General features: G+C 63.6%; 53 protein-coding genes (1 of these 53 only partly in view). 20 read left to right on the top strand and 33 right to left on the bottom strand.

The features are described 5' to 3' along the window. The 5 genes from leuS to ACFSNN_RS03420 form a co-directional block, all read right to left on the bottom strand. A protein-coding gene (leuS, locus tag ACFSNN_RS03440) for a leucine--tRNA ligase (protein WP_134457816.1) crosses the window boundary here: on the bottom strand, positions 1-1,081 show its 5' portion. Its footprint begins 1,511 nt before the window's first position; 1,081 of the gene's 2,592 nt are visible here — the first part of the coding sequence; the start codon lies at positions 1,079-1,081; the stop codon falls past the left edge of the window. Positions 1,082-1,434: 353 nt separating this feature from the next. Beyond that, positions 1,435-1,866: an ExbD/TolR family protein gene (locus tag ACFSNN_RS03435; RefSeq protein ID WP_134457815.1), complete on the bottom strand. Its 432-nt coding sequence runs from the start codon at positions 1,864-1,866 to the stop codon at positions 1,435-1,437. 25 nt (positions 1,867-1,891) lie between these two features. Continuing rightward, on the bottom strand, positions 1,892-2,608 hold the full coding sequence (locus ACFSNN_RS03430) for a MotA/TolQ/ExbB proton channel family protein (protein ID WP_134457814.1): 717 nt from the start codon (positions 2,606-2,608) through the stop codon (positions 1,892-1,894). A gap of 77 nt (positions 2,609-2,685) precedes the next feature. Further along, positions 2,686-3,483: a 4-hydroxy-tetrahydrodipicolinate reductase gene (dapB, locus tag ACFSNN_RS03425; RefSeq protein WP_134457813.1), complete on the bottom strand. Its 798-nt coding sequence runs from the start codon at positions 3,481-3,483 to the stop codon at positions 2,686-2,688. Positions 3,484-3,648: 165 nt separating this feature from the next. Continuing rightward, entirely contained in the window at positions 3,649-4,479 is an 831-nt protein-coding gene (locus tag ACFSNN_RS03420) for an outer membrane protein assembly factor BamE (RefSeq protein WP_134457812.1), read from the bottom strand. A 158-nt stretch (positions 4,480-4,637) separates the two neighbouring features. On the opposite strand from ACFSNN_RS03420, the gene fur reads away from it, so the two are divergent. Then, complete coding sequence (fur, locus tag ACFSNN_RS03415) at positions 4,638-5,066, top strand: ferric iron uptake transcriptional regulator (RefSeq protein WP_012434340.1); 429 nt, start codon at positions 4,638-4,640, stop codon at positions 5,064-5,066. 117 nt (positions 5,067-5,183) lie between these two features. Here the strand turns inward: fur and ACFSNN_RS03410 are convergent, their stop codons facing one another. The 3 genes from ACFSNN_RS03410 to ACFSNN_RS03400 form a co-directional block, all read right to left on the bottom strand. Continuing rightward, positions 5,184-5,696 (bottom strand): ureidoglycolate lyase, encoded by a 513-nt coding sequence (locus ACFSNN_RS03410; protein WP_134457811.1) that lies wholly within the window; start codon positions 5,694-5,696, stop codon positions 5,184-5,186. A gap of 13 nt (positions 5,697-5,709) precedes the next feature. Continuing rightward, positions 5,710-6,720, bottom strand: coding sequence for an allantoicase (gene alc, locus ACFSNN_RS03405; RefSeq protein WP_134457810.1), 1,011 nt, complete (start codon positions 6,718-6,720; stop codon positions 5,710-5,712). A gap of 115 nt (positions 6,721-6,835) precedes the next feature. Next, positions 6,836-8,161 carry a C4-dicarboxylate transporter DctA gene (locus ACFSNN_RS03400; RefSeq protein ID WP_134457809.1) on the bottom strand — a complete coding sequence of 442 codons (1,326 nt, stop codon included), beginning with the start codon at positions 8,159-8,161 and terminating at the stop codon, positions 6,836-6,838. A 229-nt stretch (positions 8,162-8,390) separates the two neighbouring features. On the opposite strand from ACFSNN_RS03400, the gene ACFSNN_RS03395 reads away from it, so the two are divergent. Further along, positions 8,391-9,107 (top strand): FadR/GntR family transcriptional regulator, encoded by a 717-nt coding sequence (locus ACFSNN_RS03395; protein WP_134457808.1) that lies wholly within the window; start codon positions 8,391-8,393, stop codon positions 9,105-9,107. 118 nt (positions 9,108-9,225) lie between these two features. Here ACFSNN_RS03395 and gap read toward each other — a convergent pair whose 3' ends face one another. Continuing rightward, positions 9,226-10,236 (bottom strand): type I glyceraldehyde-3-phosphate dehydrogenase, encoded by a 1,011-nt coding sequence (gene gap / locus ACFSNN_RS03390; RefSeq protein WP_012434345.1) that lies wholly within the window; start codon positions 10,234-10,236, stop codon positions 9,226-9,228. A 95-nt stretch (positions 10,237-10,331) separates the two neighbouring features. Beyond that, entirely contained in the window at positions 10,332-12,353 is a 2,022-nt protein-coding gene (tkt, locus tag ACFSNN_RS03385; RefSeq protein WP_134457807.1) for a transketolase, read from the bottom strand. 278 nt (positions 12,354-12,631) lie between these two features. On the opposite strand from tkt, the gene speE reads away from it, so the two are divergent. The 3 genes from speE to ACFSNN_RS03370 all read left to right on the top strand — a co-directional run bounded on the left by speE (position 12,632) and on the right by ACFSNN_RS03370 (position 14,792). Further along, the gene (speE, locus tag ACFSNN_RS03380; RefSeq protein ID WP_134457806.1) at positions 12,632-13,504 is read left to right on the top strand and encodes a polyamine aminopropyltransferase; all 873 of its coding nucleotides are present in this window, start codon (positions 12,632-12,634) and stop codon (positions 13,502-13,504) included. Between the two features lie 114 nt (positions 13,505-13,618). Further along, positions 13,619-14,032 carry a VOC family protein gene (locus ACFSNN_RS03375; RefSeq protein ID WP_134457805.1) on the top strand — a complete coding sequence of 138 codons (414 nt, stop codon included), beginning with the start codon at positions 13,619-13,621 and terminating at the stop codon, positions 14,030-14,032. Between the two features lie 19 nt (positions 14,033-14,051). Continuing rightward, complete coding sequence (locus tag ACFSNN_RS03370) at positions 14,052-14,792, top strand: 16S rRNA (uracil(1498)-N(3))-methyltransferase (RefSeq protein ID WP_134459098.1); 741 nt, start codon at positions 14,052-14,054, stop codon at positions 14,790-14,792. Between the two features lie 135 nt (positions 14,793-14,927). On the opposite strand, the gene ACFSNN_RS03365 is transcribed toward ACFSNN_RS03370, so the two are convergent. The 3 genes from ACFSNN_RS03365 to ACFSNN_RS03355 all read right to left on the bottom strand — a co-directional run bounded on the left by ACFSNN_RS03365 (position 14,928) and on the right by ACFSNN_RS03355 (position 18,703). Then, complete coding sequence (locus ACFSNN_RS03365; RefSeq protein WP_106311033.1) at positions 14,928-15,497, bottom strand: barstar family protein; 570 nt, start codon at positions 15,495-15,497, stop codon at positions 14,928-14,930. Positions 15,498-15,504: 7 nt separating this feature from the next. Then, a complete protein-coding gene (locus tag ACFSNN_RS03360; RefSeq protein ID WP_012434350.1) occupies positions 15,505-15,921 on the bottom strand; it encodes a ribonuclease in 417 nt (138 codons plus the stop codon). A gap of 442 nt (positions 15,922-16,363) precedes the next feature. Beyond that, positions 16,364-18,703 (bottom strand): NADP-dependent malic enzyme, encoded by a 2,340-nt coding sequence (locus ACFSNN_RS03355; protein ID WP_134457804.1) that lies wholly within the window; start codon positions 18,701-18,703, stop codon positions 16,364-16,366. Positions 18,704-18,922: 219 nt separating this feature from the next. Between ACFSNN_RS03355 and thiL the strand changes: the two genes are divergently transcribed. The 4 genes from thiL to ACFSNN_RS03335 all read left to right on the top strand — a co-directional run bounded on the left by thiL (position 18,923) and on the right by ACFSNN_RS03335 (position 21,598). Next, complete coding sequence (thiL, locus tag ACFSNN_RS03350) at positions 18,923-19,918, top strand: thiamine-phosphate kinase (protein ID WP_134457803.1); 996 nt, start codon at positions 18,923-18,925, stop codon at positions 19,916-19,918. Further along, a complete protein-coding gene (locus ACFSNN_RS03345) occupies positions 19,908-20,489 on the top strand; it encodes a phosphatidylglycerophosphatase A family protein (RefSeq protein WP_134457802.1) in 582 nt (193 codons plus the stop codon). The genes thiL and ACFSNN_RS03345 overlap by 11 nt, the downstream gene beginning before the upstream one ends. A 66-nt stretch (positions 20,490-20,555) precedes the next feature. Continuing rightward, positions 20,556-21,056, top strand: coding sequence for a CinA family protein (locus tag ACFSNN_RS03340; protein WP_012434355.1), 501 nt, complete (start codon positions 20,556-20,558; stop codon positions 21,054-21,056). A gap of 23 nt (positions 21,057-21,079) precedes the next feature. Further along, positions 21,080-21,598 carry a cupin domain-containing protein gene (locus ACFSNN_RS03335; protein ID WP_134457801.1) on the top strand — a complete coding sequence of 173 codons (519 nt, stop codon included), beginning with the start codon at positions 21,080-21,082 and terminating at the stop codon, positions 21,596-21,598. A gap of 154 nt (positions 21,599-21,752) precedes the next feature. Here the strand turns inward: ACFSNN_RS03335 and pyrF are convergent, their stop codons facing one another. From pyrF to ACFSNN_RS03280, 11 genes are all read right to left on the bottom strand, one after another. Then, the gene (gene pyrF, locus ACFSNN_RS03330; RefSeq protein WP_134457800.1) at positions 21,753-22,568 is read right to left on the bottom strand and encodes an orotidine-5'-phosphate decarboxylase; all 816 of its coding nucleotides are present in this window, start codon (positions 22,566-22,568) and stop codon (positions 21,753-21,755) included. A 245-nt stretch (positions 22,569-22,813) separates the two neighbouring features. Continuing rightward, a complete protein-coding gene (locus ACFSNN_RS03325; protein WP_134457799.1) occupies positions 22,814-23,875 on the bottom strand; it encodes an aldose 1-epimerase in 1,062 nt (353 codons plus the stop codon). 231 nt (positions 23,876-24,106) lie between these two features. Further along, positions 24,107-25,009: an SMP-30/gluconolactonase/LRE family protein gene (locus tag ACFSNN_RS03320; protein ID WP_134457798.1), complete on the bottom strand. Its 903-nt coding sequence runs from the start codon at positions 25,007-25,009 to the stop codon at positions 24,107-24,109. After that, complete coding sequence (locus ACFSNN_RS03315) at positions 25,006-25,806, bottom strand: SDR family NAD(P)-dependent oxidoreductase (RefSeq protein ID WP_134457797.1); 801 nt, start codon at positions 25,804-25,806, stop codon at positions 25,006-25,008. Before ACFSNN_RS03315 ends, ACFSNN_RS03320 begins: the two co-directional genes overlap by 4 nt. Positions 25,807-25,845: 39 nt before the next feature. Then, complete coding sequence (gene araH, locus ACFSNN_RS03310; RefSeq protein WP_134457796.1) at positions 25,846-26,862, bottom strand: L-arabinose ABC transporter permease AraH; 1,017 nt, start codon at positions 26,860-26,862, stop codon at positions 25,846-25,848. 54 nt (positions 26,863-26,916) lie between these two features. Next, positions 26,917-28,455 (bottom strand): L-arabinose ABC transporter ATP-binding protein AraG, encoded by a 1,539-nt coding sequence (gene araG / locus ACFSNN_RS03305; RefSeq protein WP_377747321.1) that lies wholly within the window; start codon positions 28,453-28,455, stop codon positions 26,917-26,919. Positions 28,456-28,630: 175 nt separating this feature from the next. Further along, a complete protein-coding gene (locus ACFSNN_RS03300; protein ID WP_134457795.1) occupies positions 28,631-29,629 on the bottom strand; it encodes an arabinose ABC transporter substrate-binding protein in 999 nt (332 codons plus the stop codon). Positions 29,630-29,759: 130 nt separating this feature from the next. Then, positions 29,760-30,536, bottom strand: a complete 777-nt coding sequence (locus ACFSNN_RS03295; RefSeq protein ID WP_134457794.1) for an SDR family oxidoreductase — start codon at positions 30,534-30,536, stop codon at positions 29,760-29,762. Then, positions 30,533-31,213: a 2-dehydro-3-deoxy-6-phosphogalactonate aldolase gene (locus ACFSNN_RS03290; RefSeq protein WP_134457793.1), complete on the bottom strand. Its 681-nt coding sequence runs from the start codon at positions 31,211-31,213 to the stop codon at positions 30,533-30,535. Before ACFSNN_RS03290 ends, ACFSNN_RS03295 begins: the two co-directional genes overlap by 4 nt. Before the next feature lie 36 nt (positions 31,214-31,249). Beyond that, complete coding sequence (locus ACFSNN_RS03285; protein WP_134457792.1) at positions 31,250-32,302, bottom strand: 2-dehydro-3-deoxygalactonokinase; 1,053 nt, start codon at positions 32,300-32,302, stop codon at positions 31,250-31,252. Beyond that, positions 32,299-33,297 (bottom strand): IclR family transcriptional regulator, encoded by a 999-nt coding sequence (locus ACFSNN_RS03280; RefSeq protein WP_134457791.1) that lies wholly within the window; start codon positions 33,295-33,297, stop codon positions 32,299-32,301. The genes ACFSNN_RS03285 and ACFSNN_RS03280 overlap by 4 nt, the downstream gene beginning before the upstream one ends. 1,085 nt (positions 33,298-34,382) lie before the next feature. Here ACFSNN_RS03280 and ACFSNN_RS03275 point away from each other — a divergent pair. Further along, the gene (locus tag ACFSNN_RS03275; RefSeq protein ID WP_134457790.1) at positions 34,383-34,835 is read left to right on the top strand and encodes a hypothetical protein; all 453 of its coding nucleotides are present in this window, start codon (positions 34,383-34,385) and stop codon (positions 34,833-34,835) included. Between the two features lie 425 nt (positions 34,836-35,260). Here the strand turns inward: ACFSNN_RS03275 and mtgA are convergent, their stop codons facing one another. The 5 genes from mtgA to mpl form a co-directional block, all read right to left on the bottom strand. After that, the gene (gene mtgA, locus ACFSNN_RS03270; RefSeq protein ID WP_134457789.1) at positions 35,261-35,983 is read right to left on the bottom strand and encodes a monofunctional biosynthetic peptidoglycan transglycosylase; all 723 of its coding nucleotides are present in this window, start codon (positions 35,981-35,983) and stop codon (positions 35,261-35,263) included. A gap of 48 nt (positions 35,984-36,031) precedes the next feature. After that, positions 36,032-36,895 (bottom strand): shikimate dehydrogenase, encoded by an 864-nt coding sequence (aroE, locus tag ACFSNN_RS03265; protein WP_134457788.1) that lies wholly within the window; start codon positions 36,893-36,895, stop codon positions 36,032-36,034. After that, the gene (locus tag ACFSNN_RS03260) at positions 36,892-39,009 is read right to left on the bottom strand and encodes a ribonuclease catalytic domain-containing protein (protein WP_134457787.1); all 2,118 of its coding nucleotides are present in this window, start codon (positions 39,007-39,009) and stop codon (positions 36,892-36,894) included. Before ACFSNN_RS03260 ends, aroE begins: the two co-directional genes overlap by 4 nt. Before the next feature lie 196 nt (positions 39,010-39,205). Further along, positions 39,206-39,808, bottom strand: a complete 603-nt coding sequence (locus tag ACFSNN_RS03255) for a YqiA/YcfP family alpha/beta fold hydrolase (protein WP_134457786.1) — start codon at positions 39,806-39,808, stop codon at positions 39,206-39,208. Beyond that, complete coding sequence (gene mpl, locus ACFSNN_RS03250; RefSeq protein WP_134457785.1) at positions 39,805-41,199, bottom strand: UDP-N-acetylmuramate:L-alanyl-gamma-D-glutamyl-meso-diaminopimelate ligase; 1,395 nt, start codon at positions 41,197-41,199, stop codon at positions 39,805-39,807. The genes ACFSNN_RS03255 and mpl overlap by 4 nt, the downstream gene beginning before the upstream one ends. A gap of 277 nt (positions 41,200-41,476) precedes the next feature. On the opposite strand from mpl, the gene ACFSNN_RS03245 reads away from it, so the two are divergent. The 10 genes from ACFSNN_RS03245 to ACFSNN_RS03200 all read left to right on the top strand — a co-directional run bounded on the left by ACFSNN_RS03245 (position 41,477) and on the right by ACFSNN_RS03200 (position 49,834). Continuing rightward, on the top strand, positions 41,477-42,130 hold the full coding sequence (locus ACFSNN_RS03245) for a UDP-N-acetylmuramate--alanine ligase (RefSeq protein ID WP_134457784.1): 654 nt from the start codon (positions 41,477-41,479) through the stop codon (positions 42,128-42,130). Positions 42,131-42,140: 10 nt separating this feature from the next. Next, positions 42,141-42,692, top strand: coding sequence for a TlpA family protein disulfide reductase (locus ACFSNN_RS03240; protein ID WP_134457783.1), 552 nt, complete (start codon positions 42,141-42,143; stop codon positions 42,690-42,692). A gap of 194 nt (positions 42,693-42,886) precedes the next feature. Further along, complete coding sequence (gene aroQ, locus ACFSNN_RS03235) at positions 42,887-43,342, top strand: type II 3-dehydroquinate dehydratase (RefSeq protein ID WP_063497372.1); 456 nt, start codon at positions 42,887-42,889, stop codon at positions 43,340-43,342. Positions 43,343-43,409: 67 nt separating this feature from the next. Further along, positions 43,410-43,880 carry an acetyl-CoA carboxylase biotin carboxyl carrier protein gene (gene accB, locus ACFSNN_RS03230; RefSeq protein ID WP_134457782.1) on the top strand — a complete coding sequence of 157 codons (471 nt, stop codon included), beginning with the start codon at positions 43,410-43,412 and terminating at the stop codon, positions 43,878-43,880. Between the two features lie 130 nt (positions 43,881-44,010). After that, on the top strand, positions 44,011-45,378 hold the full coding sequence (gene accC, locus ACFSNN_RS03225; RefSeq protein WP_012434380.1) for an acetyl-CoA carboxylase biotin carboxylase subunit: 1,368 nt from the start codon (positions 44,011-44,013) through the stop codon (positions 45,376-45,378). Between the two features lie 3 nt (positions 45,379-45,381). Continuing rightward, entirely contained in the window at positions 45,382-46,284 is a 903-nt protein-coding gene (prmA, locus tag ACFSNN_RS03220; RefSeq protein ID WP_134457781.1) for a 50S ribosomal protein L11 methyltransferase, read from the top strand. A gap of 48 nt (positions 46,285-46,332) precedes the next feature. After that, the gene (locus tag ACFSNN_RS03215) at positions 46,333-47,724 is read left to right on the top strand and encodes a zinc-ribbon and DUF3426 domain-containing protein (RefSeq protein WP_134457780.1); all 1,392 of its coding nucleotides are present in this window, start codon (positions 46,333-46,335) and stop codon (positions 47,722-47,724) included. A 73-nt stretch (positions 47,725-47,797) separates the two neighbouring features. Then, positions 47,798-48,298 (top strand): thiol peroxidase, encoded by a 501-nt coding sequence (gene tpx / locus ACFSNN_RS03210; protein WP_134457779.1) that lies wholly within the window; start codon positions 47,798-47,800, stop codon positions 48,296-48,298. A 94-nt stretch (positions 48,299-48,392) separates the two neighbouring features. Next, positions 48,393-49,331 (top strand): carbohydrate kinase family protein, encoded by a 939-nt coding sequence (locus ACFSNN_RS03205; RefSeq protein ID WP_134457778.1) that lies wholly within the window; start codon positions 48,393-48,395, stop codon positions 49,329-49,331. A 26-nt stretch (positions 49,332-49,357) separates the two neighbouring features. Beyond that, entirely contained in the window at positions 49,358-49,834 is a 477-nt protein-coding gene (locus ACFSNN_RS03200; RefSeq protein ID WP_134457777.1) for an outer membrane lipoprotein, read from the top strand. Between the two features lie 248 nt (positions 49,835-50,082). Here ACFSNN_RS03200 and ACFSNN_RS03195 read toward each other — a convergent pair whose 3' ends face one another. The 4 genes from ACFSNN_RS03195 to ACFSNN_RS03180 form a co-directional block, all read right to left on the bottom strand. After that, positions 50,083-50,700, bottom strand: a complete 618-nt coding sequence (locus ACFSNN_RS03195) for a histone H1-like DNA-binding protein (protein WP_012434386.1) — start codon at positions 50,698-50,700, stop codon at positions 50,083-50,085. Between the two features lie 30 nt (positions 50,701-50,730). Then, positions 50,731-51,057, bottom strand: a complete 327-nt coding sequence (locus tag ACFSNN_RS03190) for a hypothetical protein (protein WP_134457776.1) — start codon at positions 51,055-51,057, stop codon at positions 50,731-50,733. A gap of 86 nt (positions 51,058-51,143) precedes the next feature. Continuing rightward, positions 51,144-52,379 (bottom strand): ribonucleotide-diphosphate reductase subunit beta, encoded by a 1,236-nt coding sequence (locus ACFSNN_RS03185; protein WP_134457775.1) that lies wholly within the window; start codon positions 52,377-52,379, stop codon positions 51,144-51,146. Between the two features lie 695 nt (positions 52,380-53,074). Then, a complete protein-coding gene (locus ACFSNN_RS03180; RefSeq protein ID WP_134457774.1) occupies positions 53,075-56,080 on the bottom strand; it encodes a ribonucleoside-diphosphate reductase subunit alpha in 3,006 nt (1,001 codons plus the stop codon). Between the last annotated feature and the right edge of the window lie 192 nt (positions 56,081-56,272).

Below are 56,272 nucleotides of genomic sequence, written 5' to 3'. Positions count from 1 at the left end.
CCACCTGCTTGATCGGCAGATCATATTTCTTCACGAACGCAAAGTCGCGCTCGTCGTGCGCCGGCACGCCCATCACGGCGCCTTCGCCGTAGCTCATCAGCACGTAGTTGCCGATCCACACTTCGACCTGTTCCTGCGTCAGCGGATGCGTGACGGTGAAGCCGGTCGCCATGCCCTTCTTTTCCATGGTCGCGACGTCGGCTTCAGCGACGCCGCCGCGCTTGCATTCCTCGATGAAGGCCTGCAGTTCCGGCTTGTCTTTCGCGAGGCGCGTGGCGAGCGGATGCTCGGCGGCGATCGCGCAGAACGTGACGCCCATGATCGTGTCGGCGCGCGTAGTGAACACGCGCAGCAGCTTCTGTTCGCCGTCGATCTCGTACGGGAAGCCGAAGTTCACCCCGAAGCTCTTGCCGATCCAGTTCTGCTGCATGATCTTGACGCGCTCGGGCCAGCCGAGGCCTTCGAGGTCGTTCAGCAGTTCGTCCGCGTACTGCGTGATACGCATGTAGTACATCGGGATTTCGCGCTTTTCGACGAGCGCGCCCGAACGCCAGCCGCGCCCGTCGATCACCTGCTCGTTGGCGAGCACGGTCTGATCGACCGGATCCCAGTTGACGGTGCCGGTTTTCTTGTACGCGATGCCCTTTTCCAGCATCTTCAGGAACAGCCACTGGTTCCACTTGTAGTAGTCCGGGCTGCACGTGGCGACTTCGCGCGACCAGTCGATCGCGAGGCCCATGGACTGCATCTGCTTCTTCATGTAAGCGATGTTGTCGTAGGTCCACTTGGCCGGCGGCACGTTGTTGGCCATCGCGGCGTTTTCCGCCGGCATGCCGAACGCGTCCCAACCCATCGGCATCAGCACGTTGTAGCCGTTCATCCGCAGATAGCGGTACATCACGTCGTTGATCGTGTAGTTGCGCACGTGGCCCATGTGCAGCTTGCCCGACGGGTACGGCAGCATCGAGACGCAATAGAACTTGGGCTTGTCGGTGGTTTCCGTCGACTTGTACGCGTCGATGGCGCGCCATTGCCCTTGCGCGGCGGATTCGACGTCGGAGGGAACGTATTTTTCGTGCATGGTGTGATGGAGTCGCTGGGTCGGTGCTTTCGCACCGGCCGCTTTGGTGCTCTGCTGGATGAAATGGCGTCGTTTCCCCGTCGGCTGGGGAAAGGGCTGATTATACCGTCCGCGGACGGGTCCGCCGCGCGGCGTGCTGCATGCGACGGCTCGGCTCGGCTCGGCTCGGCTCGGCTCGGCTCGGCTCGGCTCGGCTCGGCTCGGCTCGGCTCGGCTCGGCTCGGCTCGGCTCGGCTCGGCTCGGCTCGGCTCGGCTCGGCAAGTATTTGCGGCGCGCGGTGCGAAAGCAACTCGCACGCGCCCCGGAAGCGCAACGGCCACACTAGCCGCCACCTTCGAAGATTCCGGCGTTGCTACGGCTTCGCAGCCGGCGGAGGCGGATCCGTCACGAAACCGATCCGCTCTAGACCGGCCTGCTGCGCCGCGCCCATCACCTGCGCGATCACCTCGTAGCGCGTGGAGCGCTCGGCGCGCAGTTGGATCTCCGGCTGATCGCTCTCTTTGCCCGCTTGCGCGAAACGCGCGCGCATCTGCTCGAGCGTGATCACGCTGCCGTCCCAGTAGAGCTTGCCGGTGGCGTCGATGGAAAGGGAAATGGTTTGCGGCGTCTGACGCGCGGGCGCGGCCGCGACTTTCGGCAAATCGAGCCGGATCGCGTGCGTGAATAAAGGCGCGGTAATGATAAAAATCACCAGCAGCACCAGCATGACGTCGATCAGCGGCGTCATGTTGATCTCGGCCATGGGCGCGGCCGTCTGTTTTTTCTCGAGTCCGCCGAATGCCATATCGCCTCCTTCCGCCCGAGCGCGCTTAGTGGGTCGGGGCCTGCTGGGCCCGCGACGGCGTCTGCGTATGGCCTTGCTCCGCCGGCGCGCACACGTAGGCGTGCAGGTCGTGCGCGAAGCCGTCGAGTTCCTCCGACAACTGCCGCACCACCCGCCCGAGCACGTTGTAGGCAAGCACGGCCGGAATCGCGACCACGAGGCCGAAGGCGGTCATGATGAGCGCTTCGCCGACCGGCCCCGCGACGTTTTCGATCTGCGCCTGACCGCTCGCCGCGATGCTGCCGAGCGCGTGATAAATGCCCCACACGGTGCCGAGCAGACCGACGAACGGCGCCGTGCTGCCCACCGACGCCAGCAGCACCTGGCCGAATTCGAGCCGCCGCTGCGACGCGCTGAGCGCCTGACGCAGCGCCCGCAGCACCCGCTCGCCGCGTTCGACACGAGCGAGCAGCGCGCCTGGAATATCCACTTCAGACGCATGCAGCGCCGCTTCGGCCAGCGGCGTGAAGACGCGCTCGCGGTCCGCGCGCTTTAACGCCGCGACGCCTTCGGACAGCGTGGGCGCCTGCCAGAACAGCGCAATAGCGCGCGTAGCCTGGCGCCTCGCGCGCGTAAGAACCCAGCTTTTGACGATCAGAAAGCACCAGCTCGCAATCGACATGGCCAGCAGCACATACGCGACGCCATGCGTGATGGCATCGCTGGTTTGCATGTAATGGATGATGCCGCTGCTGCCTGCCATCTGACCTCGCCGTGGAGTTGTGATTTCAGGGACGCGAACACAGGGCGCGATGCCCCTTCGGTTCGCTCAGGACACGCTCAACGCAGGCCGAGAACGTCCTGCATGTCGAAGAGCCCGGTTGCGTGGCCTTCGAGGAAACGCACAGCGCGAAGCGCGCCTTGCGCGTACGACAGACGGCTCGCCGATTTGTGCGTGATTTCGATGCGCTCGCCGATGCCCGCGAACAGCACCGTATGGTCGCCGACAATGTCGCCACCGCGAATCGCCGAAAAACCGATCGTGGACGGGTCGCGTTCGCCGGTCACGCCTTCGCGGCTGTAGACCGCGCAGTCGTCGAGATTGCGGCCGAGCGCGTTGGCGATCACCTCGCCCATGACCAGCGCCGTGCCGGACGGCGCGTCGACCTTGTGACGATGATGCGCCTCGATGATTTCAATGTCGTAGCCGGTCGCGAAATGCTTGGCTGCGAATTCGAGCAGCTTCAGCGTGACATTCACGCCGACGCTCATGTTCGCCGAGAACATGATGGCGATCCTGTCCGCCGCGGCGCGCAGTTGCGCCTTCTGCTCGTTGTCGAAGCCGGTCGTGCCGATCACCATTTTGACGTTGTGACGCTGCGCCGCTTCGAGATGCATCAGCGTGCCTTCGGGGCGCGTGAAGTCGATCAGGTAATCGGATTCGGCGAACACCCGCTCGACGTCGTCGGTCAGCACGACGCCCGTCTGTTTGCCCAGAAATGCGCCGGCGTCCTGACCGAGTTGCGGGGAGCCCGCGCGGTCGAGCGCGCCGGACAACGTGGCGTCAGAATCGTTGAGGACTGTTTCGATGAGCATGCGGCCCATACGGCCCGATGCGCCAGCAATGGCAATTTTCATGGCTACGAGGGTTCGAAAGGCACAGCCCGGCAAAGGCGGGCAAAAGCGGCGGCGGGCAGCACACCCGGGCGCCGCGCATGACTGAAAAAACGAAGAACCGGACGGACGCTTTGCACGGTGCGGTTGCCCGCGCGCAGCGCCCGTCTTAACACACGGACAGCGAGATTAGCCGCCCGTTCCCGAAGCCGGAGTCGAGGTCAGCGGCGCGTTGTACGTCGGGCCGCCGTTGCTGCTCTGCGGGCCCGTCGGTCCAACCGGATTGCTGTTGTCCGTACCCGGATTTTGCGGCGGCGGCGGACGGTGGAACTGGAACTGCGGCTGACCCGCGGCGGTCGGGCCCTGTTGCGGGATGCCGCCGCCGTTGGCGGTCGGCGCGCTCGGCACGCTCGGACGCGCATTGGGCGACAACTGCACGGCATTGGTCGCACGATTGGCGGCTTGCGCGGCTTCGGCGTTGGCGTCCGTGGACGGCACGCCCGCTGCGGCAGCACCGGCAACGGCCGGCGAACGCGTGGTGTCCGGCGTAGCCGGCGCGGCAACAGCCTCCGGCGCGCTTGCAGCGCTCGCGCCACTTGCCACGGCCGCTGCGGCCTTCTTCTTGCCCAGCTTGTCGCCGTCGATTTCAGCCAGCAACTCGAGGTTGGACGGCAGATCGTCGCCACCCGACCAGCTGGCGACGCGGTCGCCCGCGAACATGACTACAAAGTCGCGCTGCTGCACGACGCTAGTCGAGCCGCGCTTGAAATAGAACACGTAGTCCCAGCGATCCGCGTGGAACATGTCGGTCAGGAGCGGCGTGCCGAGCAGTTGTTTGACCTGCGCGCGGGACAAGCCGACCTGCATCTGTGCAGCCGCTTCTTTCGAGACGAAATTGCCTTGCACCACGGTAATGCGGTACGGCGTGATGCTTTGGGCAATACGCTGTGTCAGGCTGTCGTAAGTGGAACATCCGGCAAGAACCGCGACAGTCGCAACAGCGATCAAGGTACCCCGCATGCGGCTCCCCCGGTAGATCAATTGAGATTTTGAAATCATTTCACTCACCGTGCGGGCCCGCTGACGAGCCGCGCGAGTTTCATTCCATCGAAGATGACCAGAACGGCAAAAACACATTACTATGAGAGCCCAGCATTGTACTCTAGGGATCCCTTGTCATGACCAATCCAACCGATCTCAAGAATATCGGGCTCAAGGCGACCCTTCCGCGCCTCAAAATCCTTGAGATTTTCCAGCACAGCCCGGTGCGCCACCTGACGGCCGAAGACGTGTATCGCAACCTGCTGCACGAAGAACTCGATATCGGTCTTGCAACCGTGTATCGCGTGCTGACGCAATTCGAGCAGGCCGGCCTGCTCTCGCGCAGCAATTTCGAGTCGGGTAAGGCGGTGTTCGAACTGAACGAAGGGTCGCACCACGACCACCTCGTGTGCCTCGATTGCGGGCTCGTCGAAGAATTTTTCGACTCGGAGATCGAGAGCCGTCAGCAGTCCATCGCGAAAGAACGCGGCTTCAAGCTGCAGGAACACGCTTTGGCGCTGTATGGCGCCTGCACCAAGGAAAACTGCCCGCATCGCAAGCATTGACGCGGTGTCGGCCGCGCTGGGGTGCGCGGTCAGGCGGGCAAAAAAAGACCCGGCCGATGCGAATCGGCCGGGTCTTTTTGCATTCGCGGCGGTGTTTTTTGGGGAGCGGTTGCGATCCTATTCCACCAGTTCGGCGCTGGCTTCGAACGTGAGCCGCCACGGCTCCGCCAATGACAATTCGTCGCAATTGGGCTGCTCGCCGCCACGATCGACCACCACGAAATCGCTCACCCGATTGAGCGCGAGCAACGGGTGATGCCAGACGCCTTTCGCGTAGTTCACGCCCTGCCAGGCGTCGGTCCAGAAGGCGCGCATCCGCGCCGGATCGAACTCGCCGGGCGGCGCGACGACCACCAGATAACGCCCCGCAGTTAAGGGAATGAAAGCCTGGCTGCCGAGCGGATGACGCTCCATCATCGTGATCTCGACCGGCAGTGCGCGCGGTTGCGCGCGAAACAGGTTGATCAGCGGCCGGCCGCCGTTCTCCGTCACGTCGACGCTCGCCAGGTCGTGATAGCGCTCGGTCGTGCCGCCGTTGATGGCGAAATGCCGCGCGCCGTCCAGTTCGATCACATCGCCGAACGGCGCGAAGGCCGCGCGCGTGAGGCGTTCCATCTGCAATGTCTTCATCGACGCCACTCCGCTATGCGATTTCGCCCCACAGGCGCAGGCGCGACACGCCGCCGTCAGGAAAGATGTTGAAACGAACATGCGTGACCGGGCCCAGCGCAGCAAGGTTGTCCGCGAAGGTGTGAACGTGGTCCATCTGCAGTTTCTGTTCGCCGAGCAGCACCGGCCAGAACATCGCTTGCGTGATGAGCGAATCGTCCGTGCCGCCCGTCACCGACGCGGCTTGCAGCGAACAGCGGTCCGGGAAGTTGCCCTTGAAGTGCGCCGTATCCACTTCGATCTTGCGGATCACGCCCGGCCGGGCCAACGCGACGATCGCCCAGTCGTTGCCCGGCTCGCGACGGCGCCGGGTTTCCCAGCCGTCGCCCATGTTGACGCCGCGGCCCGGCATCAGCATCTGCGAGGCCGGCCCGAAGTGCTGGTTGTTCGCCGCGACCAGATACGCGCCGTTCTCGATCGCCGCCAGATCCAGCAGCGTGCCGCGCTCCACGCGCTCCCAATCGCGCTTGGGCTGTCCGTACACGCGCAAGCGCGCGAGGCCGCCGTCCGGATACAGATTCACGCGCAAATGCGTGAAAGCGCGCGCGTCGCTCACGTCGACGTAGTGGTGCTGGTTGCCCTGCAGCGTGGTGGCCGGCACGAGGGTTTGCCAGTCGGCGTTATCGGGCGGTGCGTCGCCGTCCGTGTAGCAGGCGTCGATCGACGCCGCCGGTGGAAAGTTGCCGGTGAAGTGGCTCGTGTCGAGATCCACGCCATGCACGACGCCCGGGTGCGCGAGACGGATCACGCAGTAGTCGTGGCCGGTGGTGCGCTTGCGGCGGGTTTCCCAGCCGTCCATCCACTTGCCGTGGTCGTCATATTTGCCGGGGATGAACACCGCCGGCTGCGGCTCCAGCATGCGTTCTTTCGGCGCGAAGAATTCGTCGCTGGCGAAGAGCGCCTTCGCGCCCAGACGCGGGTCGGCGAGGTTCATGTAGCGGCGCGTGAAAGCGGGAGCGTTGGGGTCGAGGATCGGATTAGCCATAGTCTCTAGTCTCGGTCAGGCAGCGAAAAAATGATGGAGAGCCGGCACGCTTCGAATCTGCCGGCGCTGGAAGCGCGCTGCAATGGCGCGCGGTTTCTATTGAGGTTTCTCAGGTTCAGACAGCCGGAGCGTGCTCGCCGGCGGCAGCGGGTTCAGCATCTTCACCGGCCGGCACGTAACGCAACGCCGCGTCACGATTCAACACGCGGTGGGCGCGCGCCCGGTCGATATCGTTTTCCCACACGGCGACCACCACCGTCGCCACGCAGTTGCCAATCAGATTGGTCAGCGCGCGGGCAATGCCGACGAACCAGTCGACCGGCAGAATCAGCACGAGGCCGAGCACGGGAATCGCCGGAATCGCGGACAACGTGGCAGCCAGAATCACGATCGCCGAGCCGGGAATGCCGTGCGCGCCCTTTGACGTCACCAGCGACACCAGCACCACCACGATCAGGTCATGAATCGACAACGGCGTGTTGGTGGCCTGCGCAATGAAAATGACGGCCAGCGTGAGATAGATGGAGAAGCCGTCGAGGTTGAACGAGTAGCCAGTCGGGATAACGAGCCCGACGGTCGAATCCTTGACGCCCATCCATTCGAGCTTGCGCATGATCTGCGGCAGCACGGCGTCCGACGAAGCGGTGCCGAGCACGATCGACAGTTCTTCGCGCAGATAGCGAATCAGCTTGAAAATGCTGAAGCCGGCGAGCCGCATGACGACGCCCAGCACGACGGCCACGAACACGAAACAGCTCAGATAGAACACCAGCACCAGCATGCCGAGTTGCTTGAGCGACTCGACGCCGTACGTGCCGGTGGTGAACGCGATCGCGCCGAGCACGCCGAGCGGCGCGAGCTTGATGATGAAGCCCATCACGCGGAAAAACACTTGCGACAGTTCGTCGATCAGGCTGCTCACGCGCTGCGCCTTATTGCCGAGCAGCGACAGCGCCGAGCCGAACAGCACCGAAAACACGAGGATTTGCAGAATGTCGCCGGTGGCGAACGCGTTGATCGCCGTGTCGGGGATGATCTTCAGCAGAAAGCCGGCCGTGTCCTTGAGGCTCTTGGCGTGCTCGGTGTAGGTCGAGAGCGAGGCCGGATCCAGCGAGTGCAGATCGATGTTCATGCCGACGCCCGGACGCGTGACATACGCGAGGATCGCGCCGATCACGAGCGCGATCGTCGTCATCACCTCGAAGTAGATCACGGCCTTCAGGCCAACGCGCCCTACCTTGCGCAAGTCGCCGGCATGCGCCATGCCGCTGACCACCACACAAAAGACGATGGGTCCGATCACCATCTTGATCAGCTTGAGAAAGCCGTCGCCGAGCGGACGCAGCGATTGGGCGAAATGCGGAAAAACGGCGCCGACCACAATGCCCGCCACCAGCGCTATGACGACCCGGCCAAACAGCGAATTGAAAAATTTCAACACGGCTTCCTCCTGGTTGCGATTTACATCTGTTCAGACTGGTCCGACCAGTACTGTTATCTCGAATAGTAGGAAGCCGATATACTGACGTCAAGGATTCATAGAACGGTGTTTACCCGCTGTTTTCGGAGCGGTTTCGGGTCGGATCAACGGCGACGCGCAGCAAGCCACACGAGCGTTCAGAGCACGTACTACAATGCTGGTCAGACCGCGCCACCACAGTGAGACAACGATGAAAAACGTCCCGCATACCGTTACCGATGCCGCCATCGCGACAATCCGCGAACGGATCGAAGCGGGCGCCTATCCCGTGGGCAGTTTGCTGCCGGCGCAGCGTCAACTCTCCGAAGAACTCGCGATCAGCCGCGCGTCGTTGCGTGAAGCGCTTTCGACGCTCGAGGCGCTCGGTTTGTTGGTGATCAGGCCGGGTAAGGGCGTGTACGTGGAAAGCTCGCAGGCCTCGGCCGTGCATCCGTGGCGCTTCGCGGAACAGTCGTCGCTGCCGGACACCTATCAGATGCGCTTCGCGCTGGAAGGCTTTATCGCGCGCATGGCGGCGCTTGCGGTGAGCGATTCCGACCTCGCCTGGTTCGAAGACAACATCACGGCCATGCAAACGGCGCTCGCCTGCGACGAACTCGACGAAGCCGCCCGCCTCGACTACGACTTCCACATGCGGATCGTCAACATTGCCGGCAACGCGGCGATCGAATCGATTCTGAGCAGCAGCGCGGAAATCATGAAGGAAAGCCAGCGCATGCCGTTCTACCGGCGCGAACTGGTGCTGTCCACGTACAACGAGCATCGCGTGATTCTGGATGCGCTCAAGGCGCGAGATTCCGCCGCGGCCGGCAAAGCCATCGAGACGCATATATCGAACGCTGCGCAGCGCGCCGGCGTCTATTTCCCGACGCCGCAAGCGCAGGCGCAGGTGCAACCGCAGGCGTAAGCGCAGGCGCGCAGGCACGGGCGAAAAAAAACCGCTCCGAAGAGCGGTTTTTCTTTGCCCAGCCACCGCCGGCCCGAAGCCGGCTTTGCTGGGCGTAATGCGCGCGAGGCGCAGTCGGTTACTTCGCGTTGGCCAGCGCCACAGCCGTGTCCAGCATGCGGTTCGAGAAGCCCCACTCGTTGTCGTACCAGCTCGACACCTTCACCAGACGGCCCGACACCTTGGTCAGCGTAGCGTCGAACGTCGACGAAGCCGGGTTGTGGTTGAAGTCGATCGACACCAGCGGCGCCTCGTTGTAGCCGAGAATGCCCTTCAGCGAGCCTTCCGACGCTTCCTTCATGATCGCGTTGACTTCTTCGACCGTGGTGTCGCGCGCGGCGATGAACGACAGATCGACCACCGACACGTTGATCGTCGGAACACGAATCGCGTAGCCGTCCAGCTTGCCGTTCAGTTCCGGCAGCACCAGGCCGACAGCCGAAGCCGCGCCGGTCTTGGTCGGAATCTGGCTGTGCGTGGCCGAGCGCGCGCGGCGCAGGTCTTCGTGATACACGTCCGTCAGAACCTGGTCGTTCGTGTACGCGTGGATCGTGGTCATCAGACCGTTCACCAGGCCGATCTTGTCGTTCAGCGGCTTGACGAGCGGTGCGAGGCAGTTCGTCGTGCACGATGCGTTCGAGATCACCGTGTCCGATGCCTTCAGCACGTTATGGTTCACGCCGTAGACGATCGTGGCGTCGACGTCTTTACCGCCCGGCGCCGAGATGATCACCTTCTTCGCGCCGCCCTTGATGTGCGCGCTGGCCTTTTCCTTGGTCGTGAAAAAGCCCGTGCATTCCAGCACGACGTCCACATTCAGCTCGCCCCACGGCAGTTCAGCCGGGTTGCGGTTAGCCAGCACGCGGATCTTGTCGCCGTTGACAACGAGGTAGTCGCCGTCTACCGACACTTCGCCCGGGAACTTGCCGTGCGCCGTGTCGTATTGGGTCAGGTGAGCGTTGGTCTTGGCATCGCCGAGATCGTTGATGGCGACGATTTCGATATCGTGCTTCTTGCCGTTTTCATAGAAGGCGCGCAGCGTGTTGCGGCCGATCCGGCCGTAGCCGTTGATTGCGACGCGAATCGTCATGGTCTATCTCCTGAGGGCTGAAAAAATACGTCCAGGTTCGTCTGACTGACAGCGTTGCCGCGCGTTCGCACGCCAGCGGCAACGCTTGTTCAGAATCAGCCGAGGGCGGCTTTTGCCGTCTCTACCACGTGCTCGACGGTGAAGCCGAAATGCTTGAACAGCACGCCCGCCGGGGCCGATTCGCCGAACGTGTCGATGCCGACCACGCCGCCTTCCAGACCCACGTACTTGCGCCAGAAATCCGTTACGCCCGCTTCGATCGCGACGCGGCGCACGCCATGCGGCAGCACGCGTTCACGGTACTCGGCGTCCTGCTTGTCGAACACGGTGGTCGACGGCATGGACACGACGCGCGCCGCGATGCCTTCGCGCGCCAGCGGCTCGACTGCGTTCAGCGCCAGTTCGACTTCCGAACCGGTGGCGATCAGGATGACCTTGCGCGCGACGATTTCGTCGTTCCAGTCGCGCAGCACGTAACCACCCTTCTCGATGTTGGCGATCTGCGCGTCCGTACGCTCCGAGAACGGCAGGTTCTGACGGCTGAAGATCAGGGCCGACGGGCCATGATGTTCGACCGCGTGGGTCCAGGCCACCGCGGTCTCAACGGTATCAGCCGGACGCCACACTTGCAGGTGCGGAATCAGACGCAGGCTGGCAACGTGTTCGATCGACTGGTGAGTCGGACCGTCTTCGCCGAGACCGATAGAGTCGTGCGTGAACACGAAGATCGACGGCGCTTTCATCAGCGCGGCCACGCGCAGCGCGTTGCGGCTGTAGTCCGAGAACGTCAGGAACGTGCCGCCGAACGCCTTGAAGCCGCCGTGCAGCGCGACGCCGTTGATCGCGGCGCTCATGCCGAATTCGCGTACGCCGTAGTTGACGTAGTTGCCGGCAGCCTGGCCTTCGGCGTTCACACGCACCGGCTTGGCGGCCTTCCAGTTGGTCAGGTTCGAACCGGTCAGGTCGGCGGAGCCGCCGAGCAGTTCCGGCAGCACGGCCGACAAAGCTTCGATAGCCTGCTGCGACGCCTTGCGAGTCGCGACGGTTTCAGCGCGTTCGTTCGCGCCGGCGATGATCGCCTTGGCCTTGTCTTTCCAGTCGGCGGGCAATTGCTTCGCGTCGCGGCGCTTGAATTCAGCAGCTTCCTGCGGGTACTTGGCTGCGTACGCGGCGAACGCCTTGTCCCAGTCGGACTCGTTGCGCGCGCCGGCTTCTTTCGCGTCCCACGCTGCGTAGACTTCCTGCGGGATCACGAACGGCTCCCACTTCCAGCCGATCTTTTCGCGCGTGGCCGCGACTTCCTTTTCGCCGAGCGCCGCGCCGTGCGAATCGTGGCTGCCGGCCTTGTTCGGCGAGCCTTCGCCGATCACCGTCTTGCAGCAGATCAGCGTGGGCTTGTCGGATTGCTTGGCTTGCTTGATGGCCGCGTCGACCGCTTCGACGTCGTGGCCGACCACGTTCGGGATCACGTTCCAGCCGTACGCTTCGAAGCGCTTGGGCGTGTCGTCGTGGAACCAGTGCACCACTTCGCCGTCGATCGAGATGCCGTTGTCGTCGTAGAACGCGATCAGCTTGTTCAGCTTCAGCACGCCCGCCAGCGAGCAGGCTTCGTGCGAGATGCCTTCCATCAGGCAGCCGTCGCCGACGAACACGTACGTGTGGTGGTCGACGATCTTCGCATCAGGCTTGTTGAATTCGGTGGCGAGCAGCGACTCGGCGAGCGCCATGCCGACCGCATTCGCCAGACCCTGGCCGAGCGGACCGGTGGTCGTCTCGACGCCCGGCGTAATGCCGTATTCCGGGTGGCCCGGCGTCTTGGAATGCATCTGACGGAAATTCTTCAGCTCGTCGATCGGCAGATCGTAGCCGGTCAGGTGCAGCAGCGAGTACAGCAGCATCGAGCCGTGACCGTTCGACAGCACGAAACGGTCGCGATCGGCCCATTGCGGGTTCTTCGGGTTGTGGCGCAGATGACGCGACCACAAAGCCACGCCGATTTCGGCCATGCCCATCGGCATGCCGGGGTGGCCGGAATTCGCTTTTTGAACGGCGTCCATGGACAACGCGCGGATTGCGTTGGCCATCAATGAGGTGGGTGCGGGAGACGGGGTCGTCATGTCGAGTCCGGAGACAGAGTCAGAAAGCGGTGCGCGCTTGAGGCCCGGATGCTCGAATGCCGGTTCACTTTGGCGCACGGTGCGGCGCCAGGAGACGCGAAACGGGCAGAGCAAACGGACAAGGCTGAAAGCGTGACATTCTAACAGAACGTTTCCCGCGCCCCGCTCCGAAAGCCGTCCGGCCATGTGGCTCGAAGCGCCCGCCGAACCGCGCCGCGCTGCGGCCTTTACAATTGCTCAATCTCGACCCACCGCGCTCCGGACGGAGCCCGCTATCCGTGAGCGCTCCACTGCTGTTTCAACCGAGTCCCGACGCCGTCTACGGATTTCCGCACGCGAAACGCCTCGCGCGTGTCGATTCGCCTTATCAGCGGATCGAGGTTTGGGACACACCGCAACTCGGCCGGCTTTTCACCCTCGACGGCCGCCCGATGACGTCCACCGGCGACGAATTCATCTACCACGAATGCATGGCGCATCCGGCCGCGTTGGCGCATCCGTCGCCGCAAGCGGCGCTCGTGCTGGGCGGCGGCGACGGCGGGGCCGCGCGGCAATTGCTGAAGCACGCGAATATCCGGCGGATTGTCGTGGCGGAGTTGGATGCGCAAGTCGTACGTCTGACGCGCGAGTACTTGCCCGAGGTGCACGGCGGCGCATTTGACGATCCACGCGTCGAACTGATAATCGGCGACGCCGCGCAATACGTCGAGGCAGCCGCGCCCGCGCAGTTCGATCTCGTCGTGTTCGACCTGACGCCGCCGGATTCACCCGCCGCCGGTCTTTACACGCAAACCTTCTACCAACGGCTCAAGCGGGTCATGAGGCCGATTGCCGCGGTCTCCGTGCATCTCGGCTCGCCGTATTTCCACGCCGAGCGCGTGGGGCGCCTGCTCGACGATCTGCGCGCGACCTTCGCCGTGGTCCGCACCATGAGCGCGTTCGTGCCGCTGTACGGCTCGCTCTGGATGATGGCCACCGCCAGCGACACGCTCGACCCCGCCGCTCTCAGCGTCAGTACGCTCACGGAGCGCATCGACGCGCGCGCAATCGGGGACCTGAAGCATTACGACGCGCTCATGCATGCCGGACTGTTCTCGGCATCGCCTGCAGTGCGCGATAAACTAAGTCAATTCTTAAAGCCAGCAAGCTAACGCGTGGGCAAAATGCACGGCTCCGTCGGATTGCGCGATTGCAATAGCGATACGCAAATTTCCGCCTGGACTCGCACCACGTGCCCCGCCAACCCCATCAATCCGGAGAATCGCATGTCCGCCTCCCGCCCAGCCGGTGTGCCCTGGTTGACCCCCTATCTGACGGTGCGCGACGCACGTGCCGCGTCCGCGTTCTTCACAGCGGCGTTCGGCTTCGAAGTACGTGACAGTGTCCAGGACGACGGTGTCGTCATGCATGTCGAGATGACCTATCAAGGCCAGTTGATTGTGATGTTCGCTCCGGAAGGCGCGTTCGGCTCGGCGGCGAAAACACCCAAAAGCGCGGGCGCAATCGCACCGCAATCGTTCTATGTCTATGTCGACGATGTCGACGCGATCTATGCGCGGGCGCTGGCCGCCGGCGCAAAGTCGCTGAGCGAGCCACAGGATCAGTTCTGGGGCGATCGCTTCGCCCAGGTCGAAGATCTGGACGGCTATCGCTGGGCGCTCGCTCGCCACCTTTCGTGAACCAATGAGTATTTTTCTGATGCCTCGCTTTTTCGTCGGTACGCCTCTGCAGCCCGAGGACGTCTTGCCGCTTCCCGATGACGTCGTTCGGCACGTGCTCGTGCTGCGCCTGCAGCCAGGCGATTCGATCGTCCTTTTCAACGGCGAAGGCGGGGAATACAGCGCCGAACTCGTCGAAGTCGAAAGGCGCTCGGCCACGGTGAAAATCCGCGAATTCCGCGATATCGAGGTCGAGGCGCCCTATCGCCTCACGCTCGCGCAGGGCATTGCCGGCGGCGACAAGATGGACTGGCTGATCGAAAAAGCCGTCGAACTGGGCGCGTCCAGCTTCGTGCCGTTGACCACCACGCGCAGCGTCGTGCGCCTCTCCGGCGATCGCGCGCAGCGGCGCCACGCGCATTGGCAAGGCATTGTGCGGGCGTCGTGTGAACAGTGCGGGCGCAATCGCCTGCCGGAAGTGATGCCGGTGCGCGAGATCGCCACCTGGCTCGGCTCGATGCCCCGCACGCCCGAGGAAGGCGACCTGCGCATTCTGCTCTCGCCGCGCGCCAGCATCAGCTTTTCCGCGTTGCCCTCCGAACCGCCCAAAGGACGCGTGACGGTGCTGGTGGGGCCGGAAGGCGGCTTTTCAGCGACGGAGGAAGCCGCCGCGGCCGCGCACGGTTTCACCGCCGTCGGCCTCGGCCCGCGCGTGATGCGCACCGAAACTGCCGGCATCGCCGTACTCTCGGCGCTGGCGGCCGGCTGGGGCGGCTGGTAAGCGGCTTGCGTGGCGCGCTGGTCGTCCTGATTAAGGGCGGCACAAGCCTATGCCGACATTCGCACCAAAAGCAAAGGCCCGCCGATTGGCGGGCCTTTCTTCACTAGCCCAAGCGCGCAACGCGCGGGCAAAAACTCAAGCGAACGAATAAAACACGCGGAACGCCACTTTGCGCTCGGCCCAGAACTCGGCGGCTTCGCGGAACACGTCCAGCAGCGTCTCGCGCCCTTCCTTATCGAACTTCTGGGCGACCGGCAACTGCTCGAGCACGATCACGAAGCCCGGCTGCGCACCCGCCTTCTGAACCAGATCGGTCAGGCAGTCGTACAGCGCGTCGTAATTCTTGCCGAAATGTTTCGGAAACAGGAACGAGGTCGCGATAGTTTCGAGTACTTCCTGCTTCGACTGCGCGTTGGCGCAATACGCATAGAGAAAGTGCTGGCCCAGCTGGCTGGCCTCGTCGGCGAGATCCTGCACGCGGAACGCGCGGATCGACTGTACGATGTTCGGTCGTACGGTCTTGAAAAGACTCATGGGCTCCTCATTCGATGAAACCACAGTGCCTGCTTCGCTCTGGTTCTCGCGGCCCTGATCGCCGGCGCGCATCTGCATGACGCGTTGGAACAAATTGCCGTCGCCGGCCGCGAAAAGATCCGTCGCGACTCCGGAGTCGTGCGCGTAGACGTTGTCGCTCATGCCGTTCATCCCGATGTCATTCAACAATACGATTAAAACTGGTGTAGTGGTCGTCCGAGTAATAACAATTGTCGGTTCGCTTCAGCGGACCTCCGCAGACGATGCGACGCGCCCCGCGATTACGTGAGCGAGGCGTGGGAACGGTGTATTCGTGGTAATAGCCGCGCCGATGGGCCGGCAGCAACCGTTCGCGATTGCCGAATACGATGCCGTCCTTCTCATACGGGTAAGGCCCGCCTGCGGCAATCAAGTTCAATGTATTGACCGCTTCGCGCGGCAACTGCGCCAGCGCGATGGTGCCCTGCAGCTGCGCGTTCGCGTCGACGGGTGCCGTGGAGTCGCGCGCGAACGCGCCTGGCACGGGGCCGGATAAAACGCACAGCGTAATAGCACCGATCAGCACGCCTTTCATGCGTTGCCACTTGCGTGCCATGTATCAGGGTTCCCCGCTGTTAGATCACGAGTTTGACGACCATGAAAGTCGTAAGGGTATCGCTAATGGCCCCCGGAATCAACGCTCGCCGGGCGGGCGAAATCCTCAGATGGGGCGCGAAACAGCTACCGGCGCGGCTTTGACGAGTTTTGACAGAATATTTAGCTTAGGCAAGCTAAACTTAGCTCAACGGTGCGAATCGAAGTGAGGACGGGCAAGTGGGAGCGGTCGGCAAGCCGCTTTGCACGAATCTGCAGACAGTTCGATTTTCCTGTGGCAAGGGCAATGAGCTCTTGTGCGTTTCGAGGCGGAATTTTCTGACTTGCCGTTTTTCCTGGGTGGCAATCCCCGGTTCACCCTAAGGCGCGCCCATTGCGGGCGCGCCTCTTTTTTGCATGGTGCACGGTCTTCAACCGGCGCCATGCTTCGTCGGGATCGCCGATTAACGGGCCGCGATCACATCCGCCACTAGCAGCGCCGTCATGTTGACGATCCGGCGCACCGTTGCCGAAGCCGTCAGCACGTGCACCGGCTTGGCCGCGCCGAGCAGCATCGGACCAATCGCGATGTTGTTGCCCGCGGCGGTCTTCAGCAGGTTGTACGAGATGTTGGCGGCGTCGATGTTCGGCAGCACCAGCAGATTCGCGTCGCCTTCGAGCGTCGAGTCGGGCATCACTTCGCGGCGCAGATTCGCGTCGAGGGCAATATCGCCGTGCATTTCGCCGTCCACGTGCAAGTCCGGCGCGCGTTCGCGCAGGATCGCCAGCGTGTCGCGCATCTTCTGCGCGGTCGGCGCGTTGCTCGTGCCGAAGTTCGAATGCGACAGCAGCGCGATCTTCGGCTCGATACCGAAACGGCGCACTTCTTCAGCCGCCATGATCGTGATTTCGGCCAGTTGCTCCGGCGTCGGATCGACGTTCACATGCGTATCCACGAGGAAAATCTGGCGATTCGGCAACACCAGCGCGTTCATCGCCGCGTAGACCTTCGCGCCTTCCTTCTTGCCGATCACCTGATCGATGAAATGCAGATGACGATGCGTGGTCGACACCGTACCGCAGATCATGCCGTCGGCCTCGCCCTTTTCGACCAGCATCGCGCCGATCAGCGTGGTGCGGCGGCGCATTTCGAGCTTCGCCATCTGCGCGCTGATGCCCTTGCGCGACATCATCTTGTGATATTCCTGCCAGAAGTCGCGATACCGCTCGTCATGATCCGTATTGACGACCGTGTAATCCTGACCCGCGGCCAGACGCAGGCCGTAGCGCGCAATGCGCTCCTCGATCACGGCCGGCCGGCCGATCAGGATCGGCTTGGCCAGCTTTTCGTCGACGATGATCTGCATCGCGCGCAGCACGCGTTCTTCTTCGCCTTCCGCGAAGACAATGCGCTTTTTCTCCGGCTCGACGCCGCGCGCGAGCTGGAAAATCGGCTTCATGGTCGTGCCGCTGTGATACACGAACTGCTGCAGATGCTGTTCGTAGGCTTCCATGTCCTCGATCGGACGCTCGGCGACGCCCGAGTCCATCGCGGCTTTCGCCACGGCCGGCGCGACCTTGACGATCAGGCGCGGGTCGAACGGCTTCGGAATGAGGTATTCCGGCCCGAACGAGAGGTCCTGAATGCCATATGCCGTCGCGACGATGTCGCTCTGCTCCTGGCGCGCCAGTTCGGCGATCGCGTTGACCGCCGCGATTTCCATTTCCCGCGTCACCGTCGTCGCGCCGGCATCCAGTGCGCCGCGGAACAGGAACGGGAACACCAGCACGTTGTTCACCTGGTTCGGGTAGTCGGTGCGGCCGGTGCACAGCACGGCGTCGGGGCGCACTTCCAGCGCCAGTTCGGGCAGGATTTCCGGCGTCGGGTTGGCCAGCGCCAGAATCAGCGGCTTATCCGCCATCTGCTTGACCATGTCCTGCTTGAGCACGCCGCCCGCCGAGAGACCGAGGAACACGTCCGCGCCGCCGATCGCTTCCGCGAGCGTACGGGCGTCGGTTTCACGCGCGAAGCGCTCCTTGTCCGGGTCCATCAGTTCGACGCGGCCCTTGTACACCACGCCGGCCAGATCGGTGACGGTGATGTTTTCGAGCGGCAGGCCGATATCGACCAGCAGATCCAGACAGGCCAGCGCCGCGGCGCCCGCGCCGGAGGAGACCAGCTTGACCTCTTTAATGTCCTTGCCGACCACCTTCAAACCGTTGGTGATGGCCGCCGCGACGACGATCGCCGTGCCGTGCTGGTCGTCGTGGAAGACCGGAATCTTCATGCGTTTGCGGCATTCGCGCTCGACGATGAAGCAGTCCGGCGCCTTGATGTCTTCGAGGTTGATACCGCCGAAGGTCGGCTCCAGCGCCGCGATCACATCGACCAGCTTGTGCGGGTCGGACTCGTTCAGCTCGATATCGAACACGTCGATGCCGGCGAACTTCTTGAACAGGACGGCCTTGCCTTCCATGACCGGCTTCGAGGCGAGCGGCCCGATGTTGCCGAGACCGAGCACCGCGGTGCCGTTCGTGACGACGCCGACCAGGTTGCTGCGCGCGGTGAAACGCGCGGCGTTCAACGGGTTCTCGACGATTTCCTCGCACGCGAACGCGACGCCAGGCGAGTACGCCAGCGCGAGGTCGCGCTGGTTGATCATCTGCTTGGTCGGGGCGATCGCGATCTTCCCGGGGGTGGGGAACTCGTGGTAATCGAGGGCGGCTTCGCGGAGTTTGCTATTGACGGGAGTCGACATAAGGCGGGCTTCGGAGGGCGGATTAGAATAGACGTTCGACGGCATTGTAGCCCTAATTGCCGGCCCAATTCCTTCAATACGGGTACAACTGCCGCGACTGAAACATAGCGAAAGGCCGACGTGGCATGCTGTGCACGGAATGCGGCCCGAATCCGAGCTGCGGGCGGATCGAATGTTTACCCTTCGTTCACTCCGTACAATGCGCGCCGTTAGCCGAACTTCGCGGCACTTGATCGTTCACCCTCGCGTCCACCCATCGCCACCATGCTCTCCGAGTTTTCGCTGATCGATCGTTTCTTTGCCCGCCGCGCCGCCCGGCCGTCCGACGCCACCGCCGGCTCCCTCGGCATCGGCGATGACTGCGCGCTGCTCGCGCCGCGTGCCGGCGAGATGCTGGCGATATCGACGGACATGCTGGTCGAAGGCCGCCATTTTTTCGCCGATGTCGATCCCGAGGCGCTGGGTCACAAAGCGCTCGCGGTGAATCTGTCGGACCTCGCCGCCATGGGCGCGCAACCGCAGGCGTTCACGCTGGCGTTTTCCTTACCGAAGGCAGAAGAAGCCTGGCTCGCCGCGTTCAGCGAAGGGCTGTTCGCGCTGGCCGAACGCCACGATTGCGAGCTGATCGGCGGCGATACGACCGGCGGCCCGCTCAATCTGTGCATCACGGTGTTCGGCAGCGTCCCGCCGCAAGTGGCACTGCGCCGCGACGCCGCGCAGCCGGGCGACGACATCTGGATTTCCGGCACGCTCGGCGACGCGCGCGCCGGTCTCGGCGTGCAGCGCGGCGAATGGACCGCCGATGCCAGCGACACTGCGACGTTTCGTCGCGCCCTCGAACGCCCGGAGCCGCAGGTCGCGCTCGGCTTGGCCCTGCGCGGTATCGCCCACGCGGCGCTCGACCTTTCGGACGGCCTTGCCGGCGATCTGCTGCACATACTGGAACGCTCGCACCTGCGGGCCACGGTTGACGTCGATGCCGTGCCGCGTTCCGCCGCGCTCTGCCGCCTCGCTCCCGAAATTCAGCGACGCTGCACGCTCGCCGGCGGCGACGATTACGAACTCTGCTTCACCGCGCCAAGCGCGGCGCGTGCCGAAGTCGAAAAGGCCGGCCGCGAGGTGGGCATCCAGCTCACGCGCATCGGTACAATAAGCGCTCTCGAAACGGCGGCCGACCGCCCGGCGATCGGCTGGCGCGATGCCGCCGGCGCGCCACTCTCCCTGACGTTGCAAGGCTTCGACCACTTTCATGCAGACTGATCCCCCGCTCGGCCCGGCCGACAAACTTATCGCTGCCGAGCCGTCGCCGGTGCCGCGCGCGCCCGATCCGCGCCCGCCAGGCCGTCAACCGCGCCGCGCGACCGCGCGCTTCATGCTTTCGCATCCGCTGCACATTCTGTCGTTGGGGTTCGGCAGCGGCTTGTCTCCCGTTGCGCCTGGCACGATCGGCACGTTGTTCGCGTGGGCCTCGTTCGCCGTGCTCAGCCGTTATCTGACGATCATCGAGTGGGGTGTGCTGATCGTCGCGGGATTTATCGGCGGTATTGCGATTTGCGGGTTCACCGCGAAGAAGCTCGGCATCGACGATCCGTCGCCAGTCGTGTGGGACGAAATCATCGCATTCTGGCTGGTGCTGCTGATGGTCACGCCGGTTACGCTGACCGGGCAGTTCTGGGCGTTCATCGTGTTCCGCTTTTTCGACATGGTGAAGCCGCCGCCCATCGGCTATTTCGATCGCCGTCTGAAAGGTGGCTTTGGCATCATGTTCGATGACCTGGTCGCCGCGTTTTTCACGCTGCTCGTGATCGCGCTCTGGCGCATGTCCGTTTGATTGCCGCCCGGCGCACGCCGCGCCGCCGGGCATTCACCGCCAGCCCCCGTTTTCCGGATTGACGCTATGCCTACCGATTCCGTGGTTCACCAGCTTGCGATTCGCGTGAGCAACCGTCTGCGTGACGAGCGCCTCATGCTCGTCACCGCCGAGTCCTGCACCGGCGGCATGGTGGCGACCGCGATCACCGATATTTCCGGCAGCAGCGGCTGGTTCGAGCGCGGCTTCGTCACGTATTCGAATCAGGCGAAGAGCGAGATGATCGGCGTGCCCGCCGAGTTGATCGACAAACACGGCGCGGTCAGCGAGCAGGTGGCGCGCGCCATGGCTGAAGGCGCGCTGCGCAACAGCCGTGCGCAGGTCTCGTTGTCGATTACAGGCGTCGCCGGACCGGGCGGCGGCACGGAGACCAAACCGGTCGGCATGGTCTCGTTCGGCTGGAGCAACCGGCTGCATACGTCGGTGGAAACGAAGGTTTTCAAGGGCGACCGTGAAAAGATCCGCGTGCAGGCTGCCGCGCATGCACTGCGCGGTGTGCTCGCTTTACTCGACGAACGCGAGCATTAACCTTTGTTCGAAGCGGAAAGCCCATGCCCGATTCGCACGCAATCAAAGACGAACTGATCCGCCGCCTCGATCTCAAGCCGCATCCCGAAGGCGGATTTTTCAGCGAGACATATCGCTCAGTGGAGCGCGTGATTCGCGACAAAGACGTGAGCGGTGCCGCGGAAACGCGCTCGGCGTCGACCGCGATCTATTACCTGCTATGCGACGGCGCGCATTCGGCGTGGCATCGGATCCAATCCGACGAGGTCTGGCATTTTTACGCGGGCGAGCCGCTGAACGTCCACGTGCTCGACCAAACGGGCGCGCTGGTGACGCATAAGCTGGGCAATGCGCTCACGCACCCGGATGCCGTGTTTCAGGCGGTGGTGCCGGCAGGTTTGTGGTTCGCGGCGGAATGCGCCGACCCGGCGACCTTTGCATTGGTCGGTTGCACGGTGGCGCCGGGTTTTGAATTCAGCGAATTCGAGCTGGCGGATGTCGGCACGTTAAAAGCGCTGTACCCGCGGCATGTTGCGTTGATCGAGCGGCTGGGGCCGACCTGAGTCCCAAGCGCTCATAGGCGGTCTTCAATGAAGGGTGCCTGCGTTTATGCGGCCTCGCAAATGTTGACGCGTTGACAGCGCGCGTGCTGCGTTGATCAACGCAGCCAAGGCCAAACCGACCTCAACACTCTCGCGAACAACACCAACCCGCAGATTACCTAAACGCGTTGATCCGATCCCGCGTTTCCATCGCGGCCTTCGCCGCGGCTTCGGCGAAATCGTCGCCCTTGCCCGCGTAAATAATCGCCCGCGACGAGTTGATCAGCATGCCCGTGCCGTTCGCGGTGCGGCCGGCGTTGACGGTCGCTTGCACGTCGCCGCCTTGCGCGCCGATGCCGGGAATCAGCAGCGGCATATCGCCGACAATCCCCCGCACCACTTCGATTTCCTTCGGGAAAGTCGCGCCGACCACGAGACTCAGTTGCCCGCTCGCATTCCATTTTTCCGCCGCCAGTTGCGCGACGATCTGATACAGCGGACGGCCGCCCGTCTCCAGGAATTGCAGATCGGAGCCGCCAGGGTTCGACGTGCGGCACAGCACGATCACGCCCTTGCCTGCATGCTCCAGATACGGCTGGATCGAATCGAAGCCCATGTACGGATTGACCGTCACCGCGTCCGCCTGATAGCGCTCGAACGCCTCGCGCGCGTATTGTTCGGCGGTGCTGCCAATGTCGCCGCGCTTCGCATCCAGAATCACCGGCAGGCCCGGATGATTCGCATGAATGTGGGCGATCAGTTGCTCGAGCTGGTCTTCCGCGCGATGCGCCGCGAAGTAGGCGATCTGCGGTTTAAACGACGACGCATACGGCGCGGTCGCGTCGACAATCGTGCGGCAGAAGTCGAAGATCGCTTCAGGACGGCCCGCGAGCGCGCCCGGGAATTTGCTCGGCTCGGGATCGAGGCCGACGCACAGCAGCGAGTGGGTGCGCTGCCAGGCGTCGTTGAGTGTCTGGATGAAATTGGGCATGGTGGGTCTCGCGGCGAGCGGGAAAACGGAAGAGGCGCGTATTTTACCCGTCCCGCGCGGCGGGCCGCGCCAAGGAGCGTACGGCAGCGGCGGTCCGGCGCGAGATGCGGACAGGCGCGGCGACCGCCCGCCACGCGCCCTGAGTGTGCATGTGCATTGGTCAGGCGCTCGCGAAGCGTGCGAGCCGATTGTCCGCAGCGCATCAGGGCATGCACGCGTCCGCCATGCCGCGCCGCCCTCGCCCGCTACTGCCGCCGCTTCGAACCGCGCGCGCCCGGCATCGAGCGCAAACCCGTGCGTTCGACGGTGAAGCGGAACGTGCGCGTCAGTTGCTCGCCACGTCTCAGCAAAGTCATGCCGTTTTCGCTCGCGCCGCCGGCCAGGTTCATCGCGTTGATCGGATGATCCACCGGTTCGAAGCAAAAAAAATCTTCGCCGGGTGGCGTGTACAGCACGTAGTAATCGGTGTCGGCGGCAATGTTCAGCGACAGGCGGCGCTTCGGCCACACCACCGCCGCTTGTCCGCTCCAGCCGGTAAAAGCGTGATTGACCATGGTTTCCGGCAGCGGATACGCCACGCCGAATTGCCAGGCGGGCGGCGCGGGCACATGCCGCACCGGCAGCCAGTCGTCGCCGGAGAGCCACAAACCGCCGGCCGCGGCCGACAACTCGGTGTCCGCGTCGCGCACGAAGAAGGGATGCACGCCCAGCCCGAAAGGCAGCGCCTCGCGGCCGGCATTTTCGATTTCGAGCGCGACGACGAGCGTCGGGCCGTCCAGCGTATAAGTTTGCGTCGCACGGTAGGCGTACGGCTTGCCGTCGCGGCGGTCGAGCGTGAGGCGGACGTTTTCGCGATCCGACTCCGCGACCTGCCAGACCGATTGCCAACCGTCGCCGTGAATCGGCAAGGGTTCGTCGGCGCGATTGCGCGGCACCTCGACGCGCCGTCCCGCCACGTTGAATTGCCCGCCGCCGATGCGGTTCGAATACGGCAGCAGCGGATAACAGGCCAACTGGTTCGGTTGCGTATCGGCCGCGACGTGGCGGCAGCGGCGGAAGATCGGCGTGAGTGCGCCGTCGTTGCGCCAATCGAAACGGGTGACGCCGCCGCCGAGCGTCGGCGCGACGTCGAGACGCAAATGCGCGTTGGCGAGCGTGATGCATGCGACATCGCCGCCGCTGTCTTCGCCGACGGCCACCGCCGACGTGCTGGGACCCGGCAGCACTGGATTGGCCGCCGCGGCGAGCCGCGAGCGTCGACTCTGTGAGGTCTGAGGAGAGGAGGAAACAAGATTCGCAACAGTCATATCTGGCTCCATCGAGAGGCTTGGGACGTTGCCGTCATTGCTGACGGATGCTGTTGGGCGATTTTTTTAAAGCGGGTCGCCTCTGGGTCCGAACTGCATGCTGCCGATTTGCTGCCACTGGGATTGCACCATCCACTTGCGATTCACTTTCTGCTTCACTTTCTGCTTCACTGCCCGGCCGCGCTTCAGTGCTTCATGGCTGCCTCGGGCGCGAGGCAGCGTCATTCTGCGCTAGGCGGACGCGCCCTGGAACACCGGCTCCGGCAAACCTCGCCGTCCGAGCGTGGCGATAAACACGCCGCCTGCCTGCGGATCGTCGGCGAGCGCCGCTGCATCGAGGTCACAGCGCGCGCTCGTAATGTACAGCGTGTCCAGCTGCGTGCCGCCCAGCGCGACGCAACTCGGCTGCGCGGTCGGCACGTCGACGCGCTCCGTTTCCACGCCGTCGGGTCCGTAACGCACCACACGCCGGCCGCCCCATTGCGCGTTCCACAGGCCGCCGTCGCGATCGACGGTCGAGCCGTCGGGTTCGCCGGTGGCGTCGGTGAGCCGCGTGAACAGCCGGTCGTTGGCGATGCTGCCGTCCGCGCGATAGTCGCACGCGCGGATTTCGCGTGTCGGCGAATCGCAGTAGTACATCGTGGCGCCGTCGGGACTGAAAGCGATGCTGTTCGAGATCGCCGGCGCGGGCAACGGCAAACGCTCCAGCGACAAATCGTGACCGAGCCGATAGAAGCCGCCGATCGCCTGCAACGGCGCGCCCTCATCTTTGGTGCCGAACACGAAGCGGCCCTGACGGTCGCAGCGGCCGTCGTTCACGCGCGTGTTCAAGCCGGCTTCGACGTCGATGATGCGCCGCGTCTCGCCGGTGGCCAGCTCGAAAAAGGCGAGATGCGTGGCCAGGCCGAGCAACAGATAACGCGGATCCGCGCACAGCGCGAAGGTGGCGAGGCGTTCGGGCATGTGCCAGGACATGTTGCTACAGTCCCGCGGGTCGTAGCGCCACAGACGCGCGCCTTCGATATCGGTCCAGTAGAAACGGCCGGTCTGCGCGCACCATGTCGCGCCCTCGCCGAGCGTGCATTTCGTGTCGAGCAGCAGCGCGGCCGTGCCTGGTGAACCGCTCGCGCTCACGCCCAGCCTCCGTCCACGACGATGTCCTGCGCGGTGATCATTTTGCTGTCGTCGGCGGCAAGGAAGAGCGCCATGCGCGCGAGGTCGGCCGGTTCCAGCTCGGCGTCGATGCACTGCCCTTCCTTGATCGAACGACGGCCCGCGTCGTCGAGCCACAAGCGCTTCTGCTTCTCGGTCATCACCCAGCCCGGCACCAGCGTATTGACGCGGATATTGAAGTGGCCGAGGTCGCGTGCGAGACCGCGCGTCAAACCCTGCACCGCCGATTTCGACATCACGTAGACGGGATAACCGCCGTTCTTCAGCATCCAGCTGATCGAACCGAGATTGATGATCGAGCCGCTGTTGGCGGCTTTCATGTCTTCCATCACCGCTTGCGCCGCGAAGAACTGGTGACGGATATTCACCGCGATGCCCGCGTCGAACGACTCGCGCGTGACTTCGCCGACCGTGTGGCGCTTGTCGTTCGCGGCGTTGTTCACCAGCACCTGGATCGGACCCAGCGCGGCCTTCACGTCGGCGATCGCTTTTTGCAGCGCGTCGACGTCGGTCAGATCGCACGGCAGGAACAGCGGCTTGTGCTTCGAATCGCCGAGTTCGTCGGCGAGTGCTTCACCGGCGCTCGCGTCGATATCGAAGAACGCGACGCGCGCGCCTTGCGCCGCGAAATGCTCGACGAACGATGCGCCGATGCCGGTCGCGCCGCCCGTGATCAACACCGTGCGGTCGACGAGGCTCGGATAACGTGCGAAGGCGCTGTCCGCGAGACGGACGTTTGCATTGGCCGGAGACGACATCGTTCGATTCCTTTTAGAGCAAGTGAGTGGGTCGCGGGTTTAGTCGCGCGAGCCGCGGTTCTTCAACTGGTCGAGCAGCACGGCGGCGAGCAGGATCGCGCCACGCACGAGGTATTGATAGAACGCGTCGATGTTCATCAGGTTCATCACGTTCTCGACCGTACCCATGATCAGCACGCCGATCACCACGCCGGAAATCGTCGCGCGTCCACCGAGCAGCGACACGCCGCCCAGCACGCACGCCGAAATCACGTTCAGCTCGAAGCCTTGCGCAGCATTCGGCTGACCCGACGTGATACGCGAGGCCAGAATCACGCCGGCCAGCGCGGTCACCGCGCCCTGAATCAGGAAGATGTAGACGCGCGTGCGTTCCACGTTGATACCGGCCAGACGCGAAGCTTCCGGATTGCCGCCGATCGCGAGCGTATTGCGGCCGTACACGGTCTGGTTGAGCATCACGCCGAACACGATGAAGCACAGCAGCGTGACCCAGATCGGCAGCGACACGCCGAAGAAGCTCAAGCCGCCCAGCGCGATAAACGTATCCGACGACACGCCCACCGCCTGACCATGCGAGACGATAAAGCCGAGACCGCGGACGATTTCCATCGTGGCAAGCGTCGTGATCAGCGCGTTGATGCGCAGATACGCGATCACCGCACCGTTGACAAAGCCGATCACACCACCCGCCGCCACCGCTGCAATGATCGCGATAAAGGTGTTACCGGTCGCGTTGAGCACCATCGCGCACAACACGCCGGCGAACGCGACGGTCGAACCCACCGACAAGTCGAAGTCGCGCGACGCGAGGCAGAACATCATCGTGCACGAGACCATGCCGATCTGCGAGATCGACAGCGCAAGGCCGAGCATGTTCTCGATCGAGAAGAAGTGATCGACGGTGAGCGACATCGTGACGAACATCACGACGAAGATCACGATCAGGCTGTACTCGGTGATTTGCTGCCACCATTTGGCCTTGTCGTTCGACTGCGGAATCAGCGCGTCGGCGGCGCTCTTGGCGGCCTGTTGCGCGAGGTTTTCTCTGGCTTGCATGTTGAAGACTCCTCCCGTTCCCCACGGGTTGCCGGACTTTCGTCCGAATGATGTTCAGGCCGCCTGTTGGGCGGCGGTTTCCGTTCCGGGCAGTGCGGTCGAGCTTTGCGGCAACGCGAGGCTCAACACCGATTGTTCCGTTGCATCCTTACGCGCCAGCTCGCCGGAAATCCGGCCCTGACGCATCACGACGATGCGGTCGGACACGCCGAGCACTTCCGGCAACTCCGACGAAATCATCACGATCGCGCAGCCGCGTTCGGCAAGCTGATAGATCACGTTGTAAATTTCGTGCTTCGCGCCGACGTCGATACCGCGCGTCGGCTCGTCGAGAATCACCACTTTCAGATCCGGCTCGGCCAACCAGCGCGACAGAATCGCCTTCTGCTGATTGCCGCCTGACAGGAAGCGGATTTTCTGGCGGCGGCTCGGCGTCTTGATCTTGAGCAGCTTGATGAAACGGTCGGCGGTTTCCGCTTCCTTCTTGCGGTCGAGGAACATTCCCCCGCGCAGATAGTGACGGCGGCAACTGATATTGATGTTCTCCGACACGGTCGCCATCGCGACGATGCCTTCTTCCTTGCGGTCTTCCGGGCACAGCACGATGCCGTGGCGGATCGCTTCGCCCGCGCTGCGCACCTTGATCGGCTTGCCGTCGAGCAGCAGCTCGCCGCTCTTCTTGTGATCGGCGCCGTACACCAGATGCATCAGTTCGCTGCGGCCCGCGCCCACCAGACCGAAGAAACCGACAATCTCGCCGCGCCGCACTTCGAAGCTGGCCGGCTGCGCGAGCGCGTGGCCTTCGATGCCTTTCGCGGCGAAGCGCACTTCGCCGAGCGGGCGCGCCGAGTAGTTATAAATGTCCGAAATTTCCCGCCCCACCATCTCGCTGACGATGGTGTCGCGCGTCACGCCTTCGAGCGTCGGATGCGAGGCGATCTTGCGGCCGTCGCGGAAAATCGTGCATGCGTCGCACAACTCGTAGATCTCGTCCATGCGGTGCGAGATGTAGATCATCGCGCGATTGTCGGCGCGCAAGTCGCGCACCAGCTTGAACAGCACTTCGGTCTCACGATGCGACAGCGAGCTGGTCGGCTCGTCCAGCGCGATCACGCGCGCGTTGCGCAGCAGCGCCTTGCAGATTTCCACCATCTGGCGCTGCGCGATCGAGAGCTTGCGCAGCTTCGCGTTCGGATCGAGCGCCACGCCCATCGCTTCGAGGCGTTCACGCACGAAGCGTTTGGCTTCGCGCTTGTTGACCCAGCCGAGCGAGTTCGGCAGCTGCCCGAGCAGCAGGTTTTCCGCGACCGTCAGATCGGGCACGTATTGCAGTTCCTGGTGAATCACCGCGATGCCTGCCGCGATCGACGAAGCGGCGCTCGTGAAGCGCACTTCATTACCGTCGATCATCACGCGGCCCGAGTCGGGCTGATATTCACCACCGAGAATCTTCAGCAGGGTCGATTTCCCTGCGCCGTTTTCGCCCATCAGGCCGTGCACCTGGCCGACGTTGACGTCGAAGGACACACCGTCGAGCGCGCGCACGCCTGGAAAGACTTTGCCGATATTGTCAAAACGTAGCGTCGCTGACACTTCGCCTCCTAATGCTTCGAATGAACCGCGCTTTAATGTGCCGCATGGGCAACATCGCGAAGCACGGCTTGTCTCTACTGCTGATCTTTTATTGCCGCCGCCGGCGCGTTCGTTTTCCTCGAAGACGGACGCGCCGGCGGCTTACTTCATGTCGCCGCTGGCTGAATCAAACCGCTCAATTCGCCGCGAGGCCCATCTTCTGGCGCACGTCGGCGACGTTGTCACGCGTGGCCAGCATGCCGGTCGTCAGCGTGAGCGGCGGCGGTGCCTTGCCTTGCGTGATCCAGTCGTACATCAGCGTCGAGGTTTCTTCGCCGTGGCGCTTCGGGCTGATGATGACCGTGCCGTAGAAGCCCGTCGGCGACGGCTTCTTGAACTCGTTCAGTGCCGAGTCCGAACCGCCGATGCCGATACCGATCATGTTGTCCGCCTTGAAGCCGCGGCCTTCCGCTGCGCGCACGGCGCCGAGCACGCCTTCGTCGTTCAGCGCGTAAGCCACCCAGTGCTTGAACTGCGGATTCTTCGTCAGCGCGATGTTGGCGGCGTTGAACGCGTTTTCCGTGTCGGTCTTCGCTTGCGGCGCGGCGATGATGTTCGCCTTCGGGAAGCCGGCGGCGATCAGCGCGTCGGTTGCGCCGCTGGTGCGGTCATGCGCGGTCGGCAGTTGTTCGTAGGTCACGTCGATCGCGCCCACGTCCTTCATGTCCCAGCCGCGCTTCTTGATTTCCGCGGCCAGGCCGTCGCCGACCTGCTTGCCGATGTTGTACGCCGAGATGCCCATATGCGGCACCGACGCGATCGGCTTGCCCGCGCCGTCGACCAGGCGGTCGTCCACCGTCATCATCTTCAGGCCGTCGGCCTTCGCCTTCGCGACGATGCCCGGTCCGAGCTTGACGTCAGGCGTGCAGATCACGAAGCCTTGCGCCTTTTGCGCCGACAGGTTGTCGATTGCGCTCATCACCTTCTCGCCCGACGGCGCGCCGATCTTCACCAGCGTGAAGCCCTTTTCCTTGGCGGCGATCTCGGCGAACTTCCATTCGTCCTGGAACCACGGTTCTTCCGGCTGCTTCACGAGGAAGCCGATCTTCACCGGATCGGCGGCTTGCGCGACCGGTGCGTTGAAGAGCACACCCGTCGCCGCTGCTGCCAGCGTGAGGAAAATTCTACGTTTCATGATGCGTGTCTCCTGACTAATTGATAACGAGAAGGTATTGGCCGCGTCTTCTTGTACCGGGTCTGACACACGCGGCCAGCGCGTCGTCCGGTGTACTCATTGCGCCCCTGCGCAATCCGAGTTCTGTAAATCAGTCGTGATACAGCGCCGAGCGTCCGCCATCCACGGTGATGCAGGTGGCGTTGATGAACGGCGCTTCGTCCGAGGCGAGAAACACCGCCGTCATCGCCACTTCTTCCGGGCGGCCAATGCGTTTCATCGGCTGCAGATCGAGCGTCGCCTGTTGCGCGGCGACCGGATCGGTCTGCTCGTTCCACCAGTCGTGCGTCAATTGCGTTTCGATGTAACCCGGCGCGATCGCGTTGACCCGCACATTGCGCGGCGCGTATTCGATGCCGAGTGCGCGCGTCAGTCCGATCACGCCGTGCTTCGCTACCGGGTACGGAAAGCAGCCCGGAATGATCTTGAACGAATGCGTCGAGGCGATATTCACGATGCTGCCCGCGCCGCGTTCGACCATGCCCGGCAACGCCGCACGGCAACCGTTCCACACGCCGTCGAGATCGACCGCGAAGCAGCGGCGCCAGTCGTCGTCGGTCATCGTGAGCGGGTCGCAGAACACGTTGATGCCGGCGTTGTTCACCAATACGTCGAGCGGGCCGAATGCGCGTTCGGCTTCGCTCACCGCGTGCTGAGCCGACGCGGACTGCGTCACGTCCGTGTGCACCGCGAGCGCGCGCGCGCCGGTCTGCGCCTTGATCTGCCCGGCCGTCTGCTGCGCGGTCTCGATATCCAGTTCTGCCAGCACGACCGCCGCGCCTTCGCGCGCGAATGCATGCGCGATCGCCGAGCCGATGCCGCGTCCGGCGCCGGTGACAAGAGCGACTTTGCCGGCGAGCCGCTTCATTTCTTTGCACCCGCGCGAGCGATGCGCAAACCGTTGATGTACGCCTTCGCGTGCGAAGCCGTCACCGCCGCGCTCTGACCCGGCTTATACAGCGCCGAGCCGAGGCCGAAGCCGTTTGCTCCCGCGCTCAGAAACGGGCCCATGTTGTCGGGCGTGATGCCACCGACCGGCACCAGCGGCACTTCCGCCGCGATCACCGCGCGCCATGCTTTCACGACCTGGCAGCCGAGTTGTTCGGCGGGGAACATCTTCAGCACATCCGCGCCGTTCTTCAGTGCGATAAACGCTTCATTGGGCGTCGCGACGCCCGGCGCGCAGGCCATGCCTCGCGCCTTCGCCGCGCTGACGACTTCCGGATCGCTATGCGGCATGACGATCAGTTCGCCGCCCGCCGACTTCACGTCGTTGACGAAACTCGGATGCAGCACCGTGCCCGCGCCGACGATCGCATCCGCCGGCAGCGCCTTGCGGATCGCGGCGATGCTGTCGAACGGCTGCGGCGAATTCAGCGGCACTTCGACGATCCGGAAGCCCGCTTCGTAGAGCGCCTGACCGTGCTCGGCGGCATCGGCGGGCGTCACGCCGCGCATGATGGCGATCAGCGGACACGCCTCGAAGGCCGCGATCAAACCCGCGTGCGGCATGTACGGAGCGGGCAGATTGATGTGAGGTTGCATGTCGGTTCCTTGTTTCGTGGGCGGCGGCGCCGCTGGTCAGGCGCGCGCCGTCTTGGCGGCCGGTTTGACGAGCCCCGCCTGCGAGGCGACGCGCCACAGGCCGCGCTCGGTGGCGTGCTTGACCAGTTCCGCCTGGGTGCAGCCGAATTGCGCGAGCGCGAGCCGATAACGCTCGCACAGCGCTTCGTTGCCGATCAGCCGCAGGCTTTGGCCGGCGAGCGCGCTTTGCTGCTGTGCGAGCACGGCGTCGAGGCCGGCGAGTTCGTGGCCGATCAGCAAACCCGACAGATAGTCCGGTTGCTGCTCGCGCGAAAGTTGTCCGGTGAGGCCGAGCGTGCGCGAACTGAACACGGTCGCGAGCACACCCGCCTCACCTTTTTGCCGCGCGATGTTCACGCCATGCAGGAAGGCGCCGGTGTCCGGGCTATCGGGCGTGAGCATCGTGCGGCCGAGGATCGTGTGTTCGCGCAGTGCCGCGAAGACTTCGCCGGTCATGAAGGTATGAAAACGTTCGATGCGGTCCGCCTGCACCACCGCCCATTTCGCGTGGGTGCCGGGGAGGCCGATCAACGAGCGCTTGCCGCTGTCGACGGTGTTTGTGTCCTCGCCGAGTGCACCGAAGATTTGCGTTTCTTCGCCGCGCATGACGTTGGGCAGTTCGCCGCGTTGCAGGACGCCCGGCACGATATGCAGCGTCACGCCGCACGCCGCCTTGACACGGACGATACCGGCCACCAGCGCGTCGGCGCTCGCCGGCGTGTCCACGTACGGCGCTTCCAGCCAGCCTTGCGCGCTGCCGACCATGCCTGCCGCGATCACCGGGGCGGCGGGCGCGTGTTCGAGCCAGGCGCCGCAGGTGTCGTCGAAGGCCGCGTCGAAGCCGCCCTGCTCCGCGCTGCGCGGCAGATTCATGATGCCCGCCGTCGATGCGCGCGTCGCCAGCACGTTGCCGGACGCGTCGTACAGATAGGCGCGCAGCGACGTCGTGCCCCAGTCGAGCGCGATCAGCGCGGCGTGTTCGTGGCTCGCGTCGACCGCAACGGCTGCGGCGTGGCCGGCTGCCTGGGTGGGAGAACCCGCTCGCTTCATCGTTTGATCCTGCGGGTTGCCGGCTGCGGAGCGCGCCAGCCCAGTTCTTCCGAGATCGCGCGCGCTTCGCGCTGCACGACCGGAATCAGTTCATCCATGCGTTCGAGCGACATGTACGGAATCGTGCTCGCCACCGACAACGCCGCCACCACCGCGCCCGACGCATCGCGCACGGGGGCCGCGACGCAGCGGATCGACGCCTCGTTTTCTTCGAGGTCGAAGGTGTAGCCGCCGGCCGCGTAGTTGGTCATGCGCTGCATGAAGGTCTGCGCATCGGGGCGGTTGTCCGGCTTGAAGCTGACGCCGGCGAGCGCGCGGCGCGAGGCGTCGAAGAGCGACTGCCAGATGTCCGGCGTGAGGTCGAGCATCATGGCTTTGCCGATCCCCGTCGACGCCAGCGGCATGCGGTGACCGACGCGCGAGCGCATTTCGAGGCCACGGGTGCCGGGGATTTTGTCGATGTACAGCACGTCGTCGCCGTCGCGCACGCCGAGGTGGATCGTGTCGAGCGTTTGTTCCGCGAGCGATTCGAGGTGCTGACGGGCGACCGCGGTGAGCGGCATCTGTTCGAGCGCGATGGTGCCGAGTTCGATCAGCTTCGGGCCGAGCAGGTAGCCGCCTTGCACCTGGCGCAGGTAGCGAGCTTGCACGAGGCTGCTTACCAGACGATGCGTAGTGCTGCGCGTCGTGCCGAGCGCGGCGCCGAAGGTGCGCAGGTCGCGCACGCCTGCTGCTGCGGCTTCGAGGATCGCCAGGCCGCGCAGGAGCGTTTGCGTGCCGGCTTGCTGCGGCGTGATGTCGAGCAGCGTGCTGGGGAGCGCGATTCCGTCTACCGGAGACGGGTGGATGGCGGCGGTCGCGCGCGGGGTTTTGGCGGCAGGCGGCAACGGACGCGGCGGTGTGGGGCTAGTCGCGTGGTCGACGGATGGCCGCAGGTCGGCTTCGGATTCCGCTTCTGACTCGCTCGCGGCGTGAGTGGGCATCGCTTTGTTCATGGCGATTCGCTTTTCGATGGTTTTTTTGCGCTTACAGCGCGGGGCCGGAGAGTGTGCCTGGGTTGCTCGCCGTGCTGCGGGCGTGGCGGTGCTGCCTTTGGGTTTTAGGCATAGTTGGGCGTTGTCTCCGGTTTTTTTTGCTGTCGCAGTTGGCGCTTTGCGGTGGGTGCGGTTTCGCTTGCCCGGGCGGCGCTTTTTGCGTGTTGGTGTGGATTGTAGGGCGGTTTTTGAGAAAGCTCCAATATGTGAGTGTTGGATTCATATAATGGGATTGTGGCTGGCGCGGGCTTTTTGGGGCTGTGTTCTGTGTGGCGTTGGCCTTTCCTTGATTTGCTTGTGGTCTATTGGCGTTGCCCCTGTGCGGGGCGGCACCTACTTTCTTTGCCGCGGCAAAGAAAGTAGGCAAAGAAAGCCGCTTCACACCGCCAGCTCATAAGCGGGTCCCTCGGCTTGGAAGGGGTGGTGGTCCATCTGGAATCTGTTCTCTCGCACATTCGGCGCAAGTGACAAGGCCGTCATACTTCCCGCCTCACGCTGCGCGCTCGCCGGAAGGGTCTGCTTCCACCAGCTGTTTTTTTGTGTGCGATGGGCCGTCGGCTTTGCCTCGGCGCGGCGCTGAAGTGCCGTGCTTGAAAAGTCATTTGACGTGTAGTCGTCGACGGTGTCGCGGGCTCCTTCAACTCCCCGATATGGGTTGCTGTCCTGCAGTTGTTTGCCCGTCCTCTTCTCAGTACGGCCGTCGAATATGCGAACTCGGGTTTGCGAATGTTCTGAATTGATTCCAGCACACACCTTTTAGCCTGCGCAGGTGCTCGCTTCGGGGAGACACGCATTAAACTTCTTTTGTCGTGCGTTGCACGACATACAGGTTTAACAGCCTATTAGCGTAGCACCCCGTACGATTGCTCAAACAACCGTGCGGCTGCCTTTGCACGTCTTTACAATGGGCGGGCCCTGGCGGGGGAGCCTCACGGCTCGCCGGTTTTTGGTACTGCGCTCCGGTCTGTTAACCCTGTCAGTGTGCCCGCTCACCCACCTTGCAAATGCGTGTCGGGCGACCCCAGTCAGCAACCGGAGATCGCGCCATGAGTAAATCTGTCAAAAGCTCTCGAATCACGTCGCGCCCACCCGTTGACGCTCTTCAATACGAAAAACTTGCCCTGTCTGCTTTCGGATTCGTCGAACGGCAATTGAGTCAACTCGACAAGCTGATCACACTCGCGGCCTCGATAGTTAGGAGTCCAGCTGTGACGCGAGAGGAGAGACATCGCCAGCGGAAATTACTGGAACTGCTGCTCGACACGGCCGAGGACTACCAACGAGAAGTCGAGATCGACCGAGAGTTGTACCAGGTGATCGCGCTTGATGCGAAGGGGATTCCGCAAAGCCGCATCACAGCGCGCCACGCAGCAGACCTTCTGGCAAAGGCCACGAAGACAGCATCGGAAGACCGTGAGCGCATCGGCGCAAAAAGAATGATGCAGAACAGGCAACTTCGTTTTAGAACCATCACGCGAGCAACGACAGCAGCGCATTGACAAACCTCCACGTCAATACACGGCGCTTCGAAGAGTTCTGAACCGAAGCGCGCAAATACAGAAAGCCGTGACGCCCCAAAGCCAAGGCGAAGCCGACGGCCCCCCAGCGCACGGAGAAACCCACTGGTTAGAAGCGAACCCTTCCGGCGAGCGCGTAGCGCGAGGCGGGAAGTATGACGGCCTTGTCACTTGCGCTGAATGTGCGAGAACACGGATTCCAGATGCGCCACTACCGTGGCTGTGCGGGGGACCCGCTTCTGGGCTGGCGGTGCAAAGCGGCTTTCTTTGCCTACTTTCTTTGCCGCGGCAAAGAAAGTAGGTGCCTGCCCCGCACAGGGGCGACGCCAATAGACCACCGCGAATTCAAGGAAAGGCCAACGCCTAAACCCAACACACCAAAACCGCCGCGCAAAGCAAAAACCACATTAATCGGGCAACTCAGCCGCCCCCATCCGCCTCGCAATAACCCGCGCCCGCTGCGCCAGATACTGCGACCCCCGATGCTCATCAAAATACTTAGGCTGCGGCAGCATGACAGCCAACCGCGCCGACTGCGCAGCAGTCAACTTACTCGCCGACGTCTTGTAGTAATAATGAGCCGCCGCCTCAGCCCCATAAACCCCATTCCCCCACTCAACGGAGTTGAGATAAATCTCAAAGATCCGCTCCTTATCCATCAAGGTCTCAAGCATCCAGGTAATGATGAGTTCCTGCCCCTTGCGGATATAACTCTTCTCCCGCGACAAGAACAGATTTCGCGCCAACTGCTGAGTAATGGTCGACCCACCGCGAACGATCTTGCCCTTAGCCTTATTCCGCTCCCAGGCCTGCAAAATAGCGTCCGTCTCATACCCGTTGTTATTAACAAAATTCGCATCCTCAGAAGCAATAATCGCGCGCTTCAGATTTCGCGAAATCTGGTCATATGACACCCACGTATGCTGCACTGAAAGATCCGGCCGATCCTGCGACAGCCGCCAAGCGTCCGACCGCATAAACGACGTACTCCGTGGATTGACGTAATTCCACACAGCGATCTGCCCGAAGTAAAACGCCTGCGTCGCCAGCCACGCAACCGCCACGACGGCGCCCAGATAGACCATCCATCGCACCGGACCTGGCCGGCTCACGCGCCGCGTAGCTGTCATCGTGCGTTGAATCCTCGTGTCAAAGGCCGCTGCAAGATAAACGCCGCCTTAAGCGTGCGACGGCGCCGTCAACAGCGCGCGCAATTCGGCCAGCACCGGCGCGCCGTCAGGCCGCACACCACGCCACACGTAAAACGATTCAGCGGCCTGCTCGACCAGCATGCCGAGCCCATCGGCGCCGCGCGCGCCCAGCTTCCGCGCATGCTCCATGAAGACCGTCGGATGCGCGCCGTACATCATGTCGTAAGCAAGCGTGCCGTTGCCGAACGCGCGGTCGTCGCACTCGGGCAGCGAAGCGTCCAGACTGCCCGCCGTCGCGTTGACGATCACGTCGTACGTGCCCGCCTCGATCGCCCGCGCGCTGCCGCCGCTCAGTTGGCACGCGGCGTCACGCGCCGCTTGCGCAAATTGATCCACCAGCGCCTCGGCCTTTTCCGCCGTGCGATTGACGATGGTCAACGTATGCGGCGCGCGGTCCAGCATCGGCAGCACCACGCCGCGTGCGGCGCCGCCCGCGCCCAGCAACAGAATGCGCGCGCCCTTCAAGGACACACCGAGATTCACCTCGATGTCTCGCACAAGACCGAAGCCGTCGGTGTTGTCTCCATAGATACCGTTCGCGTCGATGCGCAACGTATTCACCGCGCCCGCCGCCGCCGCGCGCGGCGACAATGTTTCCGCAAAGGCATGCGCGTCGAGCTTGAACGGCACGGTCACGTTCAGCCCGCGCCCGCCTGCATCGATAAAGGCACGCACATGCGGCACGAACGCATCAACCGGCGCGAGCAGATGACCGTACTCGACGGGCTCGCCGGTCTGCGCGGCGAAGCGCCCATGAATGAACGGTGACTTGCTGTGGCCGACCGGGTTGCCGATGACCGCATAGCGGTCGCGTGAATCCTGGGTGCTCATCGTCCGGGCTCCGCAATGTGCTGATGCGTAGCGGCACCGTCCGCGCCATCGCTGCGTTCGGCGTCGTCCTTCACAGCAGCCGCGTCGTTGCCGTCGAGTTCGGCTTCGGCCTGCGCCTCGGCTTCGCCTTCGGCGCTCTCGTCCGCGGCGTCGATGATCTCCTCTTCGCCCTCGTCCGCTTCTTCAGCCTCGCTGCCGCTCGTCACGGTCGGCGCGTCGAGCACGTGCAGCAGACGCACGGACGCTTCGACGGTCAACTCATCGATCGACATCACTTCCATCTGCAAACGCGTGCCGCGCGCGTGCACGCCAAGGCCCGGCACATGCAGAAGCAGCGGAATCTCTTCAAGACGCACCAGATCGCCCTTCACCACCGACGCCACCACCTGCTTCCTGTTCTCCTGCTTCAGCCAGCGCAGACACCAGAAATATTCCATGCGACGCTGATGATCGGCATACGCGGTGTACGTATCGTCGAAACCTTGCACGACGGCGAACAGATCGGCGTCTTTGGGCTTGAACGGCGCGGCCAGTTTCGCGGTCACGCCGTGCTGCACGCAGGCAATCAACTGCCACTGGTTCACCAGGTCGACGTAACGGCGCAGCGGCGATGTGCTCCACGCGTACTGCGTGACGCCGAGGCCTTCGTGCGGCGCGGCGTTGGTCTGCATGCGCGTACGCTTGGGACCAGTCGGCGCGCCGAACGCGCGCTGCGTGCGATAGATGCCGGGCACGCCGTGGTCATGCAGGAACGCGCCCCACGACGAGTTCGCGAGAATCGCCAGCTCGGCGACAATCGTGTCGAGCGGCGAGCCACGCCGGCGCGGCGTGATCGTGATGTGCTCGCCTTCCACGTAGAAGTTGAAGTCGGTGTTGCGCTGCACTTCGCGACGCAAACCGTAACCGGCGCGCGCGGCCTGGCGCTTTTCGAACAGCGCCTGTGCGAACGGCCACAGCACGGCGATATCGTCCTTGTGCGGATAGTCGCCGCTGCCGGCGGCGAGCGCCTCTTCGGTGACCAGCTCGTCGAGCGTGTTGTGGCGCAGGTTGTTCTTCACGAACACGCGCTCGGCGCGCGTTTCGCTCGCGACGATCTCCTGCGTCTCGCGATTGACGATCACATACAGCGAGAGGGCCGGACGCAAGCCGCCTTCGGCCAGCGTGAAGGCTTCGACGACGCTGTCGGGCAGCATGGTGATCTTGTCGCCCGGCATATACACGGTCGACAAACGCGTGCGCGCGATCGCATCGACCTCGTCGCCGCGCTGAATGCCGAGCGCCGGCGCGGCGATGTGCACGCCGATCCGCACGCGGCCATCGGCCAGATGCTCGACGGAGAAGGCATCGTCGATTTCAGTCGTGGTGATGTCGTCGATCGAAAACGCCTGCACGTTCGCTTCGGGCAGATCCTCCGGCAAGCTGCCGACGGTAACGGGCGGAAAGCCCGTGCCGTGCGGGAAAAACTCAGAGAGGAATTTCGCTTCGTGCAGCGCACGCGCCGACGGAATGGCGCCGTTTTCCAGCATCAGACGCGCTTGCGAAATACCGCGCGCCGCTGCCGCGCCTTCGAGCGCCTTGTACTCGATCGTGTTCTTGTCCGGCCTGGTCAACAGCCCCAGCGCCTTGCTGCCGGTGAAGGCTTCCGGCAGACGGCCGGCTTTCAGCTCGTCTTCGTAGCCGGCCTGCACGAGTGCCTGCTGGCGCTTGCGCTCGAGGCCGGCGAGCGCCATCTTCAGTTGTTCCTGCGGCGCGCGCTGATACATGCCGCGGCCCTTGCGGCGGAAGTACACCGGCGAGCCATGCATGCGCAACACCAGCGCGGCGCGCTCGATCGACCCGAAGCCTTCGCCGAAATATTCGGCGCCGAGCGTCGCGAACGGAAATTCGTCGTCAGGCGCGCACTCCCACAGGAAGTCCAGATCGATCTCCTGCGCGGCGGCGTCGGCCTGCTGCATCAGCTCGGCCGCGCTCGGCTTGTCGAATTCGATCAGCACGTCTTTCGCGCGCACCTTGGCGCGCCGGCCGCCCGGCAGCTCGACCTGAAAAGCATCGCCCTGGCGCGACAGCACGCTGCCGGCCTTGAAACTGCCCGATTCCTCGAAGAAAACGTTCACTCAATACTCTCGTTCTGACTTGCATCTGCCGGCGCGCCCGATCTGGTTCAGCGATCGGTCATTGCGTGCGCGGCACGGCAACGTGTTCGTGGTAGTGGATCCGCGGCGCGGTACGCGCGCGCCTGCGGCATGAATCATGATGCGCGGCAACTGCCGAGCTGCCGGAACGCCCGGCGTGAGCTGACTTATTGCGACCTCAAGCGGCTTCGCGCGGCGCCGGCGGCTCGACGTCTTCCGCGTCGCAAAAGGCCAGCACGTCGTCGACATATTGCGCGAACTCGCTGATCGCGTGGTCGCTCCCTTCGATCAGCGTAGTCCGTGCGCCGGGATAGTGCGCGAGCATTTCGCGGTAGTCGAGCACCTCGTCGCCGGTGGCGGCCATCAAATAATAGCGTTCGGGCCGCGTGATCGCGGCGACGCCGAGCGCGCGCAACTCATCCAGATGATGCGGCTCGACGACGATGCTGCCGCCGCCATGCCACAACGGCTGCTCGCCGAGATAGGCGCTCAGATCGCGCTGCGGCACGACCGCCGGGTTCAGCAGCACCGCCGGCCAGCCGTGCTTTTCAGCCAGATGCGTGGCGAAATAGCCGCCGAGCGAACTGCCGATCAGCGTGACGTTTTTCGGCTGGGCCGCGGCCACCAGCGATTCGGCGAGCGCCACGGTCTCGAACGGCGAAACCGGCAACATCGGACAGCACCATTCGTCACTGCGGCCGAGTTCGACGAGCCGTGCCGCCAGCACGCGCGCCTTGAACGAATTGGGTGACGAGCGAAAACCGTGCAGATAAAGGATCACGAAGCGCCTCGCGCGGAAAGGGCTTCCAGCAGTTTCTGATGCACGCCGCCGAAGCCGCCGTTGCTCATCACCAGAATCTGGTCGCCGGGGCGCGCTGCGTGGACCACCGCTTTGACCAGCGCGTCGAGATTGTCGAAAGCCTGCGCCTTGCCGCCGAGCGGCGCGAGCGCCTCGCCGAGATTCCAGCCGAGCGCGTCGCGGCCGCTCGGTGCGCCGTAGCCGAATACGAGGTCGGCGTCGGCGAGACTGGCCGGCAATTGCGCTTTCATCACGCCGAGCTTCATGGTGTTCGAGCGCGGTTCCAGCACGGCGAGAATCCGCGTGTTGTCGCGACCGACGCGGGCGCGCAGCCCGGCCACGGTCGTATCGATAGCGGTCGGGTGATGCGCGAAGTCGTCGTATACAGTCACGCCGTCGACGCTGCCGCGCACTTCCATGCGCCGCTTGACGTTGCGAAAGCTCGCCAGCGACCGGGCGGCCTGCGCCGGCGGCACGCCGACATGGCGCGCGGCGGCGATCGCGGCCAGCGCGTTCATGCGGTTGTGCTCGCCTTGCACTTGCCACTCGACCACGCCGACGCGCTCGCTGTTGTGATAGACGGCGAAACGTTCGTCGACCGGCACGCCGTCTTCCGCCGGCAGGGTTTGCCAGCCGCCCTGCACGCCGAAGCGCTCCACTTCGCTCCAGCAGCCGCGCGTCAGCACGCGCTCGAGCGCGTCTTCACGACCGTTGGTGACCACTCGGCCGATGCCCGGCACGGTCCGGATCAGATGATGGAACTGCGTTTCGATCGCGCCCAGATCCGGGAAGATGTCGGCGTGATCGAATTCGAGATTGTTCAGCACCGCGGTCTTGGGCCGGTAGTGGACGAACTTGGAACGCTTGTCGAAGAAGGCCGTGTCGTACTCGTCGGCTTCGATCACGAAGAAGCTGGAATCGGTCAGCCGCGCGGACACGCCGAAATTCAGCGGCACGCCGCCGATCAGAAAACCCGGATTGAGGCCGGCGTCTTCGAGCAGCCACGTCAGCATCGAGCTGGTGGTCGTCTTGCCGTGCGTGCCGGCCACCGCCAGCACCCATTTGCCGTTCAGCACATGTTCGCCGAGCCATTGCGGGCCGGAGGTGTACGGCAAGCCGCGGTCGAGAATGGCCTCCATCAGCGGGTTGCCGCGCGAGACCACATTGCCGATCACGAACAGGTCCGCGTTCAGGCCGTTCAGCTGGTCCGCGTCGTAACCTTCAATCAGGCCAATGCCTTGCGCCTCGAGCTGCGTGCTCATGGGCGGATAGACGCCGGCGTCGCAACCCGTCACGGTGTGGCCCGCGCCGCGCGCGAGGACCGCGAGACCGCCCATGAACGTGCCGCAGATACCGAGAATGTGGATGTGCATAAGCCTGTCGTGCCGCGCGGGCGTTTTTCTGGAAGGGCCCCTACTAATCCGGCGCTTCGCGCCGGTCCCCCGAGGGGGCAAGAAAAGCGGGCGCGGCCCGGTGTTTTCCTGGAAGGGATGGGAGCGCAGAAGAGCGGCCGAAACGACCGTCTGCAAAGCACGCTATTGTAACCGACGCCTTTCGATCGCCCTATGCACGCTCGCCCGCGCCGCCGCGCCCGGCGCGCTGCGCGACCCGCCAGGAAAGGCCGTCGTCAATCTCTAGTATGATCGAGGGATGGTTCGCAAATCACACTTCGATCCGCAGCGCGTGCGCGAGGAAATCGCCATCGCGGCTGCCCGCATGATCGCCGAAGACGGTCTGGACTACGCCACGGCGAAGCGCAAGGCCGCCCGGCAAGTGGTCGGCGAAAGCCGTGTTGCTGGCGAATGGCTGCCGGATAACGACCAGATCGAGGAAGAAATCCGCGAGTATCAGTCGCTGTTCCAGGGCGACAGCCAGCCCGCGCTGCTTCGGCGGCTGCGCCGCATCGCGGTCGACTGGATGGAACGGCTTGCGCCGTTCAACCCTTATTTGACCGGCGCGGTGCTGGGCGGCACCGCCGGCGAGCACTCGGATATTCACCTTCAGGTGTTCTGCGACAACCCGAAGGAAGTCGCGATCTATTTTCTCAACGCCGACATTCAGTACGACGTCTCGGAAACGCGGCACTTTGCCGGCCGCGGCTATGTCGAGACGCTCAGCTTCCTGTGGCGCCCCACGAATGAAGGGCGCGAGGCGGAGCCGGTCGGCGTGCACGTGGCGCTCTACGAAACGGACGACCTGCGCGGCGCGGTACGTGCCGACGCGCGTGGCCGCACGGCGCGCGCAAATCTGCAGGCGGTGCAGACGCTGCTCGACGGCAGCGACGTCGCTCCTACAACCAACTAGACTGACCAAGATGAATACGAGACGGATTCTGGCGGGCGCGTGTGTCGCCATCGTCGCTGCGGGCGGCGGTGTACTGGCCAACCACTGGCTGAACGGCGGCGCTGACGAAGTCGCGCACGCCGCGCAACCAGCCTCTTCTCAGAGCGCGGTCGGGCAACTCTGGACCGCCCCCGTCACGACGGTGGACGGCAAGCCACAAACGCTAAGTGTGCTTAAAGGGCACCCAATCGTCGTCAACTTCTGGGCCTCGTGGTGCGGGCCTTGTGTCGAGGAAATGCCGGCTTTGTCGCAGCTTCAGCGCGATTACGCGAAAAAAGGCATCCAGTTCGTCGGACTTGGCGTCGATTCCGAGAAAAACGTCCAGGCATTCCTGCAGAAAGTGAAAGTGGCGTACCCGATCTATATCACCGGCTTCGGCGGCGCCGACCTCGCGCGCGCGTTCGGCAATACTGCGGGCGGGCTGCCGTTTACCGTCGTAATCGACGCAAAAGGCAACATTCGCTCGACAAAATTAGGACAAATCGATCCGCAAGCGCTGAAACAGACGCTCGATACGCTTTAAATTTCACATTCTTTTGACGCTCGATTACCCGCGGAAGGCGTGAAATTACGCGCAAATTCCGCGGATTTGAGAGAAGATGGGCGCCCAGCGCGGCCGCAAAGCGCTGACTGCATCGATCCGTATGTGCGCGAAACTAGACAAGTTTCTCTAATCAGCGCTAAAGTGCGCCCAATTCCACGGAAAAAGAAGCGACCATGACGCGACTGCTGGTACTGCACGGCCCCAACCTCAACCTTCTCGGCACCCGGGAACCCGAGGTCTACGGTCGCGTGACCTTGCCGCAGATCGATCAGGCACTGGCGGACCGCGCAGCGGACGCAGGCGTCGAACTCGCGTCGTTCCAGAGCAATCACGAAGGCGCTCTGGTGGACCGCATCCAATCCGCGCGGACTGAAAAAACCGATTTCATACTGATCAATCCCGCCGCGTACACGCACACCAGCGTGGCCATTCGGGACGCACTGGCGGGGGTCGGCATCCCGTTCGTCGAGATTCATCTGTCGAACGTGCATCGTCGCGAACCGTTCCGGCATCACTCGTATTTCTCCGACCAGGCGGAGGGCGTGATTTGCGGCCTCGGCTGGAAGGGATATCTGTACGCGCTCGAATTCGCGCTCGACCGGCTGTCCGCCGGCTCGTCGCGCGGTTGATTCCAAACACGTCTAATTTGCGCCGGCTGCGCACGCGCCGGCACTTTCGCATTAAAGGGGCTGCCTGATGGACTTACGTAAACTGAAAACTCTGATCGACCTCGTCTCGGAGTCCGGCATTTCCGAACTCGAAGTGACCGAAGGCGAAGGCAAGGTCCGCATCGTCAAGAATGCGCCACCGGTTTACGTGCAGCCGTCCGCCTCGTATGCGCCGCAATACGCGCAGCCGGCACCGGCAATCGGCGGCGAAGCGCCGGCCGCTGCGGCAGCCGCACCGGCCACGCCGGCCGCCGTCGCGCCGCAAGGCCATGTGGTGACCTCGCCGATGGTCGGCACCTTCTACCGCGCGCCGTCGCCGGGCGCCGACCCGTTCGTCCAGGTGGGCGACACGGTCAAGGAAGGCCAGACGATCTGCATCATCGAAGCGATGAAGCTGCTCAACGAAATCGAGTCGGACAAGTCGGGCGTGGTAAAGGAAATCCTCGTCGAAAACGGTCAGGCGGTCGAGTACGGCCAACCGCTGTTCGTGGTCGGCTGACGCGGCACGCTCTGCGCTTTATTGTGCGCATGCCGCCCGCGCGCCCGTTTCCCCCAGGCGCGCGACCGATCCTCTGAGGCAGCCGGCGTTGTGAGCAACCCGGCGCCCATTGATGAGTCGAAAAACCGCTATGTTTGAAAAAATCCTCATTGCCAATCGTGGCGAGATCGCGCTTCGTATCCAGCGCGCCTGCCGCGAACTCGGCGTCAAGACGGTCGTCGTTTATTCCGAAGCCGACAAGGAAGCCAAGTACGTGAAGCTAGCCGACGAGGCCGTCTGTATCGGCCCGGCGCCTTCGAATCTGAGCTATCTGAACATGCCCGCGCTGATCAGCGCGGCGGAAGTCACCGACGCCGAAGCGATCCACCCCGGCTATGGCTTCCTCTCGGAAAATGCCGACTTCGCCGAACGTGTCGAACAGTCCGGCTTCACCTTCATCGGCCCGCGCCCGGAAACGATCCGGATGATGGGCGACAAGGTCACGGCCAAGCAGACCATGATTAAAACCGGCGTGCCTTGCGTGCCGGGTTCGGAAGGCGCGTTGCCGGAAGATCCGAAAGAGATCGTGAAAATTGCTCGCCAGGTCGGCTATCCGGTCATCATCAAGGCGGCTGGCGGCGGCGGTGGCCGCGGCATGCGCGTGGTCCACACGGAAGCAGCGCTCGTCAACGCGGTCAACATGACGCGCGAAGAAGCCGGCCGTGCCTTCGGCAACCCGCAGGTCTACATGGAGAAATTCCTGGAGAACCCGCGGCATATCGAAATTCAGGTGCTGGCCGATTCGTTCAAGAACGCCGTCTGGCTGGGCGAGCGTGACTGCTCGATGCAGCGCCGCCACCAGAAAGTGATCGAAGAAGCGCCGGCGCCGGGTATCGCGCGCCGCTTGATCGACCGCATCGGCGATCGTTGCGCGGACGCCTGCAAGAAGATGGGCTATCTCGGCGCGGGTACGTTCGAATTCCTGTACGAAAACGGCGAGTTCTACTTCATCGAAATGAACACGCGCGTGCAGGTCGAGCATCCGGTCACGGAGCTGATCACGGGCGTCGACATCGTGCAGGAACAGATCCGCATCGCGGCCGGCGAGAAGCTCGCCTTCCGTCAGCGCGACATCGTGTTCAAGGGTCACGCGATCGAATGCCGGATCAATGCTGAAGATCCGTTCAAGTTCATTCCGTCGCCGGGCCGGTTGACGTCGTGGCACATGCCGGGCGGCCCCGGCATTCGTGTCGACTCGCATGCCTACAATGGCTATTTCGTGCCGCCGAACTATGATTCGATGATCGGCAAGCTGATCGCTTACGGCGCGACGCGCGAACAGGCGATCAAGCGCATGCGCATCGCGTTGTCGGAGATGGTGGTGGAAGGCATTCAGACCAACATCCCGCTGCACCGCGAACTGATGCTGGACGCGAAATTCGTCGAAGGCGGCACCAGCATTCACTACCTCGAAAACCGGTTGGCCGCGAAGCTGCAGGCCGCGCCGGAAGAAGCGTAACTCATGAGCTACCGGGAACTGATCGCCGAGCTGGCACGCGAGCACGCGGAGGAATTCTCCGACGCGCTGCTCGAGTTGGGCGCGTTGTCCGTGTCGGTTGAAGATGCGGACGCCGACACGCCCGACGAGCAGCCGCTGTTCGGCGAACCCGGTCTCACGCCGGATCGCACGGCGTGGCAGCGTTCGCGCGTGATCGCGCTGCTCGCGCCGGAGCACGAGCCTGCTGTGTTGCTTACCGCCGCAGCCAATCAAATCGGCCTGCCGGCGGCGCCGTCGTTCACCGTGCGAGAAGTCGAAGATCAGGATTGGGTGCGGCTCACGCAGTCCCAGTTCGATCCGATCAAGATCGGCGAACGCATCTGGGTCGTGCCGTCGTGGCACGATGCGCCGGACCCCGAAGCACTGGTGCTGGAGCTGGATCCGGGGCTCGCCTTCGGCACCGGCAGCCACCCCACCACGCGGCTTTGCATGGAGTGGCTGGAGCAGTCGGTGCAGCCCGAGCAGTCCGTGCTCGATTACGGCTGCGGCTCCGGCATCCTCGCGATCCTCGCGAAAAAGTGCGGCGCGAATCCCGTGTACGGCATCGACATCGATCCGCAAGCGGTCGAGTCGGCGCGTCACAATAGCGAGCGCAACCGCGCGGAAGTCATCTACGGCCTGCCCGACGAATGCCCGACCGGCGAGTTCGATATCGTGGTCGCCAATATTCTCTCCAACCCGCTCAAACTGATGGCCTCGATGCTCACGTCGAAGGTCAAGCCGGGCGGCAAGATCGCGCTGTCCGGCATTCTGGCGCGGCAAGCGGACGAGGTCGCGCAGGTCTACTCACGGTGGATCGACATCAGCGTATGGCGCGAACACGAAGGTTGGGTATGCCTGTCGGGAACGCGTCGCGAAAGCCATTAGAATAAGGCGTATTGTCCAACCAACGGCCTTCCGGCTCACCGGCTCAATATGCTCCTGGCGACGCGTTGCCCCTTCTGCGAAACCGTCTTTCGTCTGCAAACGGAACAGCTTGCGCTGCGCCGCGGCCTCGTGCGCTGCGGACATTGCCATGAAGTATTCGATGCATCGAGCAGCCTGTTCGACATCAGCGAAGGCGGTGATTTTTCCACCGCGAAACCGGTCGCCGCGGCTGCGGCGATAGAAGCGCTCTCGGGCGTGCGGCCGAAAGGCCCCGACTTCAGCGCCGAAGCCTGGGACCCGTGGGCGGCCGCGCCCGACGCCGCCATCGACAACAGTCTGCGGCACAACGCCGGCAATGTGCCGCTCTCGCCGGTCTCGACCGGCGCGGGCGTCGCCGTCACGCCGCGCCATGCCGCGGAGCCCGAACTGCCGCCCGGCGCACCCAACGCAGCGCTTCCTCCCGACGATGAACCACTGCTCGCGGACGCGCCGCTCGACCCGTTCGCATATCACCTGGACCCGCCCGAGGAAGATACCGAAGCGCCGCGTGTCTGGCACAAGACCGAGCGGGCTCCCGACCCGGTGCCAAGCGAACCGCTCGAAGAGCCGGTTCTGGACGAGCCGGCTACCTTGTATGGCATTCCTGACAATGAACCGCGTTTTGGCGCGGCCGGCTTAGGCGCGGCCGGCTTAGGTGCGGCCGGCTTAGGTGCGGCCGGCTTAGGTGCGGCCGACTTAGGCGCGGCCAGTGTAGGTGCGCCTAGAGTAGGCGCGGCCGAACCACGTGTAGCAGGCGCAACTGGCGCGGCTGCAGGAGCAGCCGCGGCGCCCTTTTCCCCTGCCGGCCCCGCCGCCACCGGCCCAATCTCCGCCAGCGGCGAACCCTTCTCCGTGCAGCCCGTCAACGACGGCCCCGATCCTTTCCCCGTGGTGCGCGAAACCCGCCCGGCCGAACCGCGGCGCATGGGCTGGATCATCGCCGGCTCGGTGGCGGCGGCGCTGTTGATTATCGCGCTGCTCGCGCAGCTCGCCTGGTGGCAACGCGAAACGGTGATGGTGTATTTCCCGCGCTCGCAGACGCTCTATGCGAAGGCCTGCCTGACGCTCGGATGCCAGGTCACGCCGCCGCACGACATCGACGGCTTGCAGGTCGAACCATCCGATCTGCGGCAGATCGACGGTCCGCACAAGCTCGAACTAAAGATGCCGCTGCGCAATCGCTTCAATATCGCGCTCGCCTATCCGGCCATCGAACTCACGCTGCTCGACGACCAGAACAACGTCGCGGTGCGCCGCGTGCTGTGGCCGCAAGACTACGTTCCGCCCGGCACGCAGATCGCGGCCGGCCTGCCCGCGCATACGACCCAGACCATGATCGTGCATCTCGACACGGGCAATGCGGTCGCTTCCAATTTCCGCGTACAGATTTTTTATCCGTAACGCTTTCCCGCGCGCCTGGCACCGACCGGGCGCGTTCACCGTCAATCCTGACGAATTTTCGGAGCACGACAACATGAGTCAAGTCACGCTGGGTGGTAACCCGATCGAAGTAGCCGGCACGTTCCCGTCCGTGGGCCAGGCGGCTCCCGCTTTCTCGCTGGTCGGCAAGGATCTGAAGCCGGTGTCGCTCGCCGACTTCGCCGGCAAGCGCAAAGTGCTGAACATTGTCCCGAGCCTCGACACGCCGACCTGCGCCACCTCGACCCGCAAGTTCAACGAAGCCGCCGCCAAGCTGACCAACACGGCCGTGATCGTCGTGTCGGGCGACCTGCCGTTCGCCGCCTCGCGCTTCTGCACGACCGAAGGCATCGAGAACGTCGTCACGGCGTCCACGTTCCGCGGCCATGAGTTCGCGCAAGCCTACGGCGTCGACGTGACGAGCGGCCCGCTGACCGGCCTGACGGCACGCGCCGTGGTGGTGGTCGACGAGAACGACAAGGTCGTTCACGCTGAACTGGTCGGCGAAATCAAGAACGAACCGAACTACGACGCAGCCCTCGCCGCGCTGAAGTAACACCTTCGCGCACGAACCCGGCGCCGCGCTTCATGCGCGGCGCTGTCACATCGTCGCGCCCATTCTCTCTATCGTTTTTACAGGAACGCTCGCCTTGGCTACGCTGATTTGCGGCTCGCTCGCCTACGACAACATCATGACTTTCGAAGGCCGGTTCCGGGAGCACATCCTGCCGGAGCAGGTCCACATCCTGAACGTGAGCTTTCTCGTGCCGACCATGCGCCGCGAGTTCGGCGGCTGCGCGGGAAACATCGCGTATTCGCTGCATCTGCTGGGCGGCGACGCGCGCATCATGGGCACGCTCGGCTCGGTCGACGCGCAGCTCTACATGGACCGCTTCGAGCAACTCGGGCTGTCGACGGAGAGCGTGCTGGTGGTGCCGGACACGTACACGGCGCAGGCGATGATCACCACCGACCTGGAAAACAATCAGATCACCGCGTTCCACCCGGGCGCGATGATGCAGTCGCATCTGAATCGCGCGGACGAGGCCAAGGGCATCACGCTCGGCATCGTCGGGCCGGATGGCTACGACGGCATGGTCCAGCACGCCGAGCATCTTGCGGCCGCGGGCGTCCCGTATATCTTTGACGTAGGTCAGGGCTTGCCGCTCTTCGACAGCGAGTCGCTGCGGCGCATGATTGAACTCGCCACTTATGTAGCGGTCAATGATTACGAAGCCAAACTGGTGAGCAACAAGACGGGTTGGTCGATCGAAGAGATCGCCGGCAAGGTCGAGGCGCTGATCGTCACGCTCGGCGAGCATGGCGCGCAGATCCATCACGCGGGCGGCATCGAAGAGATTCCGGCGGTGAAGGCGCAGCAAGTGCTCGACCCGACAGGTTGCGGCGACGCGTTCCGCGGCGGCTTGCTGTACGGCATCGAGAACAAGCTTGGCTGGGCCACCACCGGGCGTCTCGCGAGCCTGATGGGCGCGCTGAAGATCGAACATCAGGGCCCGCAAAATTACGCGCCCAGCCGGGCCGAGATCAACGAGCGGTTCAAGCAGGCGTTCGGATACGACCTGCCGTAATACCGAGAGCTACGGGAGTTTAGGGAATGAGAACAACGAGTCGCCTGGTCGTGGCCGCCTTGATTGCCGGTTCGCTGGCCATGTCGGGGTGTGCGTACAACAGCAGTTCCGCGGACGTCTACACGGCGTCGCAGGCACAGCGTGAAGAAACGGTTCGTATGGGCACGGTGGATAGCGTGCGCGCCGTGAAGATCAGTTCGAACAACGGCCAGCCGAGCGGTCTCGGCGCGATCGGTGGCGGCGCCTTGGGTGCGGTGGCCGGCAGCAGGATCGGCGGCGGCACCGGCGCGATTGTCACGGGCATCATCGGCGGTCTGGCGGGTGCGGTGGCCGGCAACGCGGTTGAGAACGGCGTCGCGGTGCACGACGGTCTCGAGATCACGGTCCGGCTCGATAACGGCGACATGCGCGCCATCACGCAAAGCTCCACCGGCGAGATCTTCCGCGCCGGCGAGCGTGTGCGATTGCTTTCCAGCGGCGGCGTCACGCGCGTCACGCACTAAGTTTCCCCTCTCGCGCGGCGAGGCTGTCTGCCGCCGCGACGACCTCACACGCATGCCCTCCCCTGTGCATGCGTTTTTTTTCGCCTGTACGTTTCTCGCCGGGTGGTTTCTCAGGGCAAAAAAAATCCCGTCACCGGAAACCGGCAACGGGACTGACCGAGTAGCGCTCACCACGCTACTCAAGCGCTACTCGATCATCGGACACATCATGCGACGTGTCGAAGTACTTCTACCGCTCGTCGTCCAGCTTACGGACGGCTGCCCGTCGGGAACGGCCATGCCGCTGCCGGGTTCAGCGCGGTCTTCACCGTCGCCGCCGGTGCGCTCGAGACAGAAGTCGCTGCGGGTGCGGGAGCCGCCTTCTTGGCGACAGCCTTCTTCGCAGGGGCAGCCTTCTTGGCAGGAGCAGCGGCTTTCTTCGCGGCAGCCTTCTTGGCAGGCGCAGCCTTTTTAGCGGCAGCCTTTTTCGCGGGCGCAGCCTTTTTAGCAGCAGCCTTTTTCGCAGGCGCAGCCTTCTTGGCAGCAGCCTTCTTAGCAGGCGCAGCCTTCTTCGCTGCAGCCTTCTTGGCCGGCGCTGCCTTCTTTGCTGCAACCTTCTTCACAGCGGCTTTCTTAGCCGGTGCAGCCTTCTTAGCCGCAACCTTCTTCACTGCGACTTTCTTGGCAGCAGCCTTCTTGGCCGGAGCAGCTTTCTTCGCTGCAACCTTCTTGGCCGGTGCTGCCTTCTTCGCTGCAACCTTCTTCACTGCCACTTTCTTGGCAGCGACTTTCTTTGCCGGAGCAGCTTTCTTAGCCGGAGCAGCCTTCTTTGCTGCGACCTTCTTGGCTGCGGGTTTCTTAGCGGCGGCTTTTTTTGCAGTTGCCATCATTTTCTCCTTCAGGTTTTCAGATGAGAGTCAGTTCAAACTACACCCTTCGTCAAAACCCGCTTCCCGCGGACGCTTCTCAGGGCGCGCGCTACGAAGCGGGCTATTCATCGGCGTACGCAGGTGCTGCGCGCTTACGCTAATGAATGCGGTAAGGCGCGCCGTGCCAAAAGGCACCGCGCGCCAGATCTGTTCGGCGTGAAAGCTCGACGCCGGCAATTGCTTGATCGAGCCGCCGGCAACGACGCCAGCGACTTTTTCCGGGGGGAAGTTTGCCCATCCCACTGAAGGGTTCGCAAAGTGCCTGTCATAGTTGTGGGCCGCGAAGGCACGCGGCGCACCGGGCATGCTTTGCATCAGGCGATTCTGCTCCTAGCCAAAATTGCCGCGGCCTAAGCCGGCGGCATCCCCATCGATGAATGCATCTGCGGTACGAACCCGGATCACTCCCAGGTCAGCGCGCCGCCAGTCTGATATTCGATCACTCGCGTCTCGAAGAAGTTGCGTTCCTTCTTCAGGTCGATCATCTCGCTCATCCACGGGAACGGGTTTTCCTCGTTCGGGTACAGCGGATCGAGACCGATCTGCTGGCAACGGCGGTTGCAGATGAAGCGCAGATAGCTCTTGAACATCGACGCATTGAGGCCGAGCACCCCGCGCGGCATCGTGTCTTCTGCGTAACGATATTCGAGTTCGACCGCTTGCTGGAAGATCTCGCGGATTTCCGCGCGGAACTCAGCCGTCCAGAGTTGCGGGTTTTCGAGTTTGATCTGGTTGATCAGGTCGATGCCGAAGTTGCAGTGCATCGACTCGTCGCGCAGGATGTACTGGTACTGTTCCGCCGCGCCGGTCATCTTGTTCTGGCGACCCAGCGCCAGGATTTGCGTAAAGCCGACGTAGAAGAAGAGGCCTTCCATCACACAGGCGAACACGATCAGCGAGCGCAGCAGCGTCTGGTCGGTTTCGAGCGTGCCGGTCTGGAAACCCGGATCGGTCAGCACATTGATGTACGGAATCAGGAATTCGTCTTTCGCGCGGATCGAGGAGACCTCGTGATACGCGTTGAAGATTTCGCCCTCGTCGAGACCCAGAGACTCGACGATGTATTGGTAGGCGTGCGTGTGGATCGCCTCTTCGAACGCCTGGCGCAGCAGGAACTGCCGGCATTCGGGCGCCGTGATGTGGCGGTAGGTGCCCAGCACGATATTGTTGGCGGCAAGGGAGTCGGCCGTCACGAAGAAGCCCAAGTTGCGCTTGACGATGCGGCGCTCGTCTTCGGTCAGACCGTTCGGGTCTTTCCAGAGGGCGATGTCGCGCGACATGTTCACTTCTTGCGGCATCCAATGGTTGGCGCAACCCGCCAGATACTTTTCCCAGGCCCACTTGTATTTGAACGGCACCAACTGATTGACGTCGGTCTGGCCGTTGATGATGCGCTTGTCGGCGACGTTGACTCGCGCTTCGGAAACGGCAGCCGTTTCAGCAGCAGCGTGGGTCACATGAGCGACGGGAGCGACAGCCATGTCGTTCGCGAAGACGTCTTGAGCCGAGGGAGCATGAGGAGCGGAACGCGTTCCGACTTGCGAACCGACAGCCGATCCCGCAGCGTTGCGCAACACATTCTGTTGCGTAGCGCTCGAGGGAGTTACGGCAGTGATCTCGTCATCCCAGTTGAGCATAAATGTCACCATCAATTTAGAACGGTTTGTACCATCTTTTCACGAGCGATAAAAGAGTTCGCTCACGAAAAATCCTGTTTTCGATTCGCGTTGCTACGTTCATACAACACTTTGTTCAACGGAGTGTGTGCATCACCTCATGTGAAGCGCGTTGAACGTGTGTCGCCGAGGTGCTTCGCGAGCTCGAGAGCAACGTGTCGATGCGACGTTTCGCTGCTCTATCTATCTGTATTGCGGAGCGTGCCTGTAGCGTCTTGCGACTGCTGACTGCTCACTCGCGTTGCTCGTCGCGATGGTCCGCGCTTGCTTCGCATTTGCCTCGCACTTGTCTGTTCGTCAGTGCCGGCGAGGTGAAGTTCAATGCCATGTCGAGCGATGCATCGGGCCGGCTGCGTTGATCGACCCATCGATCGAAGCGTTTGCTGCGCGCACTGTGTCGCGCGCTTCGTCTGGTGCTGCCGACTGCTGATTGCCGATTGATCGGGCCACGATGACCGCGTCACGAAGTCAGCGACCTGCTCTGCTTCACTACGTCGCGTCGCGTCGCGTTGCGATGAACAGCGCTTCGAATTTCACTCGCCGCGCCGCTCATCGACTTCACTTCTGCTTCACTTCCATCAGCTTCGCTGCTCGCTGCATGCGGGTCATTACCTACAAGCAGTCAGCAAGCAGCGATCCTGCTACCTGCATGCTTCTTATTGGCAAGCTTCGCACTCGTCGAAGCCAGGGTCGCCCGGACGCATCATGCACACCGGACCATCCGCTTCCGGCGCTGCTTCAACCGCGACTGCTGGCGTGGCCGCTGCAGCCTGAAAGCCACCCGCGGCACCACCAGCCGCGCCGTTGTTCGCACCGAAGCCACCGGCCGCGCCACCCGCAGCACCGCCCGAACCTTCGCCGCCACCCGAACTCACCGCGTTCAGCGCGCCGTGCGCCACCGTCGATTTCTCGACGTGGGTCGCCGCCATCGTGCGGAGGTAGTACGTGGTCTTCAAGCCGCGCACCCAGGCGAGCTTGTAGATCTCGTCGAGCTTCTTACCCGATGCGCCGCCCATGTAAATGTTCAGCGACTGCGCCTGGTCGATCCACTTCTGACGACGCGATGCCGCTTCGACCAGCCACTTCGGATCGACTTCGAACGCCGTGGCGTAGATCGCGCGCAGGTCGGCCGGAATGCGGTCGATGCGCGAGAGCGTGCCGTCGAAGTACTTCAGGTCGGCGACCATCACTTCGTCCCACAGGCCGCGCGCCTTCAGGTCGCGCACCAGGTAGTCGTTGACCACCGTGAATTCGCCCGACAGATTCGACTTCACATACAGGTTCTGGAACGTCGGTTCGATACAGGCCGACACGCCGATGATGTTCGAGATCGTCGCCGTCGGCGCGATCGCCACGCAGTTCGAGTTGCGCATGCCGTACTGGGCGATACGCGAACGCAGTTCGGTCCAGTCCATCGACTCGCTCGAATCGACTTCCACGTAACCGCCGCGCGCGTCGGCCAGCAGCTTCACCGAGTCTTGCGGGAGGATGCCGCGATCCCACAGCGAGCCACGGTAGCTGGAGTAACGGCCGCGCTCCTGCGCCAGTTCCGTCGACGCGTAGTAAGCGTAGTAGCAAACCGCTTCCATCGACGTGTCGGCGAACTTGACCGCTTCTTCCGACGCGTACGGCGTGCGCAGCAGATGCAGGCAGTCCTGGAAGCCCATGATGCCCATGCCTACCGGACGGTGCTTCAGGTTCGAGTTACGCGCCTTGGCGACCGCGTAGTAGTTGATGTCGATCACGTTGTCGAGCATGCGCATAGCCACGCTGACCGTGCGCTTCAACTTGTCGTGGTCGAGCACCAGCGTGCCGTCGGCCTGCTCCTTCAAGTGAGCGACGAGGTTCACCGAGCCCAGATTGCAGACGGCGATTTCCGCGTCGCTGGTGTTCAGCGTGATTTCCGTGCACAGGTTCGACGAGTGGACAACGCCGACGTGCTGTTGCGGCGAGCGCACATTGCACGGATCCTTGAACGTGATCCACGGGTGGCCGGTTTCGAACAGCATGCCCAGCATCTTGCGCCACAGTTGCGCCGCCGGGATCTTCTTGAACAGCTTGATCTCGCCGCGCGCGACCTTGTCTTCGTAAGCCGTGTAAGCCTTCTCGAAATCGGCGCCGAACAGGTCGTGCAGATCCGGGCAGGTGGACGGCGAGAACAGCGTCCAGTCGCCGCCTTCCATCACGCGCTTCATGAACAGGTCCGGAATCCAGTTCGCCGTGTTCATGTCGTGCGTGCGACGACGGTCGTCGCCGGTGTTCTTGCGCAGCTCGAGAAATTCTTCGATGTCCAGGTGCCACGATTCCAGGTACGCGCACACCGCGCCCTTGCGCTTGCCGCCCTGGTTCACGGCCACTGCCGTGTCGTTGACCACTTTCAGGAACGGCACGACGCCTTGCGACTTGCCGTTGGTGCCCTTGATGTGCGAACCGAGCGCACGCACGCGCGTCCAGTCGTTGCCCAGACCGCCGGCGAACTTCGACAGCAGCGCGTTTTCCTTCAGCGCTTCGTAGATGCCGTCGAGGTCGTCGTCCACCGTTGTCAGATAGCACGACGACAGTTGCGAGCGGCGCGTACCCGAGTTGAACAGCGTGGGCGTGGACGACATGAAGTCGAAGCTCGACAGCACGTTGTAAAACTCGATCGCGCGCGCTTCACGGTCGATCTCGTTCAGCGACAGACCCATCGCGACACGCATAAAGAATGCCTGCGGCATTTCGATGCGGACGTTGTCGTGATGCAGGAAGTAGCGGTCATACAGCGTCTGCAGGCCGAGGTAGCCGAATTGCAGGTCGCGGTTGTTGTCGAGTGCGGCACCGAGGCGCTTCAGGTCGAACTGCAGCAGCTTGTCGTCGAGCAGCTCGGCTTGCACGCCGCGCTTGATGAACTGCGGGAAGTATTCGGCGTAACGCTCGCCCATTTCGGCTTGCGTGACTTCTTCTTCGAGGATCTCGCGGCGGATCGTGTGCAGCAGGATGCGCGCGGTGACCTGGCTATAAGCCGGGTCTTTTTCGATCATCGTGCGGGCAGCCAGGATCGCCGAGTCGTAGACCTGGCTCATCGGCACGCCGTCGTACAGATTCTTGACCGTTTCCGCGATGATCGGATCGGCGTTCACCGCGTCGCCCAGGTTCGCGCAGGCGGACTCGATGATGCCGCGCAGCGCGGCCATGTCCAGCGGACGCGTGACGCCGTTGTCCGTCACGTTCAGACCCGGCGTGTTCGCGACGATCTGGTCGTCGTGACCGCGAGCCTGCGTGCGCTTCTCGCGATACAGCACGTACGCACGCGCGACGTTGTGCTCGCCGCCGCGCATCAGCGCGAGTTCGACCTGATCCTGAATGTCTTCGATATGGAACGTGCCGCCGTTCGGGCGGCTGCGCACGAGTGCGCGCACCACGTTCTGCGTGAGTTGCTCGACCAGTTCGCGCACACGCGCCGAGGCGGCGCCTTGACCACCGTTTACGGCCAGAAATGCCTTCGTCACGGCGATGGCGATTTTCGACGGTTCGAACGACACGACGCTGCCGTTACGGCGGATCACCTTGTAGTCGGCGAAGGTCGCTTGCGGCGCGAGCGCTTGTGCGCCTTGTGCCTGGCCGAAGGCCTGGCCAGTCGGTGAGCCCTCGTACCGGGTCGTCACGTTGTCGGTGGTTTGCATGTGCAAAGCTCCTGGTCCTGGAAATGTTGCGGGAATGTCCGCGGATTAAAACGAACGCTGCGCCGCCGCGTGCGCAAGCGATGGGGTGCAGGAAAGGGACCGGCTGAGCCGGCTGGCGGGATGCGAATGCGATGAAGCCTGGTTCGAATTGATAACGGTCTTCATCGTGTATGTCGCGATCACTTGCTAAGC

The sequence above is a fragment of the Paraburkholderia dipogonis genome (assembly GCF_042680985.1).
Taxonomy (GTDB): domain Bacteria; phylum Pseudomonadota; class Gammaproteobacteria; order Burkholderiales; family Burkholderiaceae; genus Paraburkholderia; species Paraburkholderia phytofirmans.
This window is presented reverse-complemented; position numbering and strand designations above follow the sequence as displayed.

What these genes read in the sequence shown, in the direction of transcription:
- ACFSNN_RS03435 (WP_134457815.1), bottom strand. Translation starts at nt 1,866, where the DNA reads ATGGCATTCGGCGGACTCGAGAAAAAACAGACGGCCGCGCCCATGGCC.
- ACFSNN_RS03430 (WP_134457814.1), bottom strand. Translation starts at nt 2,608, where the DNA reads ATGGCAGGCAGCAGCGGCATCATCCATTACATGCAAACCAGCGATGCC.
- dapB (WP_134457813.1), bottom strand. Translation starts at nt 3,483, where the DNA reads ATGAAAATTGCCATTGCTGGCGCATCGGGCCGTATGGGCCGCATGCTC.
- ACFSNN_RS03420 (WP_134457812.1), bottom strand. Translation starts at nt 4,479, where the DNA reads ATGCGGGGTACCTTGATCGCTGTTGCGACTGTCGCGGTTCTTGCCGGA.
- fur (WP_012434340.1), top strand. Translation starts at nt 4,638, where the DNA reads ATGACCAATCCAACCGATCTCAAGAATATCGGGCTCAAGGCGACCCTT.
- ACFSNN_RS03410 (WP_134457811.1), bottom strand. Translation starts at nt 5,696, where the DNA reads ATGAAGACATTGCAGATGGAACGCCTCACGCGCGCGGCCTTCGCGCCG.
- alc (WP_134457810.1), bottom strand. Translation starts at nt 6,720, where the DNA reads ATGGCTAATCCGATCCTCGACCCCAACGCTCCCGCTTTCACGCGCCGC.
- ACFSNN_RS03395 (WP_134457808.1), top strand. Translation starts at nt 8,391, where the DNA reads ATGAAAAACGTCCCGCATACCGTTACCGATGCCGCCATCGCGACAATC.
- gap (WP_012434345.1), bottom strand. Translation starts at nt 10,236, where the DNA reads ATGACGATTCGCGTCGCAATCAACGGCTACGGCCGGATCGGCCGCAAC.
- tkt (WP_134457807.1), bottom strand. Translation starts at nt 12,353, where the DNA reads ATGACGACCCCGTCTCCCGCACCCACCTCATTGATGGCCAACGCAATC.
- ACFSNN_RS03375 (WP_134457805.1), top strand. Translation starts at nt 13,619, where the DNA reads ATGTCCGCCTCCCGCCCAGCCGGTGTGCCCTGGTTGACCCCCTATCTG.
- ACFSNN_RS03370 (WP_134459098.1), top strand. Translation starts at nt 14,052, where the DNA reads ATGCCTCGCTTTTTCGTCGGTACGCCTCTGCAGCCCGAGGACGTCTTG.
- ACFSNN_RS03365 (WP_106311033.1), bottom strand. Translation starts at nt 15,497, where the DNA reads ATGAACGGCATGAGCGACAACGTCTACGCGCACGACTCCGGAGTCGCG.
- ACFSNN_RS03360 (WP_012434350.1), bottom strand. Translation starts at nt 15,921, where the DNA reads ATGGCACGCAAGTGGCAACGCATGAAAGGCGTGCTGATCGGTGCTATT.
- ACFSNN_RS03355 (WP_134457804.1), bottom strand. Translation starts at nt 18,703, where the DNA reads ATGCCGTCGAACGTCTATTCTAATCCGCCCTCCGAAGCCCGCCTTATG.
- thiL (WP_134457803.1), top strand. Translation starts at nt 18,923, where the DNA reads ATGCTCTCCGAGTTTTCGCTGATCGATCGTTTCTTTGCCCGCCGCGCC.
- ACFSNN_RS03345 (WP_134457802.1), top strand. Translation starts at nt 19,908, where the DNA reads ATGCAGACTGATCCCCCGCTCGGCCCGGCCGACAAACTTATCGCTGCC.
- ACFSNN_RS03340 (WP_012434355.1), top strand. Translation starts at nt 20,556, where the DNA reads ATGCCTACCGATTCCGTGGTTCACCAGCTTGCGATTCGCGTGAGCAAC.
- ACFSNN_RS03335 (WP_134457801.1), top strand. Translation starts at nt 21,080, where the DNA reads ATGCCCGATTCGCACGCAATCAAAGACGAACTGATCCGCCGCCTCGAT.
- pyrF (WP_134457800.1), bottom strand. Translation starts at nt 22,568, where the DNA reads ATGCCCAATTTCATCCAGACACTCAACGACGCCTGGCAGCGCACCCAC.
- ACFSNN_RS03325 (WP_134457799.1), bottom strand. Translation starts at nt 23,875, where the DNA reads ATGACTGTTGCGAATCTTGTTTCCTCCTCTCCTCAGACCTCACAGAGT.
- ACFSNN_RS03315 (WP_134457797.1), bottom strand. Translation starts at nt 25,806, where the DNA reads ATGTCGTCTCCGGCCAATGCAAACGTCCGTCTCGCGGACAGCGCCTTC.
- araH (WP_134457796.1), bottom strand. Translation starts at nt 26,862, where the DNA reads ATGCAAGCCAGAGAAAACCTCGCGCAACAGGCCGCCAAGAGCGCCGCC.
- ACFSNN_RS03300 (WP_134457795.1), bottom strand. Translation starts at nt 29,629, where the DNA reads ATGAAACGTAGAATTTTCCTCACGCTGGCAGCAGCGGCGACGGGTGTG.
- ACFSNN_RS03295 (WP_134457794.1), bottom strand. Translation starts at nt 30,536, where the DNA reads ATGAAGCGGCTCGCCGGCAAAGTCGCTCTTGTCACCGGCGCCGGACGC.
- ACFSNN_RS03290 (WP_134457793.1), bottom strand. Translation starts at nt 31,213, where the DNA reads ATGCAACCTCACATCAATCTGCCCGCTCCGTACATGCCGCACGCGGGT.
- ACFSNN_RS03285 (WP_134457792.1), bottom strand. Translation starts at nt 32,302, where the DNA reads ATGAAGCGAGCGGGTTCTCCCACCCAGGCAGCCGGCCACGCCGCAGCC.
- ACFSNN_RS03280 (WP_134457791.1), bottom strand. Translation starts at nt 33,297, where the DNA reads ATGAACAAAGCGATGCCCACTCACGCCGCGAGCGAGTCAGAAGCGGAA.
- ACFSNN_RS03275 (WP_134457790.1), top strand. Translation starts at nt 34,383, where the DNA reads ATGAGTAAATCTGTCAAAAGCTCTCGAATCACGTCGCGCCCACCCGTT.
- mtgA (WP_134457789.1), bottom strand. Translation starts at nt 35,983, where the DNA reads ATGACAGCTACGCGGCGCGTGAGCCGGCCAGGTCCGGTGCGATGGATG.
- aroE (WP_134457788.1), bottom strand. Translation starts at nt 36,895, where the DNA reads ATGAGCACCCAGGATTCACGCGACCGCTATGCGGTCATCGGCAACCCG.
- mpl (WP_134457785.1), bottom strand. Translation starts at nt 41,199, where the DNA reads ATGCACATCCACATTCTCGGTATCTGCGGCACGTTCATGGGCGGTCTC.
- ACFSNN_RS03245 (WP_134457784.1), top strand. Translation starts at nt 41,477, where the DNA reads ATGGTTCGCAAATCACACTTCGATCCGCAGCGCGTGCGCGAGGAAATC.
- ACFSNN_RS03240 (WP_134457783.1), top strand. Translation starts at nt 42,141, where the DNA reads ATGAATACGAGACGGATTCTGGCGGGCGCGTGTGTCGCCATCGTCGCT.
- aroQ (WP_063497372.1), top strand. Translation starts at nt 42,887, where the DNA reads ATGACGCGACTGCTGGTACTGCACGGCCCCAACCTCAACCTTCTCGGC.
- accB (WP_134457782.1), top strand. Translation starts at nt 43,410, where the DNA reads ATGGACTTACGTAAACTGAAAACTCTGATCGACCTCGTCTCGGAGTCC.
- accC (WP_012434380.1), top strand. Translation starts at nt 44,011, where the DNA reads ATGTTTGAAAAAATCCTCATTGCCAATCGTGGCGAGATCGCGCTTCGT.
- prmA (WP_134457781.1), top strand. Translation starts at nt 45,382, where the DNA reads ATGAGCTACCGGGAACTGATCGCCGAGCTGGCACGCGAGCACGCGGAG.
- ACFSNN_RS03215 (WP_134457780.1), top strand. Translation starts at nt 46,333, where the DNA reads ATGCTCCTGGCGACGCGTTGCCCCTTCTGCGAAACCGTCTTTCGTCTG.
- tpx (WP_134457779.1), top strand. Translation starts at nt 47,798, where the DNA reads ATGAGTCAAGTCACGCTGGGTGGTAACCCGATCGAAGTAGCCGGCACG.
- ACFSNN_RS03200 (WP_134457777.1), top strand. Translation starts at nt 49,358, where the DNA reads ATGAGAACAACGAGTCGCCTGGTCGTGGCCGCCTTGATTGCCGGTTCG.
- ACFSNN_RS03195 (WP_012434386.1), bottom strand. Translation starts at nt 50,700, where the DNA reads ATGGCAACTGCAAAAAAAGCCGCCGCTAAGAAACCCGCAGCCAAGAAG.
- ACFSNN_RS03190 (WP_134457776.1), bottom strand. Translation starts at nt 51,057, where the DNA reads ATGCAAAGCATGCCCGGTGCGCCGCGTGCCTTCGCGGCCCACAACTAT.
- ACFSNN_RS03185 (WP_134457775.1), bottom strand. Translation starts at nt 52,379, where the DNA reads ATGCTCAACTGGGATGACGAGATCACTGCCGTAACTCCCTCGAGCGCT.
- ACFSNN_RS03180 (WP_134457774.1), bottom strand. Translation starts at nt 56,080, where the DNA reads ATGCAAACCACCGACAACGTGACGACCCGGTACGAGGGCTCACCGACT.